Source organism: Microvirga pudoricolor (assembly GCF_016892705.1).
In the GTDB taxonomy this organism is placed as follows: Bacteria; Pseudomonadota; Alphaproteobacteria; order Rhizobiales; family Beijerinckiaceae; genus Microvirga; species Microvirga pudoricolor.
The window spans coordinates 396,620-451,562 of sequence record NZ_JAFEMB010000002.1 but is presented as its reverse complement, the minus strand read 5'-3'; the positions used below and the strand labels follow the sequence as shown (position 1 = coordinate 451,562).

The 54,943-nt window shown below is 64.9% G+C and carries 58 protein-coding genes and 1 tRNA gene (2 of these 59 cut by a window edge); 28 read left to right on the top strand and 31 right to left on the bottom strand.

Features of this window, described 5'->3' with window-relative positions:
• A protein-coding gene (locus tag ILT42_RS11090) for a DegQ family serine endoprotease (RefSeq protein ID WP_229428600.1) crosses the window boundary here: on the top strand, positions 1-1,277 show its 3' portion. Its footprint begins 223 nt before the window's first position; 1,277 of the gene's 1,500 nt are visible here — the last part of the coding sequence; the start codon falls outside the window, past its left edge; it ends in the stop codon at positions 1,275-1,277.
• Positions 1,278-1,353: 76 nt separating this feature from the next.
• Here ILT42_RS11090 and serB read toward each other — a convergent pair whose 3' ends face one another.
• The gene (gene serB, locus ILT42_RS11085) at positions 1,354-2,271 is read right to left on the bottom strand and encodes a phosphoserine phosphatase SerB (RefSeq protein WP_204215655.1); all 918 of its coding nucleotides are present in this window, start codon (positions 2,269-2,271) and stop codon (positions 1,354-1,356) included.
• Positions 2,272-2,298: 27 nt separating this feature from the next.
• Between serB and miaA the strand changes: the two genes are divergently transcribed.
• On the top strand, positions 2,299-3,228 hold the full coding sequence (gene miaA / locus ILT42_RS11080) for a tRNA (adenosine(37)-N6)-dimethylallyltransferase MiaA (protein ID WP_204215654.1): 930 nt from the start codon (positions 2,299-2,301) through the stop codon (positions 3,226-3,228).
• On the opposite strand, the gene ILT42_RS11075 is transcribed toward miaA, so the two are convergent.
• Positions 3,206-4,033 carry an RMD1 family protein gene (locus tag ILT42_RS11075; protein WP_204215653.1) on the bottom strand — a complete coding sequence of 276 codons (828 nt, stop codon included), beginning with the start codon at positions 4,031-4,033 and terminating at the stop codon, positions 3,206-3,208. The two genes, miaA and ILT42_RS11075, sit on opposite strands and share 23 nt — an antisense overlap.
• 289 nt (positions 4,034-4,322) lie before the next feature.
• Between ILT42_RS11075 and ILT42_RS11070 the strand changes: the two genes are divergently transcribed.
• The 4 genes from ILT42_RS11070 to ilvN are packed head-to-tail and all read left to right on the top strand — an operon-like array spanning position 4,323 to position 7,813.
• Entirely contained in the window at positions 4,323-6,095 is a 1,773-nt protein-coding gene (locus ILT42_RS11070) for an acetolactate synthase 3 large subunit (RefSeq protein WP_204215652.1), read from the top strand.
• Positions 6,096-6,143: 48 nt separating this feature from the next.
• The gene (locus ILT42_RS11065) at positions 6,144-6,551 is read left to right on the top strand and encodes an endonuclease domain-containing protein (protein WP_204215651.1); all 408 of its coding nucleotides are present in this window, start codon (positions 6,144-6,146) and stop codon (positions 6,549-6,551) included.
• A complete protein-coding gene (locus ILT42_RS11060; protein WP_204215650.1) occupies positions 6,552-7,232 on the top strand; it encodes a glutathione S-transferase family protein in 681 nt (226 codons plus the stop codon).
• Between the two features lie 32 nt (positions 7,233-7,264).
• Complete coding sequence (ilvN, locus tag ILT42_RS11055) at positions 7,265-7,813, top strand: acetolactate synthase small subunit (protein ID WP_229428567.1); 549 nt, start codon at positions 7,265-7,267, stop codon at positions 7,811-7,813.
• Here ilvN and ILT42_RS11050 read toward each other — a convergent pair.
• On the bottom strand, positions 7,803-8,354 hold the full coding sequence (locus ILT42_RS11050) for a DUF924 family protein (protein WP_204215648.1): 552 nt from the start codon (positions 8,352-8,354) through the stop codon (positions 7,803-7,805). The genes ilvN and ILT42_RS11050 overlap by 11 nt on opposite strands.
• A 283-nt stretch (positions 8,355-8,637) precedes the next feature.
• Between ILT42_RS11050 and ilvC the strand changes: the two genes are divergently transcribed.
• Positions 8,638-9,657: a ketol-acid reductoisomerase gene (ilvC, locus tag ILT42_RS11045; protein WP_204215647.1), complete on the top strand. Its 1,020-nt coding sequence runs from the start codon at positions 8,638-8,640 to the stop codon at positions 9,655-9,657.
• Between the two features lie 87 nt (positions 9,658-9,744).
• On the opposite strand, the gene ILT42_RS11040 is transcribed toward ilvC, so the two are convergent.
• The 3 genes from ILT42_RS11040 to ILT42_RS11030 form a co-directional block, all read right to left on the bottom strand.
• Positions 9,745-10,089 carry a hypothetical protein gene (locus ILT42_RS11040; protein WP_204215646.1) on the bottom strand — a complete coding sequence of 115 codons (345 nt, stop codon included), beginning with the start codon at positions 10,087-10,089 and terminating at the stop codon, positions 9,745-9,747.
• A 112-nt stretch (positions 10,090-10,201) separates the two neighbouring features.
• A complete protein-coding gene (locus ILT42_RS11035; RefSeq protein WP_204215645.1) occupies positions 10,202-10,357 on the bottom strand; it encodes a hypothetical protein in 156 nt (51 codons plus the stop codon).
• 69 nt (positions 10,358-10,426) lie between these two features.
• On the bottom strand, positions 10,427-10,948 hold the full coding sequence (locus ILT42_RS11030) for a DedA family protein (protein ID WP_204215644.1): 522 nt from the start codon (positions 10,946-10,948) through the stop codon (positions 10,427-10,429).
• A 156-nt stretch (positions 10,949-11,104) separates the two neighbouring features.
• Between ILT42_RS11030 and pdxY the strand changes: the two genes are divergently transcribed.
• Genes pdxY through ILT42_RS11015 form a run of 3 tightly spaced genes read left to right on the top strand, consistent with a single transcriptional unit; the run spans position 11,105 to position 13,571 of the window.
• Positions 11,105-11,953 carry a pyridoxal kinase PdxY gene (gene pdxY, locus ILT42_RS11025; RefSeq protein WP_204215643.1) on the top strand — a complete coding sequence of 283 codons (849 nt, stop codon included), beginning with the start codon at positions 11,105-11,107 and terminating at the stop codon, positions 11,951-11,953.
• Between the two features lie 2 nt (positions 11,954-11,955).
• Complete coding sequence (locus ILT42_RS11020; protein ID WP_204215642.1) at positions 11,956-12,861, top strand: PhzF family phenazine biosynthesis protein; 906 nt, start codon at positions 11,956-11,958, stop codon at positions 12,859-12,861.
• Positions 12,858-13,571 (top strand): hypothetical protein, encoded by a 714-nt coding sequence (locus tag ILT42_RS11015; protein ID WP_204215641.1) that lies wholly within the window; start codon positions 12,858-12,860, stop codon positions 13,569-13,571. Before ILT42_RS11020 ends, ILT42_RS11015 begins: the two co-directional genes overlap by 4 nt.
• Here ILT42_RS11015 and ILT42_RS11010 read toward each other — a convergent pair.
• On the bottom strand, positions 13,562-13,894 hold the full coding sequence (locus ILT42_RS11010) for a hypothetical protein (protein WP_204215640.1): 333 nt from the start codon (positions 13,892-13,894) through the stop codon (positions 13,562-13,564). The genes ILT42_RS11015 and ILT42_RS11010 overlap by 10 nt on opposite strands.
• Positions 13,895-14,591: 697 nt before the next feature.
• On the opposite strand from ILT42_RS11010, the gene ILT42_RS11005 reads away from it, so the two are divergent.
• Together ILT42_RS11005 and ILT42_RS11000 are read left to right on the top strand one after the other, a co-directional pair.
• On the top strand, positions 14,592-16,151 hold the full coding sequence (locus tag ILT42_RS11005) for a 2-isopropylmalate synthase (protein ID WP_204215639.1): 1,560 nt from the start codon (positions 14,592-14,594) through the stop codon (positions 16,149-16,151).
• A gap of 391 nt (positions 16,152-16,542) precedes the next feature.
• Positions 16,543-16,618: transfer RNA gene (locus ILT42_RS11000), tRNA-Lys, on the top strand.
• Between the two features lie 116 nt (positions 16,619-16,734).
• Here ILT42_RS11000 and ILT42_RS10995 read toward each other — a convergent pair.
• The 5 genes from ILT42_RS10995 to ILT42_RS10975 all read right to left on the bottom strand — a co-directional run bounded on the left by ILT42_RS10995 (position 16,735) and on the right by ILT42_RS10975 (position 21,065).
• Positions 16,735-17,421, bottom strand: coding sequence for a nitrogen regulation protein NR(II) (locus tag ILT42_RS10995; RefSeq protein ID WP_204215638.1), 687 nt, complete (start codon positions 17,419-17,421; stop codon positions 16,735-16,737).
• 84 nt (positions 17,422-17,505) lie between these two features.
• On the bottom strand, positions 17,506-19,053 hold the full coding sequence (locus ILT42_RS10990; protein WP_204215637.1) for a calcium-binding protein: 1,548 nt from the start codon (positions 19,051-19,053) through the stop codon (positions 17,506-17,508).
• Positions 19,054-19,488: 435 nt separating this feature from the next.
• Complete coding sequence (locus ILT42_RS10985; protein WP_204215636.1) at positions 19,489-19,878, bottom strand: hypothetical protein; 390 nt, start codon at positions 19,876-19,878, stop codon at positions 19,489-19,491.
• A gap of 614 nt (positions 19,879-20,492) precedes the next feature.
• Positions 20,493-20,747, bottom strand: coding sequence for a hypothetical protein (locus tag ILT42_RS10980; RefSeq protein WP_204215635.1), 255 nt, complete (start codon positions 20,745-20,747; stop codon positions 20,493-20,495).
• A gap of 96 nt (positions 20,748-20,843) precedes the next feature.
• Positions 20,844-21,065: a hypothetical protein gene (locus tag ILT42_RS10975; RefSeq protein WP_204215634.1), complete on the bottom strand. Its 222-nt coding sequence runs from the start codon at positions 21,063-21,065 to the stop codon at positions 20,844-20,846.
• A gap of 338 nt (positions 21,066-21,403) precedes the next feature.
• On the opposite strand from ILT42_RS10975, the gene ILT42_RS10970 reads away from it, so the two are divergent.
• Together ILT42_RS10970 and ILT42_RS10965 are read left to right on the top strand one after the other, a co-directional pair.
• Entirely contained in the window at positions 21,404-22,486 is a 1,083-nt protein-coding gene (locus ILT42_RS10970) for a zinc-binding metallopeptidase family protein (RefSeq protein WP_204215633.1), read from the top strand.
• Between the two features lie 120 nt (positions 22,487-22,606).
• Positions 22,607-22,750 (top strand): hypothetical protein, encoded by a 144-nt coding sequence (locus ILT42_RS10965; protein ID WP_204215632.1) that lies wholly within the window; start codon positions 22,607-22,609, stop codon positions 22,748-22,750.
• Here the strand turns inward: ILT42_RS10965 and ILT42_RS10960 are convergent.
• From ILT42_RS10960 to ILT42_RS10935, 6 genes are all read right to left on the bottom strand, one after another.
• Positions 22,747-23,052, bottom strand: a complete 306-nt coding sequence (locus tag ILT42_RS10960; protein WP_204215631.1) for a hypothetical protein — start codon at positions 23,050-23,052, stop codon at positions 22,747-22,749. The two genes, ILT42_RS10965 and ILT42_RS10960, sit on opposite strands and share 4 nt — an antisense overlap.
• 116 nt (positions 23,053-23,168) lie before the next feature.
• On the bottom strand, positions 23,169-23,390 hold the full coding sequence (locus ILT42_RS10955) for a hypothetical protein (RefSeq protein WP_204215630.1): 222 nt from the start codon (positions 23,388-23,390) through the stop codon (positions 23,169-23,171).
• A 64-nt stretch (positions 23,391-23,454) separates the two neighbouring features.
• The gene (locus tag ILT42_RS10950) at positions 23,455-24,387 is read right to left on the bottom strand and encodes a DMT family transporter (protein ID WP_204215629.1); all 933 of its coding nucleotides are present in this window, start codon (positions 24,385-24,387) and stop codon (positions 23,455-23,457) included.
• A 124-nt stretch (positions 24,388-24,511) separates the two neighbouring features.
• Positions 24,512-25,444, bottom strand: a complete 933-nt coding sequence (locus tag ILT42_RS10945; protein WP_204215628.1) for an SMP-30/gluconolactonase/LRE family protein — start codon at positions 25,442-25,444, stop codon at positions 24,512-24,514.
• 14 nt (positions 25,445-25,458) lie between these two features.
• Positions 25,459-26,304, bottom strand: coding sequence for a universal stress protein (locus tag ILT42_RS10940; protein ID WP_204215627.1), 846 nt, complete (start codon positions 26,302-26,304; stop codon positions 25,459-25,461).
• Positions 26,305-26,380: 76 nt separating this feature from the next.
• The gene (locus ILT42_RS10935; protein WP_204215626.1) at positions 26,381-27,202 is read right to left on the bottom strand and encodes a polyphosphate kinase 2 family protein; all 822 of its coding nucleotides are present in this window, start codon (positions 27,200-27,202) and stop codon (positions 26,381-26,383) included.
• A 118-nt stretch (positions 27,203-27,320) separates the two neighbouring features.
• Between ILT42_RS10935 and ILT42_RS10930 the strand changes: the two genes are divergently transcribed.
• Positions 27,321-27,956 carry a glutathione S-transferase family protein gene (locus ILT42_RS10930; RefSeq protein ID WP_204215625.1) on the top strand — a complete coding sequence of 212 codons (636 nt, stop codon included), beginning with the start codon at positions 27,321-27,323 and terminating at the stop codon, positions 27,954-27,956.
• Between the two features lie 76 nt (positions 27,957-28,032).
• On the opposite strand, the gene ligD is transcribed toward ILT42_RS10930, so the two are convergent.
• The 7 genes from ligD to ILT42_RS10895 all read right to left on the bottom strand — a co-directional run bounded on the left by ligD (position 28,033) and on the right by ILT42_RS10895 (position 36,879).
• On the bottom strand, positions 28,033-29,610 hold the full coding sequence (ligD, locus tag ILT42_RS10925; RefSeq protein ID WP_204215624.1) for a non-homologous end-joining DNA ligase: 1,578 nt from the start codon (positions 29,608-29,610) through the stop codon (positions 28,033-28,035).
• 36 nt (positions 29,611-29,646) lie between these two features.
• Positions 29,647-31,287 carry an ABC transporter ATP-binding protein gene (locus tag ILT42_RS10920; protein ID WP_204215623.1) on the bottom strand — a complete coding sequence of 547 codons (1,641 nt, stop codon included), beginning with the start codon at positions 31,285-31,287 and terminating at the stop codon, positions 29,647-29,649.
• A gap of 1 nt (position 31,288) precedes the next feature.
• The gene (locus ILT42_RS10915; RefSeq protein ID WP_204215622.1) at positions 31,289-32,425 is read right to left on the bottom strand and encodes an ABC transporter permease; all 1,137 of its coding nucleotides are present in this window, start codon (positions 32,423-32,425) and stop codon (positions 31,289-31,291) included.
• A gap of 7 nt (positions 32,426-32,432) precedes the next feature.
• Positions 32,433-33,353 carry an ABC transporter permease subunit gene (locus tag ILT42_RS10910; RefSeq protein ID WP_204215621.1) on the bottom strand — a complete coding sequence of 307 codons (921 nt, stop codon included), beginning with the start codon at positions 33,351-33,353 and terminating at the stop codon, positions 32,433-32,435.
• 87 nt (positions 33,354-33,440) lie between these two features.
• Complete coding sequence (locus ILT42_RS10905; protein ID WP_204215620.1) at positions 33,441-35,027, bottom strand: peptide ABC transporter substrate-binding protein; 1,587 nt, start codon at positions 35,025-35,027, stop codon at positions 33,441-33,443.
• A 153-nt stretch (positions 35,028-35,180) separates the two neighbouring features.
• Positions 35,181-35,615 (bottom strand): GlcG/HbpS family heme-binding protein, encoded by a 435-nt coding sequence (locus ILT42_RS10900; RefSeq protein ID WP_204215619.1) that lies wholly within the window; start codon positions 35,613-35,615, stop codon positions 35,181-35,183.
• Positions 35,616-35,652: 37 nt separating this feature from the next.
• Positions 35,653-36,879: a urate hydroxylase PuuD gene (locus ILT42_RS10895; RefSeq protein ID WP_204215618.1), complete on the bottom strand. Its 1,227-nt coding sequence runs from the start codon at positions 36,877-36,879 to the stop codon at positions 35,653-35,655.
• A 176-nt stretch (positions 36,880-37,055) separates the two neighbouring features.
• Between ILT42_RS10895 and uraH the strand changes: the two genes are divergently transcribed.
• The 7 genes from uraH to ILT42_RS23200 all read left to right on the top strand — a co-directional run bounded on the left by uraH (position 37,056) and on the right by ILT42_RS23200 (position 42,225).
• Entirely contained in the window at positions 37,056-37,409 is a 354-nt protein-coding gene (uraH, locus tag ILT42_RS10890) for a hydroxyisourate hydrolase (RefSeq protein WP_204215617.1), read from the top strand.
• 2 nt (positions 37,410-37,411) lie between these two features.
• Entirely contained in the window at positions 37,412-38,854 is a 1,443-nt protein-coding gene (puuE, locus tag ILT42_RS22855) for an allantoinase PuuE (RefSeq protein ID WP_229428565.1), read from the top strand.
• An 80-nt stretch (positions 38,855-38,934) separates the two neighbouring features.
• Positions 38,935-39,384, top strand: a complete 450-nt coding sequence (gene lysM, locus ILT42_RS10875; protein WP_204215616.1) for a peptidoglycan-binding protein LysM — start codon at positions 38,935-38,937, stop codon at positions 39,382-39,384.
• 73 nt (positions 39,385-39,457) lie between these two features.
• A complete protein-coding gene (locus ILT42_RS10870; RefSeq protein WP_204215615.1) occupies positions 39,458-39,778 on the top strand; it encodes a rhodanese-like domain-containing protein in 321 nt (106 codons plus the stop codon).
• A 173-nt stretch (positions 39,779-39,951) separates the two neighbouring features.
• A complete protein-coding gene (locus ILT42_RS10865; protein ID WP_204215614.1) occupies positions 39,952-40,380 on the top strand; it encodes a c-type cytochrome in 429 nt (142 codons plus the stop codon).
• A gap of 40 nt (positions 40,381-40,420) precedes the next feature.
• Positions 40,421-41,350, top strand: a complete 930-nt coding sequence (locus ILT42_RS10860) for a cytochrome c (protein ID WP_204215613.1) — start codon at positions 40,421-40,423, stop codon at positions 41,348-41,350.
• Between the two features lie 119 nt (positions 41,351-41,469).
• Complete coding sequence (locus ILT42_RS23200) at positions 41,470-42,225, top strand: CatB-related O-acetyltransferase (RefSeq protein WP_204215612.1); 756 nt, start codon at positions 41,470-41,472, stop codon at positions 42,223-42,225.
• 14 nt (positions 42,226-42,239) lie between these two features.
• Here ILT42_RS23200 and ILT42_RS10850 read toward each other — a convergent pair whose 3' ends face one another.
• From ILT42_RS10850 to ILT42_RS10840, 3 genes are all read right to left on the bottom strand, one after another.
• Entirely contained in the window at positions 42,240-42,857 is a 618-nt protein-coding gene (locus ILT42_RS10850; RefSeq protein ID WP_204215611.1) for a helix-turn-helix domain-containing protein, read from the bottom strand.
• A 145-nt stretch (positions 42,858-43,002) separates the two neighbouring features.
• Positions 43,003-43,938 carry a DMT family transporter gene (locus ILT42_RS10845; protein ID WP_204215610.1) on the bottom strand — a complete coding sequence of 312 codons (936 nt, stop codon included), beginning with the start codon at positions 43,936-43,938 and terminating at the stop codon, positions 43,003-43,005.
• A gap of 188 nt (positions 43,939-44,126) precedes the next feature.
• Entirely contained in the window at positions 44,127-44,648 is a 522-nt protein-coding gene (locus tag ILT42_RS10840; RefSeq protein WP_204215609.1) for a hypothetical protein, read from the bottom strand.
• 139 nt (positions 44,649-44,787) lie between these two features.
• Between ILT42_RS10840 and ILT42_RS10835 the strand changes: the two genes are divergently transcribed.
• Entirely contained in the window at positions 44,788-45,972 is a 1,185-nt protein-coding gene (locus ILT42_RS10835; protein ID WP_204215608.1) for an MFS transporter, read from the top strand.
• Here ILT42_RS10835 and dgcA read toward each other — a convergent pair.
• Positions 45,942-46,928: an N-acetyl-D-Glu racemase DgcA gene (gene dgcA / locus ILT42_RS10830; RefSeq protein ID WP_204215607.1), complete on the bottom strand. Its 987-nt coding sequence runs from the start codon at positions 46,926-46,928 to the stop codon at positions 45,942-45,944. The two genes, ILT42_RS10835 and dgcA, sit on opposite strands and share 31 nt — an antisense overlap.
• Positions 46,929-47,002: 74 nt before the next feature.
• Between dgcA and ILT42_RS10825 the strand changes: the two genes are divergently transcribed.
• The 5 genes from ILT42_RS10825 to ILT42_RS10805 all read left to right on the top strand — a co-directional run bounded on the left by ILT42_RS10825 (position 47,003) and on the right by ILT42_RS10805 (position 51,419).
• The gene (locus ILT42_RS10825; RefSeq protein ID WP_204215606.1) at positions 47,003-48,166 is read left to right on the top strand and encodes an MlaE family ABC transporter permease; all 1,164 of its coding nucleotides are present in this window, start codon (positions 47,003-47,005) and stop codon (positions 48,164-48,166) included.
• A gap of 5 nt (positions 48,167-48,171) precedes the next feature.
• Positions 48,172-48,972: an ABC transporter ATP-binding protein gene (locus tag ILT42_RS10820; protein WP_204215605.1), complete on the top strand. Its 801-nt coding sequence runs from the start codon at positions 48,172-48,174 to the stop codon at positions 48,970-48,972.
• A gap of 8 nt (positions 48,973-48,980) precedes the next feature.
• Positions 48,981-50,309 (top strand): MlaD family protein, encoded by a 1,329-nt coding sequence (locus tag ILT42_RS10815; protein WP_204215604.1) that lies wholly within the window; start codon positions 48,981-48,983, stop codon positions 50,307-50,309.
• A 59-nt stretch (positions 50,310-50,368) separates the two neighbouring features.
• Entirely contained in the window at positions 50,369-50,980 is a 612-nt protein-coding gene (locus ILT42_RS10810; RefSeq protein ID WP_204215603.1) for an ABC-type transport auxiliary lipoprotein family protein, read from the top strand.
• A gap of 253 nt (positions 50,981-51,233) precedes the next feature.
• Positions 51,234-51,419: a hypothetical protein gene (locus tag ILT42_RS10805; protein WP_204215602.1), complete on the top strand. Its 186-nt coding sequence runs from the start codon at positions 51,234-51,236 to the stop codon at positions 51,417-51,419.
• Between the two features lie 84 nt (positions 51,420-51,503).
• On the opposite strand, the gene ILT42_RS10800 is transcribed toward ILT42_RS10805, so the two are convergent.
• Entirely contained in the window at positions 51,504-51,728 is a 225-nt protein-coding gene (locus tag ILT42_RS10800; protein WP_204215601.1) for a hypothetical protein, read from the bottom strand.
• Positions 51,729-51,919: 191 nt separating this feature from the next.
• Positions 51,920-54,943, bottom strand: partial view of an apolipoprotein A-IV repeat region-like domain-containing protein gene (locus ILT42_RS10795; RefSeq protein ID WP_204215600.1) — the 3' portion only. It continues 2,010 nt past the right edge of the window; the window shows 3,024 of its 5,034 coding nt (coding positions 2,011-5,034); its start codon lies off the right edge, out of view; the stop codon is at positions 51,920-51,922.

Below are 54,943 nucleotides of genomic sequence, written 5' to 3'. Positions count from 1 at the left end.
TGCCTCCGGGAACGCCCTTCGAGGATCTTTTCGAGGAGTTCTTCAACCGGCGCGGCCAGGGTGGGGGTGAGAACGCCCCTTCGCGGCCGCAGCAGCAGCGCCGCTCCAACTCGCTGGGATCCGGCTTCGTGGTCGATCCGTCGGGCATCGTGATCACCAATAACCACGTGATCGGCGACGCGAACGACATCAGCGTGATCTTCTCCGACGGCTCGCGCCTGAAGGCAGAGGTGGTGGGCAAGGATTCGAAGGTCGATCTCGCGGTTCTGCGCGTGAAGCCCGACAAGCCCCTCAAGTCCGTGAAATTCGGCGATTCCGAAAACATCCGACCCGGTGACTGGGTCATGGCCATCGGCAACCCGTTCGGCCTTGGCGGCTCGGTGACCGCCGGCATCGTGTCGGCCCGGGGACGTAATATCGAGTCCGGCCCCTACGACAACTACATCCAGACCGACGCGTCCATCAACAAGGGCAACTCGGGCGGTCCGCTGTTCAACATGAACGGCGAGGTCATCGGCATCAACACGGCCATCCTGTCGCCCACGGGCGGCTCGGTGGGCATCGGTTTCGCGGTTCCGGCCTCCACGGCCGTGCCCGTGATCGACCAGCTGCGCGAGTTCGGCGAGACCCGCCGCGGCTGGCTCGGCGTGCGCATCCAGAACGTGGACGACGCCACGGCGGAGGCCCTCAGCCTCGGCACGCCGCGCGGCGCGCTGATCGCCGGGATCGACGACAAGGGTCCGGCCCGTCCGGCGGGCCTCGAGATCGGCGACGTGATCGTCCGGTTCGACGGCAAGGAGGTCAAGGATTCCCGCGACCTCCCGCGCATCGTCTCCTCGACCCCCGTAGGCAAGCAGGTGGACGTTCAGATCATGCGTAAGGGCAAGGAGGAGACCAAGAAGGTGACCCTCGGACGCCTGGAGGATGGCGAGAAGCAAGCCAGCCTGCAGCAGCCCTCCACGGAAACGCCGACCGCGACCCGTCAAGCTCTCGGTCTGAGCCTGTCCGGCATGAACGACGAGCTGCGCAAGCGCTACAGCCTGAAGGACGACCTGAAGGGCGTGGTGGTCACCCGCGTCGATCCCAACTCGAACGCGGCCGACAAGCGCATCCAGGCCGGTGAGGTGATCGTCGAGGTCGGCCAGGAGCCGGTCAGCAACCCCGCCGACGTGACCAAGCGCATCGATACGCTCAAGGGAGAAGGCCGGAAGTCGGCGCTCCTCCTGGTGTCGAACGCGCAGGGCGAGGTTCGCTTCGTGGCCGTCTCGATCGAGTAGATCCCGCAATCGGACATCAAAAAGGCGGCCTTTCGGGGCCGCCTTTTCATTTGTTCGGTACGGCGCCAGTCGCCCGCTAGTCCCGCGCGATGGTGCCAGCGTCGTAGCCCTGACAGTACAGCAACGCCGTCAGGTCCCCATGATCCACGCGGGCATGGGCAGCTGCCGAAACGGCGGGCTTGGCATGGAAGGCGACGCCGAGGCCGGCTTCCTCCAGCATGGCGAGGTCGTTGGCGCCGTCTCCGACCGCCATGGTGTCGTGGCTTGCGAGGCCCAGGCGTTCGCGGAGCTCGACGAGGGTGGCGAGCTTGGCCTCGCGGCCGAGGATCGGCTCGGTGACGGTGCCGGCCAAGGCCTCGCCATCGAGGTTGAGAACGTTCGAGCGGTGTTCGTGAAAGCCGATCTTGGCTGAGATCGGTCCCGTGAAGATCGTGAACCCGCCAGACACCAGGCAGGTATAGGCCCCGTTCCGGCGCATGGTTCGCACCAATTCCGGGCCGCCGGGCGTCAGCGTGATGCGCTCGGCGATAATCTCGTCCACGACCCCGACGGGCAGGTTTTCCAGGAGCGCCACGCGCTCGCGAAGCGCCGGCTCGAAGGCGATCTCGCCGCGCATCGCCCGTTCGGTGATCTCGGACACCTCCGTCTTGAGGCCCACGTAATCCGCCAGCTCGTCGATGCACTCCTGTGCGATCATGGTGGAGTCCATGTCGGCCAGGAACAGGCGCTTGCGGCGATGCGCGAGGGGCTGGACGATGACGTCCACGGGCCGGTCGGCCAGCACGTCCCGCACCCGGCGCTCGATGGCGCCGCCGTCGGACGCGCCGCGCACCACGAGGTCGGCGGCGATTCCGCTTGCCAGGACCTGCCTTTCGGTCTCATGTCCCAGCGCCACGGCTGCCTCGACCAGAAGGGCGTCGGTCAGGCCCTGGTCGAAAGGCCCCGCGACGAGCGTCGCGACGAAATCCTGTGAAGACACCATCGGAGAGGTCATCGTGAGGATCATCTTGGAGGCCTGGGCTTGAGGGATCGGCGGATCGGCGCAGTCCTCATTGCAGGGCCGACCGCTTCAGGCAAGTCGGCCCTGGGAATCAAATTGGCGCAAAGCCTGGGTGGAGTCGTGGTGAACGCCGATTCCATGCAGGTCTATCGCGACCTGCGGGTCATCACGGCCCGGCCCGGGTCCGAGGACGAGGCCGCCGCGCCCCATCGCCTCTACGGCCATGTGGATGCCGCCGTGAACTTTTCCGTGGGACGCTACGTGGACGATGCGGCGCGCGTTCTGGAGCAGGAACCGGGCCGGCTTCCGATCTTCGTCGGCGGCACGGGGCTTTATTTCAAGGCCCTCACCGACGGGCTGTCCGAGATGCCTCCGGTCCCGGACGACGTGCGCGAGGCCGTGCGGCGGGAGAGCGAGGGCGTGGAAACGCCCGGCCTGCACCGCCTGCTGGCGGAGCGGGACCCCGCGACCGCCGCCACCCTGCGGCCCTCGGATAGGCTGCGCGTCCAGCGCGCCCTGGAGGTTCTCGCCGCGACCGGACGGCCGCTGGTCTCGTTCCATAACGCCCGCCGGCCCGGCCTGCTGGCCGGCATCCCGGTGGTGAAGCTCTTCCTGGAGCCGGATCGGGAGGAACTGCGCCGGAGAATCGACCGCCGCTTCCTCTCCATGATGACGCAGGGCGCCCTCGACGAGGTGAGGGCCTTAGGCGAACGCGGCCTCGACCCGATGCTGCCGGCCATGCGCGCCCACGGCGTGCCGGGGCTGCTGGCCCATCTGCGGGGAGAGACGAGCCTGGACGAGGCCATCGTGAAGGGCCAGGCGGACACCCGACGCTATGCCAAGCGCCAGTTCACGTGGTTTCGCCATCAGATGCCGGACTGGACCTGGGCGCCGCCGGAGGGGGGCTACGAGGCCGCCATGACGGCCCTCAATGCCCTGAGCCGCCGGTGAACATCTGGTAAAAGGTGATGAAGATCTCGAAGACGATCAGGAGGACGATGATCAGTTCGAGCCGTAGCGATCGTTCCGTATCGATCAAGTCCGTCAGCGCCTGCGCGGTGTCGCCGATCACATCGAGCTTGCGGTGCAGAGAGACGGCGCGCTCCTTCAGCTCGTACTCGTCCTCAAGCCGGGCATAGAGCCGCTCCAGGTCCGGCCGGTCCCAGAGCACATCGGGCTTTTCCTCGACGGCGACCCGGCCTGAGATGCGCTGGCGGACCAGGAGGGCGTTGCCCACGTGTTTCAGGATCTCGCGCCGGTTGCCGGGGCGGCGGCCCTTCTCGGCCAGATGCCGTGCGAACGGGTCCACCACGTCGAAGAAGGCGGCCGCCTCGTGCTCGTCGCGGGCGAGGGCGGCACTTTTGGAGAGGGCATCCGCGATGACGATCAGGCGCTCCGTCGAAAGCTCCTTCAGGTAGATCGGCCCGCCGGGCGGAATCTGGTCCTCCCGGTCAGGGGAGATCTCGATGATCGCGGTCTCCTCCTCGTGCCGGGCAAATTCCCCGCTGGTCCGCTGACGCAGACCGCGAATAACCTCATCTTCCTCGAGAGGCGAAAGGCCAACCAGCACCACGACCCCGAAGCGGAACAGGGCCACGAAACCTTCGCTACCGGCCCGGAAGGCGAGGGGAGAGGTGGAGAGCACATCGCTGCGCTCAAGCCCTGCCACGTCGAGCCGGTCCCCGATCATCAGGGCGCGGGCTGTGATTTTCGGACCTTTGGAGGGGGCGACAGGCGGTGAAACGGGGTCTGCCATGACAAGATCGATCAAGTATCGGACGAAAGCATAAGAGAATGACAGGACGCCGCCAAGCTTGTTCCCGCTTGACCGAATAAAACGGATCGGATAGCGTCCCCGCAACTTTAGAACTGAGAGCTGCACAAATGCGCACGCTTATTCTCGTAGTACGAGCGCCATCGACGGAGTGGGTCTGACACCCACAGGTCCGGCGATGGCGCACAGGCCCCCACAGGGGCCTTTTTTATTGCCTAAATTCTACCCGATGCCCTGACAAACGAAACGACAGACCCCACGGAGGGACGACATGAGCGAGACGATGACCGGAGCCGAAATGGTGATCCGAGCCCTTCAGGACCAGGGCGTGGAGCACATCTTTGGATATCCAGGCGGCGCCGTGCTTCCGATCTACGACGCGATCTTCCACCAGGATAAGATCAACCACGTCCTTGTCCGCCACGAGCAGGGTGCCGTTCACGCCGCCGAGGGCTACGCCCGTTCGTCCGGCAAGGTCGGCGTGGTTCTGGTGACCTCCGGTCCCGGCGCCACCAACGCCGTCACGGGCCTGGCGGATGCCATGATGGACTCGATCCCGCTGGTCTGCATCACCGGACAGGTCCCCACCCACCTCATCGGCTCCGATGCCTTCCAGGAATGCGACACGGTGGGCATCACCCGCCACTGCACGAAGCACAACTACCTCGTCAAATCGATCGAGGACCTGCCGCGCATCCTGCACGAAGCCTTCTACGTGGCCTCCAACGGGCGGCCCGGCCCGGTCGTGGTCGACCTGCCCAAGGACATCCAGTTCAAGCAGGGCACCTATATCCGGCCCACCAGCAACCAGCACAAGACCTACCGTCCGACCGTCAAGGGCGACATGGACAAGATCCGCGCCGCCGTCGAGCTGATGGCGAACGCCAAGCGTCCGGTCTTCTATACCGGCGGCGGCGTCGTCAATTCGGGTCCGCATGCGGCAGCCCTGTTGCGCGAGTTGGCGCATCTCACGGGGTTCCCGGTCACCTCGACCCTCATGGGTCTTGGCGCCTTCCCGGCCTCGGACAAGCAGTTCCTCGGCATGGTCGGCATGCACGGCACCTACGAGTCGAACCTCGCGATGCACGAATGCGACGTGATGATCAACATCGGGGCGCGCTTCGACGACCGCATCACGGGCCGCCTCGATGCCTTCTCGCCCTATTCCAAGCGCATCCACGTGGATATCGATCCGTCCTCCATCAACAAGAACGTGCGCGCCGATATCCCGATCATCGGCGACTGCGCGCACGTCCTCGAGGACATGGTGCGCATCTGGCGCCAGACCGCGCCGCAGCTCGACAAGCCCGCCATCTCCGCCTGGTGGGAGAAGATCGAAGGTTGGCGCAAGCGCAACTGCCTGGGCTACCGGAACTCGAACGAGACCATCAAGCCGCAGCATGCGATCCAGCGTCTCTACGAGCTGACGAAGGACCGAGAGGTCTATGTGACGACGGAAGTCGGACAGCATCAGATGTGGGCGGCTCAGTACTTCAAGTTCGAGGAGCCCAACCGCTGGATGACGTCCGGTGGCCACGGCACCATGGGCTACGGCCTGCCCGCCGCTGTCGGCGCGCAGCTTGCTCACCCGAACGCTCTCGTCATCGACATCGCGGGCGAGGCCTCGATCCAGATGATGCTGCAGGAGATGTCCACCGCCCTGCAATACAACCTGCCGGTCAAGGTGTTCATCCTCAACAACGAGTATATGGGCATGGTGCGCCAGTGGCAGGAACTGCTGCACGGCGGGCGCTACTCGCACAGCTACTCCGACTCGCTACCCGATTTCGTGAAGCTGGCGGAGGCTTACGGCGGTGTCGGCATCCGCTGCGACAACCCGGCCGACCTCGACGAGGCGATCCTCAAGATGATCAACACGGACCGCCCGGTGATCTTCGACTGCATCGTCGACAAGACCGAGAATTGCTTCCCGATGATCCCCTCGGGCAAGGCCCATAACGAGATGCTGCTCAACGACTATCTCGGCGAAGCCGGTACCGACATCGGCTCCGTGATCGACGAGAAGGGCAAGATGCTGGTTTGATGCTGAAACTTACCCCTCTCCCATGTGGGAGAGGGGCAGGGGTGAGGGATGCCGCTGATGGTTAAAGAGCCACGCCAATTCGCACGCATCTTGCGGCAGACGGCGACGTCTGCCGAGGATGTGCTGTGGCAGGCTCTTCGCGGTAGGCGTTTCCGAAACCTGAAATTTCGCCGTCAGGTGCCGGTTCTAAATTACACGGTCGATTTCCTCTGCTTCGAGCGGAAGCTCGTTGTCGAGCTCGATGGCAAGCAGCATGGTTGGTTTGAGGCATACGATGCCAAGCGTACCGAGGAGATCGAACGCCAAGGTTTCGTTGTGGTTCGCTTCACAAACTCCGATGTGTTGAACGATCTGGATTCTGTTCTGATGAGGATCGGAGAAGCTGCGGCTTTTCCTGAGACCTCTCTCCCTCACCCCCGGCCCCTCTCCCATCCGGGAGAGGGGGGAGTGCTCTAAATGCCGACCCTCGTCATCGCCAACAAGATATACTCGTCCTGGTCGCTGCGTCCGTGGCTGCTGTTGAAGCAGTTCGATGTCGCCTTCGACGAGATCCTGATTCCCCTCGATCTGCCTGACACCAGGGCGAAGGTGCTGGAGCACTCGCCGGCCGGAAAGGTGCCGATCCTCATCGACGGCGATGCGACCGTTTGGGAATCCCTCGCCATCATGGACTATGCCGGAGAGAACTTCGGCATATCGGTCTGGCCCGAGGGCAAGAAGGCCCGCGCCATGGCGCGCTCCGTCGCGGCGGAGATGCATTCCGGGTTCTCGGCCTTGCGCAATGCCTGCCCGATGAATCTCGGCAAGTCCTTCGCCCGCAAGGATCGCGGCGGAGCGGTCGCGCGTGATGTTGCACGCTTCGAAGAGATCGTACGCCAATCCCGCGCTCTTGCCGATGAAAGCGGTCCGTTCCTGTTCGGGTCCTTCACGGCGGCGGATGCCATGTATGCGCCTCTCGTCACGCGCCTCGATACTTACTCCTTCGACGTCAGCCCTCAGACGCGGGCCTACATGGACGCGATCCTGTCTCTTCCAGCCTTTCGGGAATGGCGCGAGGCCGCCCTTCAAGAGAGCTGGATCGTGGACGCGGACGAGGTCGACGAAGAACCTGTTTCCATCCATCGCCGCGCCGCCTGAGGCTGCGCCCGAACCGAGAGTCACCGCGAGCCATGAGCCAGATGAGCACACACTATCCCGATCCGACCCGCGTCGAACCCGTCAACCGGCACACCCTCGCCATCGTGGTGGACAACGAGCCTGGTGTTCTGGCGCGCATCTCCGGCATGTTCTCGGGCCGCGGCTACAATATCGAGAGTCTGACGGTGACGGAAACGGAGCACGAGGCGCATGTCTCCCGCATCACCATCGTGACCACTGGAACCGACACGATCATCGAGCAGATCAAGAGCCAGCTCGACCGCCTCGTGCCGGTCCATTACGTGGCCGACCTGACGCTCCTAGGTGACGCGGTGGAGCGCGAGCTGTGCCTCGTGAAGGTCGTGGGGAAGGGCGACCACCGGGTCGAGGCCATGCGCCTTGCGGCGGCCTTTGGGGCCCGCACCCTGGACGCGACGCTCACGTCCTTCGTCTATGAGCTGACGGGCACGACCGAAGAGGTTGAGCGCTTCATCAAGCTCATGACGGCGGTCGGGCTCGTGGAGGTGTCGCGCACCGGGGTCGCCGCCATGGCGCGCGGCGCCGAAGGAATCATCCCCTGAAATCGTCCTCGGCCAGAAACGCTTCCTCCTCCGCCGTCGTCTCGCGGCCGAGAAGAGCGTTGCGGTGCGGGAAGCGGCCGAACCGCGCGACGATATCGCGGTGATGCCGGGCCCAATGCGCGGAATCGGGATCGCCGAGCTTCTCGTTCAGGGCAACGGAGCGCTCCTGATCGGGGAGTTCCTCGGAATGCATGAAAGGAAGGTAGAAAAACCGTCGGAAGGCGGAATCGACACGCTCGTCGAATCCTTTTTCGATGGCTCGGTCGGCGATCATCAGGGCGACGGCGTCGGTCTTGTAGGTCTGGCGCGACCCACGGAACATGTTCCGCGGAAACTGGTCGAGCAGGAGAATGAGCGCAAGCGAGCCATCCGGCGAGAGTTCCCACTCGTTGAGATCGCCTCGCGCGGCCGCCTCGTAGGTGACCAGAAAGCCGTCCCGGCAGGCTTGGTCGAACGTCTCGTCCCTGGAGAACCATTTCTCGGGTCCCGCTTCGCGCCAGAAGGCGATGACGTCGTCGGGGCTCGCGAGCGGGAGGGTCATGGGTCGGCTCCTGGTTCTTGACGGATTCGGGAAGGGACCATAGGGCGGGCCATGGGGGCGGGACAACCGTCCCGAAGGCCTTGAGGACGGTGCGACCCTCTCGCGAGGGACGGCCCAACCTCGGGGTGTTCGGTGGTCGAACGAAAATGACAAAAGGGAACTTGTCAGGGCAGCTTTGTTCGCTAAAAGCGGCGCAAGGATAAGAGAAATTGCGAGGGAGACGATCCCGAGCATGGCAATGAGGGCTGGGGAATAGCCCAAGACACAGGAAGGACCAGACGAAATGCGCGTTTATTACGACCGCGATGCGGACATCAACCTGATCAAGGGCAAGAAGGTCGCCATCGTGGGCTACGGCAGCCAGGGCCACGCCCATACGCTGAATCTCCGCGATTCCGGCGTGAAGGATATCGTCGTGGCGCTCCGCAAGGGCTCGCCCTCCGCCGCCAAGGCCGAGAAGGAAGGCATCAAGGTCATGGAAGTGGCCGAGGCCGCCAAGTGGGCCGACGTGGTCATGATGCTGACGCCGGACGAGCTCCAGGCCGACATCTACCGGGACGAGCTGGCGCCGAACATGAAGCAGGGCGCGGCCCTTCTGTTCGCTCACGGCCTGAACGTGCATTTCAACCTCATCGAGCCCCGCAAGGACCTCGACGTGCTGATGGTGGCTCCGAAGGGCCCGGGCCACACGGTGCGCTCCGAGTACCAGCGCGGCGGCGGCGTGCCGACCCTCATCGCGATCCACCAGGACGCCACGGGCAATGCCCACGATCTCGGCCTGTCCTATGCCTCCGCCAATGGCGGCGGCCGGGCGGGTATCATCGAGACGACCTTCAAGGAAGAGTGCGAGACCGATCTGTTCGGCGAGCAGGTCGTGCTCTGCGGCGGCCTCGTGGAGCTGATTAAGGCCGGGTTCGAGACGCTCGTCGAGGCGGGCTACGCTCCCGAGATGGCTTATTTCGAGTGCCTGCACGAGGTGAAGCTCATCGTCGACCTCATCTACGAGGGCGGCATCGCCAACATGAACTACTCGATCTCCAACACGGCGGAATTCGGCGAGTACGTCACCGGCCCGCGCATCGTGACGTCCGAGACCAAGGCCGAGATGAAGCGTGTGCTTGAGGACATCCAGTCCGGCAAGTTCACCCGCGACTGGATGCTGGAGAACAAGGTCAACCAGACCTCGTTCAAGGCCACCCGCGCCAAGATGGCCGCTCATCCCATCGAGGAGGTCGGTGGCCGCTTGCGCGAGATGATGCCCTGGATCAAGGCCAAGGCCCTCGTGGACAAGACCCGGAACTGATCCGGCTCCAGGCCGCTGGAAAGCGAAAGCCCCGGGTCGCGCGACCCGGGGCTTTTTTCTTGGACCCTGTTGTCGGCTCTCCGAGCCCTAGAAGGAATGCGTCAACAGGAGGTAGGCGGCCGCCGACCCGCTGAGAACGTAGGATAGGCCGCTCAGGGGCCGTGACACGCGGAAGATGACGTAGCAGATGCCCAGGACGAGCATCAGGTTCCACATCTGTCCGGCGAAGGCGCTGTAGCTCGCGAAGCCGCGAGCGCTGTCGATGGAGCCGAGGCTCTCGACGATCCAGACCAGGGCAAAGCCGATGCAGGCCAGCCACCACGTGTAGTTGCTCCAGGACCCTGGGAGCCCGGGAACGGGGCTGGCTACCGTCGTGTCGAGGGGCTGATCGTCTTCGTACCAATCGAAATTTTCTGGAGATTTATGAACCATGGCAATAGCTTTGAAATCATGTTACACATATGCGTAACATTATTCACAAGCCATTGCCAAGCTGCATGAACGTAGAGGAAACTCCTGAAAACGACGTTCCAGGGGCTCTCTTTTATTGCTGGTTGCTCTTCGTGTTGGCAGCTTTGTTGTTGTCCTGGTGGCCAGGATCCAGCCTCTTTTTGGTGGTCCCGCCGGAGCCCCGCACATGGTCGCCCGGGTGCTTCTTGCTCTCGCCGGAATTATCGCCGTTCATTTTGCCTTTGCCCATGGGGATCTCCTGTCGTGATGACAGGTCAATGACCGGGGAGGAGGCCTGTTCCCTCAAGGCCGGGGTCGATCAGAGGCTCATATAGGCGGCCAAGCCGGCACCGGGAGCCAGCAGGAGAAAGCCCCAGATCAATGCCGAAACGAGGTTGGCGGACTGGAACTGTGGCCGCGACATCCGGAATACGCCTCCCATCATGGGCACCACAGCCCTGACCGGGCCGAAGAAACGGGCGAGAAGGATCGCCCAGGGACCGAAGCGCCCGAAGAAGCGTTCGCCACGGGCGACTAACTGAGGTTTCCGGGACAGCGGCCAGACCTGATAGGCGGAGGCTTGGAACCTGCGCCCGAACTCGTAGGACAGGGCGTAGCCGAGCAGGGCACCGATCACGGCGCCGGCCCAGACGGGCCAAAACCCCGATCCGGAAGCCGCCAGCATCACGCCGACGGCCACGATCAGCGTCGTGGCGGGCAGGAGGAGGGAGATGAAGGCCAGTGATTCGGCAAAGGTCATGGCGCCCACGATGAAGGGCGCGTAGCTCTGGTGCTCGCGCACGAAATCGAGGGTCACTGTCTTGATGGTGCCGAAATCCATGAAAAGCTCCGTGGCCTTAACCCTAAAGTCAGGAGGGGGCCCTGGTTCCCGGCTCACGTTGTCTCATCGCGTCTCTTGATGCGAAACATCACGCCGCTCCATTTGATGGACGGGCCGGCATGCGCTAACCCAGGGCCGTCAGCAGGGTCAGCCTCCATGAACGTCCTCTCGATCCAGTCTCACGTCGCCTACGGGCATGTGGGCAATGCGTCGGCCGTCTTTCCCATGCAGCGCCTCGGGGTCGAGGTATGGCCGGTCCACACGGTGCAGTTCTCCAACCATACGGGTTATGGATCGTGGAAGGGCCGCGTGTTCGACGGTCCCGCCATCGAGGAACTGGTGGAGGGCATCGCCGAAAGGGGCGTCCTGCCGCGCTGCGATGGGGTTCTGTCCGGCTACATGGGGTCGGCCGATATCGGCAACGCGATCCTGTCCGCCGTAGCCCGGGTGCGGGCCGCGAACCCTGGCGCGCTCTACTGCTGCGATCCGGTGATCGGCGATGTCGGACGCGGGATTTTCGTGCGTCCGGGCGTGCCCGAATTCATGAAGGAGCAGGCGATCCCCGCGGCAGACATCATCACGCCGAACCAGTTCGAGCTGGATTACCTGTCGGGCATCGCGACGGCGAGCCGTGATTCCGTTAAGGAAGCCCTGTCGGCGGTCCACCTCCTGGGTCCGAGAACGATCCTGGCCACCTCGGTCATCGCCGACGACACGCCCGCCGACGCGGTCGATCTCATCGCCGCCGAAGGCGGCCGGTTCTGGCGGGTGCGCACGCCGCGGCTGTCAATCAGCGTCAACGGGGCGGGAGATGCCATCGCGGCCTTGTTCTTCGTCCATTATGCGAAAAGCCGTTCCGCCTCCATTGCCTTGTCCGAGGCCGCATCGTCCGTCTATGGCCTCCTGAAGCGCACGGAGGAGGCGGGCTCCCGTGAGATCCTGCTCGTGGCGGCCCAGGAGGAATTTGTGGCTCCCACCCATCGCTTCACCCCTGAAGAGGTTTGACCGTGACCCGACGCTTCTACACCCTCGACGTTTTTTCCGGTGAGGCCCTGACGGGCAATCCCCTCGCGGTCGTTCTCGACGCGGAGGGCCTGGATGACGGGCGGATGCAGGCCATCGCCGGTGAGTTCAACCTCTCCGAGACCGTGTTCGTCCTGCCGCCCGAGGATCCACGCCAGCGGGCGGATATCCGCATCTTCACGCCGAAGCGGGAACTGCCTTTCGCTGGCCACCCGACGATCGGCACCGCCGTGCTGATGGCTCTCCTCGACCCGGACAAGCGGACCGACGCGCTCGCTTTCGGCCTGAAGGAGAAGGTCGGCATCGTGTCCTGCGTGGCGCAGGTCGAGGGCGAGGGAAGGGGATCGGCGCGCTTCCGTCTGCCGCGCCTGCCCTTCGTCTGGGGCGAGGGCAAGGAGACGGCGGATTGCGCATGGGCCCTCGGCCTGGACCCGACCGAGATCGGCTTCGACCGGCATGTGCCGAGCCGGCATTCGGCAGGGGTGGCGTACGATCTTGTCCCGGTGGCGAGTCCTGAGATCCTGGCGCGGGCCCGGGCTCAGGGCGAAACCTTCGAGAAGATCTTCTCCGACAGCGATCACCCGGCCGCTTACGTCTATACGCGTCTGCCGGGCAGCGCTGGCCTGCGGTTCCGCGCCCGGATGTTCGGGCTCGGGATGGGCGTCGCCGAAGATCCGGCCACCGGCTCGGCCGCGGCGGCTTTCGCGGGGGCGCTGATGCAATGCGAACCCCTCGGCGAGGGCGAGCACGGGATCGTCATCGAACAGGGCGTCGAGATGGGGCGTCCCAGCGAAATTGCCCTGCAGATGGTCATCGAAAACGGTGTTCTCGTCTCGGCGGAAATCGGAGGGCAGGCCGTTCTGGTCTCGCGGGGCGAGTTCCTGGCATGAACCGCGAGATCCAGATCACCCGCGTCGCCACGGTCGAGGGTCGCTGCGAAACCATGGACTGGCCGTGGGCCGAGGAAAACCGCGAGGCCATCGAGGCCAATTGGATCCGCCGTAAAGCCCAGAAGCCGAAGATATTCAACGGCCGCGTGCTGGTCGTGCGGGACGTCGACATCACGGAGGATGCCTGCCGGATGATCTATTCGGAGGTGGACTTCAAAAACCTCCTCGGCTGGCTCGATCTGGGCCAGCCCGACGGATCCATCGCCAACGGGTTCGCGGCCGGCGCCCTTCAGGGTGCGGATGGCGCGTTTCTCTGCGGCGTGATGGCGGAACACACCGCCAATGCGGGGCGGGTCTATTTCGCCTCGGGGACGCCGGACCCGTCCGACCTGCGCCCGGACGGCACCGTCAATCTGGCCGACAGCCTGACCCGTGAGTTGTTCGAGGAAACGGGTCTTGCGGGCGATGCCTACACGGTCGACGAATCCTGGATCGTTGTCCGCGCATGGCCCGCGATCGCCCTTCTGCGTTATGTCGTCCTGCACGAACCGGCCGATGTGGCCGCACGCTCCATTAGGTCTTCCCTTGCGTTATCTTCCGAGCCCGAACTCGCGGATGTCCGGGTCATCCGCGGGCCCGACGACATCGATCCCAAGCGCATGCCGCAATATGTGCAGCACTTCATGCGCTGGCATTTCGCTCAGCGATAGCCATAGCGGGATTTCGTGGCGTTGATCATGGCGACGGACCGGGCTTCTTCGCCCGAGGAGCAGAGGGCCGCCGCCTGGTCGATCTCCCTCGCGACGCGCCCATGCACGCTCGCGGCGACGTGGCCCATCTGGAGATCGTTGTCCATCACGGCGCGGGTGCGTTCGACCTCACCCCGGCAGCCTGAGCCCTCCGGCATGCGGAATGTCGACGGCGTGATTGTGGAGACGGCACCTTGAGGCGGTGGTGGGGAGGCCGTCTGCTGACAGGCGACGAGAGGAAGGAGTGCGAGAGCGGCCAGAACCGTGCGGGCTTTCAAGAGCATAAAAACCTCCGAAACATTTCGCCATCGGTAAAGGCCAAGCTGGCTTGGGACAAGCCGCAGCGTGGCACCCAGTGAAACCTTGAAACGGCGAAGCCTCGGGTCTATACTCTCGGAGTGGAGGGCGGACTTCCGCCCACCCTCCTTTGCCTAGGCTACCAATTGGACCCGGAACACGACTTGCCAGGCGGTCCGGGTCCTTTTCACCTCAAGCGTGATGCTGATGGGTAGAAACCACATCGCGTCACCTCCGATGGAGGGCGAGGCTGTCGCCACAGCCGGGTAAGCCTATCCTGCCCGGTCGCGCCGCTGGCCCGGCGCTGCTGCTTTCGCCCCTCGATTAATATGTAACTCAGTTTCTTTTTCATGGGAATGTGTTCTTGATTGCCGCGGGCGTTTCTTCGTCTTTTGACGAAGGCCCATCGGGTTGCCTTGCGGCTGAACTCCCAGTACAAGCAGCTTTCGCATCCGCTTTGGCGATGCTTTCGGAGGACGGGGCCGCGATGTTCATCGGCTCGACCAGCGCTGGAAAGATCGGGACCGCTTCTGCGGCCGACAGCGCTCGCCTCCTTGGTCTCCTTCTCCTTAGCTGCCCCTGAGGGTCGGCTGGGCTTTCGTGCCTGGGCTCTCAGGGGTTCGCTAACGGAACTGACCTGACGCGCTAACAGAATGACGCGCTGCCCCAAGAAGGACTTTTGAGATGAGCGTTTCCACCGGTTCGGCCAAAGACCGCGTATTGATCTTCGACACCACCCTGCGCGACGGCGAGCAATGCCCCGGCGCGACCATGACCCTGGAGGAGAAGCTGGAGGTCGCCTCCATGCTGGACACCATGGGGGTCGATATCATCGAAGCAGGCTTCCCGATTGCATCGAACGGCGATTTCGAGGCCGTGTCCCTCATCGCCCAGAGGGTGAAGAATTCCGTGGTGGCGGGCCTCGCCCGCGCCATCTCGGCCGACATTGCCCGGGCCGGGGAGGCCGTGAAGCACGCGGCGCGGCCCCGGATCCATACCTTCGTGTCCACCTCGCCGATCCACCTCGAGCACCAGATGCGCAAGACCGAGGACCAGGTGATCGAGATCATCACGGCCACGGTCGCTCAGGCCCGTAACCTGATCGAGGACATCGAGTGGTCGGCCATGGACGCCACCCGCACGCCCATCGACTATCTCTGCCGCTGCGTCGAGGCGGCCATCAAGGCCGGCGCGACCACGATCAACCTGCCCGACACGGTCGGCTACGCCACGCCCGACGAATACCGCGCCATGTTCAGGGCCGTGCGCGAGCGCGTGCCGAACGCCGACAAGGCGGTCTTCTCGGCCCATTGCCACAACGACTTGGGCTTGGCCGTCGCAAACTCCCTGGCGGCCCTGGAGGGCGGCGCCCGGCAGATCGAATGCACGCTCAACGGCATCGGCGAGCGCGCCGGCAATGCCGCCTTGGAAGAGATCGTGATGGCGATCAAGACGCGCGGCGACGTGTTGCCGTACGAGACCGGGATCGAGGCCGCGATGCTGACGCGCGCGTCGAAGATGGCCTCCGCCGCGACCTCGTTCCCGGTGCAGTACAATAAGGCCATCGTGGGCCGGAACGCCTTCGCCCACGAGAGCGGCATCCACCAGGACGGCATGCTCAAGCACGCCCAGACCTATGAGATCATGACTCCGGAATCGGTAGGTGTGTCCAAGACGTCCCTGGTCATGGGCAAGCATTCCGGCCGCGCCGCCTTCCGCAGCAAGCTGAAAGACATGGGGTATGAGCTGGGCGATAACCAATTCGAGGACGCCTTCGTGCGCTTCAAGGAATTGGCCGACCGCAAGAAGCATGTCTACGACGAGGATATCGAGGCCCTCGTCGATCAGAACATCGCCATGGCCAATGATCGCATCAAGCTGATCTCTCTGTCCATCGTGGCCGGCACGCGCGGCCCGCAGCGCGCCACCATGCGCCTGCAGGTCGACGACAAGGTCGTGATCGAGGAGCAGGAGGGCAACGGTCCGGTGGACGCCACCTTCAACGCCATCAAGGCGCTGGTGCCCCACGAGGCAGTGCTGGAGCTCTATCAGGTCCATGCGGTGACCGAGGGCACGGACGCCCAGGCCGAGGTCTCCGTCCGCCTCTCGGCGGACGATCGCAGTGTCACCTCCCGTGCGGCCGATCCCGATACCCTCGTGGCCTCGGCCCAGGCCTATCTCGGGGCCCTGAACAAGCTGATGAGCCGGGGCGCAAGACTTCACGCGCAGCATGCGGCGGAGTGACGGCGCACCCTTGACCCAACGATCATCCGGCCTCCCGTGAGAGCGGGACGCCGGGTGACATATCAATCGCCTCGGCCGCAGCACTAAGGCATAAAGTCCTAAGAGCATCCGGTGAACGACGGTAGCCGTATTGTCGAAGATCGACGGCACGTCTCCCGGCGGGGCCTGTCCCGTGAGGCGCCATCGTGCACGTGAAGGCATGCCATCACCGACCGTGAAACGAGCGCGTGCCGGCACGCAGCTTCACCACCGGAGATGCGTGCGGGGCCGGTGAACGACACACTCCTAAAATCGACAAAAATTCTGCCCCGAGGGTGGACAGAACCAAATCGGTTTGTTAAATGCACGCCACCTCAGGGGAACATCCCTTGGGGCCTCGCCTCAGGGCGATGGGCGCATAGCTCAGTTGGTAGAGCAGCTGACTCTTAATCAGCGGGTCCTAGGTTCGAGCCCTAGTGCGCCCACCAATCTTTCCAAAGATTTCGGTGGTTTCGGAAGTAGAGCGGTTTCGTCGTGGAGGCGGCCGCGATACGGCCGTGCTTGCTTCGGCAAACGATGGGCTGTTCTGCGGTGCGCCGGCAATTTACTGCAGCGGCAGGCCCGCGCTTTCGATTTCACGACCCTCGATCATGACGCCGATCAACGCGTTGTCGAAGCCGCGCACAGGGGTGCAGACGACGTCGACACGCGTGTCGCGACGCGTTCCTTGGACCGGCAAGCGACAGACGACGGGGAGGCCGCGCACGGTCAAAGTCCGACCCGTGCGGAATGCTTTTGAGATCAATTCAATCAGTCCCTCGGATCGCCACTCGGGCAAGGCTTCGACGGCGCTACGCCCGATCAGCCGACGTCTTCCGACCCAGCGGTGAAACCCTTGGTCGGCAAACTCGAACACAATGCTCCGTCCTGACACGACCGCCATGAAGCCGGATGGTGCAGCATTCGTTGCCCACTGACGACGTGGCACGATGGCTGGCACATGTGGGTCAACCGATGACGGTACGCTGCCGTCGAACACATGGCTGTAGCAAGAGTTCACCGGTAGAAAGGACAGCCTCGCGGTGTCGTCGACCGGAACGCGATCGATTTCGAGGATGGCCGCGGAGGCTTTCTCCCGAAAGAGGCACTTGATGGTCTCGGGTTCCCGGTCCCAGCCCCTGGCGTCATCGCCCGTCTCATAGAACGCGCGCGCAATGACCTCGATCTCTTCATCCATCATGCCACCACCTGACGTCCTTCTCGCCGGGAACGGTTCGGCGACGATCCACATGCGTCGGAGTGCCCCTGCCTCTTGAACGTTCGCGCGTAAGGAAATCTGTGAAAAGGGCGCCCCTTGGGAGGGGCGCCCGGTCTGTTAGAGGATGTAGAAGTCCTTGTTGGTCAGAGCGAGATTCTTGGACAGCGTGGCAAAAAGCACTTGGCCCGCGGCCCCGGTGCCGTCCTCGTCGTAATAGAGGCGTCCGGCCTGACTATCGTAGATAATGCGATCCGACGCGTCGTGAGCGGCCGTGCCGATCCAGAAGCTTTCGGCATCCATGAAACCTCGTGCGCCAAGGCCACGGAAGATCGCGTTCTCCAAGTAGATCGAGTCCTCGAGCTTGAAGTCTCGGATACGATCGACGTTAGAGCCCGTCGGTTGTGTGTTGAATACAAAGTGGTCGCGCCCGGCGCCGCCGAACAGGTTGTCTTGTCCTGTGCCGCCATAGAGGAAGTCGTTGCCCGCTCCGCCATAGATCGAGTCGTTGTTGCTTCCCCCGTAGAGACGGTCGTTTCCGGCGCCGCCCTTGATGATGTCTCTTCCGCTGTCTCCGAAAAGAATGTCCTGGCCGTCGCCGCCGACGACGCTGTCATTGCCGGCGCCGCCATAGATCCGGTCGTTGCCCGCAAAGCCATTGATCGTGTCGTTCCCTCCATAGCCGTAGATGAGGTTGTTCGTGGCCGTGCCGTAGATCACGTTGTTGAGCGCGTTGCCGGATCCTTGATAGGCTCCGCCGGTGAGGTAAAGGTTTTCGACATTGGCCGTCAGCGTATAGTCGATGGACGAATAGACGCTGTCGTTTCCGGCGTTAGGCGCCTCAAGCACCAGGTCGCCTGGGTTGTCGACGAAGTAGACGTCGTCACCCGTGCCGCCGGTCATCGTATCGGCACCGGTCCCGCCGTCGAGGGTGTCGTTGCCCGGACCTCCGTTGAGGATGTCGTTGCCGTCGCCGCCAGCCAGGAGGTCGTTTCCGTCATCGCCGTTGAGCGTGTCGTTGCCGGCTCCTCCTCCGATAATGTCGTTGCCCAACCCGCCTGAGAGGCTGTCGTCCCCGTCGCCGCCGGCGATGATGTCGTTGCCGCCGCCGCCGTTGATGGTGTCGTTGCCGGCATCGCCGGAGATCATGTCGTTGCCGTCGCCGCCATCGATCGTATCGTTGCCGCCGCCGCCGCCAATCGTGTCGTCTCCGCCGCCGCCAGTCTGCGTATCATCGCCGTCACCGCCGCTGATGAGGTTGGCGAGCAGAGGAGAGCCGATCTGCACGTCCAGGAGGTTCGATCCGCGCAGAATGTGCAGGCCGGCCGTGAGCACCGCCGGATCCAGGCCGAGCAGCGTCGCGTCGATGTTCAGGAGCGACTGATTCCCGTTGGCGTCGACGTACAGAACCTGACCGGCATCGATGATGATGCGGTCCTGACCCGTCGGATCGAGCGGGATCAGGTCGTTGACCGTGGTCAGGAGGCCCTCAACCAGATCGACGCCGCTTCCGGGCGTCAGAATGCTTCCCAGGGTTCGCAGAAGGTCGTCCGTGACGGGCAGAAGGTCATCGACCGTATCGACGACGGTGCCGAGGGTCGGGTCGAGGACAGGGCCGAGCGGGAGTGCGTCGTCGACGATGCCAAGGAGATCACCAAGCAGACTCATAATCTACTCCAGATTGAATGAACTACTTCAATCCTAGGACGCCGTATCAGTTCGGAAATACAACCAAATTCCTTTTCACAAAAATGTGAAAAGTATAACAATGTATATTTTGAAGTATATTCGCGCCGCAACTTATTGTAAATGAACTATCGGCTGACATACTTATCCGATATATTGTCAGATAACTTCAGGACAAGTTTCTTACTGATCTGTATAGTGAGTTAAAGTAAAAGTTATAGTCGAGAATGAATGCTAGATGTTTACGGAATGGCTCTTTCGGCGACAGGAACTCATTATGGACTCGATCGTCGAGACACCAAAAATTATCTTATGATGTCATTCGATGTAGGGCCCGAGGCATCCCGTCATTTCACCTCAGGTTGCAAATGCCAAGCTACCCTTTTCGCATCCTGGAGGATTGGCGTGGTCGGTACCTCAAACCCTGTCCCCAGGGATGATGGGTGCCTCAGGGGAAGCTTCGCGGCTCGATCGGCTGCTCGTGATCGCTTCCCCCGGGAGCGCTCCCGGATCGGGGAAACGCTCACCCAAGCGCCGTTCCAACAGGGATACCTGTTGCGCGAGGCGGTCGATGCTCTCCTGCAGGTTCCGCAGATCGGCTGCATCGGGGCGCGCCGCCGAGACCGGGGCGGCCTCGGCGACGAGCCGAGGCTCCTGACGGGAGGGGGCGATGGTCGCCGCCTCCATGGGGGGATCCTGACGCTCCGGCCGGCGCCGGAAGAGCGCGCCGAGAATGCGTATCACCACCCACAAAACACACAGGGCCAGGACGGCCACGATCGCAAGGGGGGCATAGTCGGAGATCAATTGGTCCATCCCGCCACGATTGGCCGGAAGTGCGGCGACTTTGGGGTCGTGGTCTTCCGGACCTAAGTCGGGCGCCAAACGGGCAGGCCATGCCCCTTCGGCGGCCCATCTCAAAAAGCTGGTTAGCCTGAAAGGGGTTTATGAGAAAAAGCTTTAGCTCATGTCCATAGCTCGCCTGACCCGAATGGGAATGCGGTGGGACGTGAGCGATGCGCTATTGAGGATGTGGCCGCCGATCGCGGCCTGCTTCCCGCGGAAAGCCCTGTGACGGACCATCCGCCACGGTGCCTCCCTCGCGGATGCGACGGAGCCGCCTCCACGCTGTCGCCCCCGCCGCAGTCGTGCCATGGCGACGCTTCTTACTGGGGGCCGTTGGAGACAGCGGCCCCACCTTTTCCATGGAAAATCCCAAAAAAGCCGGGGAGGACGGCCCCTAGGCCGGCGCACGTCTGGCTCTGAGCCCGAGCCGGGCGAGGGTGGCCAAACCTGCCGGCGGGATGCGCGCCAGCCCAGAGAAGCCAGCATGCGCCCGATCCCGACGCCACGCACCAGGACAACCGGCTCAAGGCCCGGAAATCATGAGGTATGGTTAACGTTTGTCCGATGCCGGCGCCTCAGAGAGCCCGTCGTTTCAGCAGAGGCTGGGGTTCCTGTACCGGAAGGGAAGCGCTGTCGTACTCGATGCGCCAGTCCGTCGAGCCCTCTGGAGCCGGCCGGAAGAGACGGTGGCCATGGTCCGCCTGGAAAGCCTCGACGAGATGAGCCTCGAAGTCGATATGGGGAACCCATCCCGAGCCCGGATAGTATCGAGCCAGAAGGATTCGGTCCTTCGTCCTGTCATTGACCAGCCACATCCCGTTCGCCGCCATCGCGTCCTCATCCCCGCTGCCGACCGCATCCTTTAACGGCGCTCCGTGGCGGTGGTAAGGAAAACGACGCTCCTCCGGGATGAAAATCGGATAGGGTTAATGCAGGTAGCGGGAACCTGCGGAGGCCGGAACCTGCCAGTGCTGATCGAACGTCTCGGATTGCGCCCCGAGATAATGCTCATTGCAGGCCGCGATGGCGACGCGAGCCTCCATGCGGAAAGCCTCCTTCAGCATTTCGGGCGCGCGCTGCCAGTTCCCGGCTTCATGCTCGACGGCATAGAACGCTGATGCGACCGCTTCGATTTCGTCGTCCGTCATCCCCATGCTCCCTGCCTGCTGTTCTGGAGGCCAAGATGTGCCGCAAGTGCCCAGGCGAGGCCCTGCATGGATGGTGTAACTTACCCTGGGGAATGGCGCGCCCTCCGAACAGAGGGGGTCTTGCGGGAATCTCGCTTGTCTTCGGCTGCTGGACGGGTCTTTGCCCCTTGCGATGCAGCCTAAAAGTGGTCACGTCTTGTCATCCTTGACCTTCGGTTGAGAGACCCTCTCCTGTTCCTGGGCTGCCGAGCTATCGCGCGCGGCAACGGGACGGAACAAAACTGGCATGGCCGTGTTGGTGGGCGACCCAACCATCACCGCATTCACCCCGCAGCGCCATGAAACTGTTCCAATGCCAGAATTGCGGCCAGCTTCTCTATTTCGAGAACAGGCGATGCGAGCGCTGCGGTTTCGGTTTGGGTTACCTGCCGGACCGGAGCGAACTCTCGGCTCTCACGCCACGCGATCACGGTTTCGAGGCGATGGCGGATCCCCGACCTCTCTACCGGTTCTGCAGCAACGCGGAGGCGGACGTTTGCAATTGGCTCGTTCCGGCAGAATCGCACGACCTCTTCTGCCTCGCCTGCCGCCACAACAGGATCGTTCCGAACCTGTCGCAGCCTGAGAATGGGCTCGCCTGGCAGAAGATGGAGGCGGCCAAGCACCGGTTGTTCTACACGCTCCTGCGCCTCCGCCTGCCGCTTCTGACCCGGCAGGAATCAGAGGAAAACGGCCTGGTTTTCGATTTTCCCGCCGATCCACCCCCCGAGTCAGGCCCGAAGGTCATGACCGGCCACGACGAGGGCCTGATCACCATCGCCCTCGTCGAAGCCGACGACGCCGAACGGGAGCGGCGGCGAACCGCGATGGGCGAGCCCTACCGCACCCTGCTCGGGCATTTCCGCCACGAGGTCGGGCACTATTATTGGGACCGGCTCGTACGCGATGGCGGCAGGCTCGAAGCCTGCAGGGCGATCTTCGGCGATGACAGGGTGGACTATGGCGAGTCGTTGCAGAAGCATTACAGGATGGGTCCGCCGCCAAACTGGCAGGAGAACTACGTCACCGCCTATGCGGCCACCCATCCCTGGGAGGATTTCGCGGAGACCTGGGCCCATTATCTCCATATCGTCGACACCCTGGAAATGGCCCGCGCGTTCAATGTCGACGTTCGGCCGGACCTCGATCAATCGGGGCTTCTGACCGCGAGGGTCACGTTCGACCCGTACGAGCATCAATCGATCGACGTTCTGGTCGACACGTGGCTGCCCATGACCTTCGCGCTCAACGGGATCAATCGCTGCATGGGGATCGCGGATCTCTACCCGTTCGTGCTTTCACCCGCCATGATCCGAAAACTCGGCTTCATCAACGACCTGGTCCACGACCGTATCCCGGAGACGGCGACGCGGGCTGCCTGAGGGCGTCAACCATCCCGGCAGGCATCGCCGGGGTGAGCGACGACCCCGGTTCCGTCCGGACCGGAAACCCTTTATACCGGTCCCCATGTGGAAAGCGCCCGGAACGGGCAAGGGGCCAGCATGTTGAAACGCGCGATCCGGGTCATGGGCGCCATCGCCATCACGTTGACGGTCGCGGCCTGCGACAAGTGCGGCGATTTCAACATCAACATGCCGAAGTTCGAAGGCACGAAAAGCTGCACCAACCAGACGCCGAGGGGCTAGCCTCCCACCAGACCCTGAAGGGTGCCGAAGCGGCGACTCGCGCAAGAGCAGGCATCGCCGCTCGACAGAGGTTCGGCGATCCAGCACACCAGCTTCTCGGTTACGCAGGTCGCACCCTGCTCAAGTCCCGCACGGCTTGCGCTGTAGGCCCGAAGCCGATGCTCCCGGTAATAGGTTCGCTGCTCGGAATGAGCCTGCGAGCGGAACGCGTCCAGGGTCTCCTCCTGCACGGCATCCGCGCTGAAGGCGGGCCCCGCCGTCAGGGCGGCGATCGTCAGGCAGGCGAAGAACGCGGTTTTCATGTCGACCTCAGGTTTGATTCCAGGGCCGAGGAGTCGCATTCTTCCCTTGGGTAAAGCAATGCGATGGGCCCGCCTTTCAGCCCCGGCGGACTTCACAAAAACGCGGGGTGCCGAACTCACCGGCGAGGAACCTCGAGCGGCCGGCGGGGCTGTGGGGCCGTGCCGGTGCGCGCGGGACGCGCCGCGACCGCCGGGGCGCTGGGCGCCCGCACCGTGCCGCTCAAGGACGGTGGAGGGGCGATGTCGGTTGCGGGAAAAACGCCCGGTGCAGGACCCTGACTGCAGGCAGACAGTCCCGCCGTGATCAGGGCTGCCGCCGCGAGAGCTGAAATCCGCATCGAGTCCTCCAAGCTTAACTTTGGGGAACCTATGCCGTGCTTACCAAAAGTCGAGGCCTGACGATCACGCTTCGGGAAGAACCGGGGGGTCGATGTCGGCCTTGCGACTGGCCCGGTGCTCCAGGAACATGAGGGCAATGCCGGCCGCGCAGATCACCGCCGCGCCGATCAGCGTCCAAAACCCGACGATGTCGCCGAAGGCCAGATACCCGAGCACGATGGCCCAGACGATCAGGGTGTACTGATACGGCGCCACCACGGAGGCCGGAGCGAGCTTGAGGGAGCGATTGACGCAGATATGGGCCGTCATCGCCACGATGCCGAGCAGGAACAGCCCGGCCAAGTCGACCGCGCCGGGCGTCACCCAGCCGAACGGCACGGAGACCGCTCCCATGAACAGGGCGCCCAGGGTCTGCCAGAGAACGAGGGTCGTGTCGGGAGTATCCTTCAGTTTCCGTGTCGCGATCATGAGCAGGGCGTAGAGCAGGCCACCTGTCAGGGCGACGAGGGCGGGGAGGGTCAGGGTCGCGCCCGAGGGCCTCAGGGTGATGAGCACACCGATGAACCCGACCGTGATGACCGCGATCCGGGTTCTGTCCAGGCGCTCCCCGAGCCAGAAATAGGCGATGGCCGCCACGTAGATCGGACCTGCCAGGTAGAACGTCATCACGTCCGCCAGGGGCAGGTAGGTGACGGCCCAGTAGAAGCACGCCACCTCCATGGTCGAGAACACGATTCGCAGGAAATGCAGGCCCGGCTTGGACGGGATCCGGAAGGACGCCTTCCGGTGCCACATGATCGGCAGCAGCACCGCGAGGGCCGCGATGCTGCGCAGGAGGAGCACCTGACCCACCGAATAAGTGCCGACGAGCCATTTGCCCATCGCGTCGTTCAGGGCAAACATGAAGGTGCCCAGAAGCATCAGACCGATGCCTAGGAGGGCGGCCGAGGGCAAGGCCGGGTTCTTCGTGGTATGGGTCACGGTCGGGGCGGACATGATGGGCTCGGGCCAAGTCTGACAATCGCGCCCTACATGATCCAATCGGTTCGCACGCACAACCTGTCCGTTGGACGCAAGGGACCGTCGCGCCTGCTCGCGCGGTCCCGATGGCTCCGCCGGGCTAGAAGGTCTTGGCGCCTTTCACCGACAGGAGAATGGAGTAGAGGGACGTGGTCGCGCAGATATAGAGGCGGTTGCGCCGTGGCCCGCCGAACACCACGTTGGCCACGACTTCCGGCACAAGGACCTTGCCGATCAGGGTGCCGTCCGGGTCATAGCAGTGGACCCCATCGCCGGCGCTGGTCCAGACCCGGCCGTCCTCATCGAGGCGAAACCCGTCGAACATCCCATTGTAGCATGTCGCGAAGACGTCGCCGCCGCTCAGGCGCCCGTCCTCGCTCACATCGAAGACCCGAATGTGCCTGGGGCCGTCCGGGGCGTGGCTGGCACCCGTATCGGCCACGTAAAGGCGGTTGCCGTCCGGCGAGAACCCGATGCCGTTGGGGCGCACGAAGTCGTTCGCCGCCACCGTGACGTCGCCCGTTCCGGGATCGATCCGATAGACGTGGCAGGCGCCGATCTCGCTCTCGCCCTTATGGCCCTCGTAGTCCGAATCGATCCCGTAGGCCGGGTCCGTGAACCAGATCGATCCGTCGTGGCGCACCACGGCGTCGTTGGGGCTGTTGAGGCGCTTGCCCTGGTGGTGGCTTGCCAGAACCGTGATGGACCCGTCATGTTCCGTGCGGGTGACCCGCCGCTCACCATGCTCGCACGTCACCAGCCGCCCCTGCCGGTCGATCGTGTTGCCGTTCGAGAAGTGGGAGGGCGACCGGAACACGTGCACCGTCTCGGACACCTCGTCGTAGCGCATCATCCGGTCGTTCGGGATGTCGCTCCAGACCAGCGTGCGGGAGGCCGGAAAATAGGCCGGTCCTTCGGCCCACCGGAACCCCGTCGCCACCTTTTCGAGGCGGGCAGTACCATTTACGAGCCTGCGGAAGCTCTCTTCGAGCACGAGGGCGGGATCCCGGATCGTGTCGGCATGGGGCGTCATGATTGCATCCACCGCTAATGGGCCAGCAGAACCGGGATCGTGGTATGGGCCAGGATGTGGCTCGTGGCCCCGCCGAAGAACATTTGGCGCAGGCGGCTTTGCGTGTAGGCGCCCTTGATCAGCAGGTCGCAGCCCAGGGCGGAGGCCTCGGACAGGATGGCCTCGCCAGGCCGGTTGGACGGGTCGTGGGCGATCAGGGTCTCGGCGTTCATGCCGTGCATCCGCAGCGCCCTGGCCAGTTCCGACCCGGACGGGCCCGACGACCCCCAACCCTCCAGCTCGAGAACCACGATGCGGCTGGCCCGCGCCAGGAGCGGCATGGCGCCCTGGACGGAGCGGGCCGTTTCGGTGCTGCGGTTCCACGCGATGACGATCGTGGTGCCGATCGTGCCCGGACGCGACGGAGGCGCCACGATGACGGGATGTCCGGTTTCGAACAGGGCCGATTCCACGGTCGACAGCCGCGTGTGTCCCGTCGCGCCGTCCGGCCGACCGACCACGGTCACATCGAAGACGCGGCCGTAGCCGCCCAGGAAGGTATCCTCCACCATCTCGTTCTGACGCCAGTTGAACCCGAAGCCCGGCGTGTGGGAGGAGGCCCTGGGCACGTTCCGGGTCACCATGTAGGACTCGAACCGCTCCTGGCAGGCCCGGGCCATGTCGGCCCGGTTCTCGGGCGAATACGGCGAGGGGACGCCAATGGCGATGTCGACCGGCAGCACGACCGGGTAATCCGACGTGATGGCGATGCCTTCGATGTAGCTTCCGAAAGCTTGACCCAGCATGAGCGCCGTCTCGAGGATGGGCTCGACGACGCCGTGATCTTCGATGGGGACGAGGATATTCTTCATACCCGTCATTGTCGTCCTCATCCGCCTTCCAATCAAGCCATCACCCGACAAAAGGCCAAGCTTGCGTCCTTGGGGCCAGGGACGATTACTCGAATTTGATCGACTTCGGGTCCCAACTCACGGCCGGATAGGCGGGCGCCATGTCTTCCAGGGTCGCCCGGACGATGGCCGCGATGGCGGCGTTGCGAACCCATTTCCGGTCGGCGGGAATCACATGCCAGGGCGCCCAGTCGGTCGAGCAATGGCGCAGCATGGACTCGTAGGCGTCTTCGAACGCGTCCCAGTGCTTGCGGTCCTCCAGGTCGCTGGGGTTGAACTTCCAGTTCTTGTCGGCCTCGTCGAGGCGGGCCTGGAGCCTTTCCTTCTGCTCGGCCTTCGAGATGTGCAGCATGAACTTGAGCACCCTCGTGCCGTTTTCCGTGAGCATCCGCTCGAAATCGTTGATCTGCTTGTAGCGCTGTTCGACCACATCGTCGTCCACCAGGCCGTGGACCTTTGTGACGAGCACATCCTCATAATGCGAGCGGTTGAACACGCCGATGAAGCCGCGCTTGGGGCAGCAGCCGTGCACGCGCCAGAGGTAGTCATGCGCGAGTTCATCCTCGCTCGGCTTCTTGAAAGCCGTGACCTGCACGCCGAGCGGGCTCGTATAGCCGAACACCGCCTGGATCGTCCCGTCCTTGCCGGACGTATCGGTGCCCTGCAGAATCACCAGGAGCGCGCGTTTCCCCTCGGCGTAGAGTGCGTCCTGACAATGGTTGATGTCCTTGGCGATCTCCTTCGTCTCGCCTTTCGTGGCCTTCTCGTCGGTGAAGAGCTTTTCGTCGCGGGTGTCCCGATCCTTGATGCGGGGTCGGCTCCCCGGCTCGATGCGGTAGCGTTCGATCAGGTCCTTCGCGTCGATCATGCGGTGCCCTCCGGTCAGGAGCAGAACAATAGGGCCGCTTCGACGAAAGGGGAGACCCGGTCAAGCTTTACAGGGGCGCCTGTCCTGGCTTACGAGCGGCTGAAATCCGAGGATTCCCATGCTGTCGCTCTATTATCATCCCGGCAATGCAAGCCTTCTCCCTCACATCATCCTGCGGGAGATCGGTGCGGATTTCGAGCTTCGCTATGTGGATCGGGCGAAGGACCAGCAGCACAGCGAGGAATACCGGCGGCTCAACCCGAACGGTCGCATACCGGTGCTCGTCGATGGCGATCTCGTTCTGTTTGAGACCGCTGCCATCGTGCTCCATCTCATCGACAAGTTTCCGGAAGCGGGGCTCGCGCCGACGGTGGGCAGCCCGCAAAGAGCGGAGTTCTACAAGTGGATGATCCACCTGTCGAACACCCCGCAGGCGGAGTTCCGGGCATGGTTCTATCCGGACCAGCATGCCGACGACGACAGCGCGGTGCCGAGCGTGAAGCGGAAGGCCGGCGAACGCCTCGACCGCATGTTCGACCTCATTTCCGGACAGCTTGGGGAAAAGCCGTGGCTTCTCGGCGATACCTATTCGGCCGCGGATCCGTTCCTGTTCATGCTGATGCGCTGGAGCCGCTTCATGCCGCGTCCGGCCCGGGAGGTGCCCAATCTCAAGGCGCTTGCCGACCGCGTCCTGACGCGGCCGGCCGTCCAGGCCGCTCTCGAAGCAGAAGGCATTCAGGCGCCAGTGTTCTAGAGCGGATGTCTCGGGCTGCGTGAACCCGCCGGAAGCCTGGGTCCCGCGTTCCCTCACAGGACCCCGTCCCCAAGCCCTATCGGCTCCCAGCCCGCCTTGTCGGTTTCGGCAGCACCTGTTCGACCCTTTCCAGATCCGCCCACGGGTCGCTGCGCAGAACCTTTAAACGCCGGTCCAGATTTCGGACCGTGAAGCCGTTGGGTTTCAGCCGGTCCGTCAACTCGTCCCAGCCGACCGGCACCGACACGGGCGCTCCCTCGCGGGCCCGCGTCGAATAGGCTCCCACAGCGGAGGCCTCCCGATTGTTGCGCAGGTAGTCGATGAAGATCCGGCCTTCGCGCTCCGCTTTGACCGAGGTGGTCGTGTAGCGATCGGGCTCGTCCGCCGCCATGGCTTCCGCAAGCGTGCGGGTGAAGTCGAGGGCGTCCTTCCATGGGGCCTTGGGCGTCAGCGGCACGATCACATGAAGGCCTTTGCCGCCCGTCACCTTCACGAAGCTCTCCAGGCCCAGGGACCGCAAGCGCTCGCGCACGCTCAGGGCAGCTTGGACCACCTGCGTCCAGCCGACCCCCTCGCCGGGATCCAAGTCGAAGATCAGACGGTCGGGCCGGTCGATGTCGTCGGCCTTCGATCCCCACACATGCATTTCCAGAACGCCCGCCTGGACCAAGGCAACGATCCCCTGGATATCCTTCACATGGAGAACCTCTTCCGTCTCGCCCCCGGTCTTGAACGTCTTGCGCTGGATCGCGTCCGATAGCCCAGCCCAGGAATGACGCTGCACGAAACAGGATTTGCCCGTCCCAGACGGGCAGCGCACCAGGGTGAGCGGGCGGTTGATGACGTGAGGCAGAAGCCAATCGGCGATGCTCACATAGAACTCGGCCAGATCCCGCTTCGTGAGGCCTTGATCCTCCCATAGAACCCGGTCCGGATGGGTGAGGGCGATGCCGGCCACGTCCACGGAAGGGGGGGCCTTCACAGCGGGCTTCGTTGGAGCCTTATTCGCCGCAGGTTCCGGAGGGGACTTTCTCGACGCGACCTTCGCGGCGGATTTCCGCGCAGGGGTCTTGGCTGCCGTCTTCGGCGTGCCCCGGATGCCGTCGAGATCCCGGCCGGTTTTCACCGACAGGGGTGCCTCCTCGAGGATGTCGGGATTGTCCGCGCTTCGGGCATACCGGTCCTCGGATTTGATCAGAAGCCATGACGGCTGCTTCTCGCGGGGGCGCGGCTTCATGCGCACGAGATGCCAAACGCCCTTCAGCTTCTCGCCGGAGAGCGAGAAAGTGAGGCGGCCCTTCTCCAGCCCCTCGGCCGGGTCGCCCTCCGGTTCCCAGGTGCCCCGGTCCCAGAGCAGGACCGTTCCTCCGCCATACTGGCCTTCGGGAATCGTGCCCTCGAAGTCGCCGTAGGAAACCGGGTGGTCCTCGACCTCGACCGCGAGGCGCTTGTCGCCGGGCACGAGGCTAGGGCCTTTGGCGACGGCCCAGCTTTTGAGCACGCCGTCCAGCTCGAGCCGGAAATCGTAATGCAGGCGGGAGGCGTCGTGCTTCTGCACCACGAACGATGCCCCGGACCGGCGGGGCGCTGTACCCTTCGGCTCCGAGGTCTTGGTGAAGTCGCGCTTGGCGCGATAGGTCGCGAGCTTTGCCATGACGCGGAATCAATCCACGTCCGGGCGGCTTGTTCCTCAGGAGGCGAGCGGCGCGTGGCGAGTGCCGGGGGCCTCGTCCGGGTCGGCGTTGAGGAAGGCGGCGGCGATCAGGTCGCGGGTGTAGGTCTCCCGGGGGTGGTGGAAGATCTCCTCCGCCGTGCCCCGCTCGACGACCCGGCCGGATTTCATGACCATGATCTCGTCCGACAGCGCCCGCACCACCGCCAGGTCATGGCTGATGAACACATAAGCGAGTCCATGGGCCTTCTGGAGGTCGCGGAGCAGGTCCACGATCTCCTTCTGCACCGAGCGGTCCAGGGCCGATGTGGGCTCGTCCAGCACCACGAGCTTGGGGTGCAGGATCATGGCGCGGGCGATGGCGATGCGCTGGCGCTGGCCGCCCGAGAATTCGTGCGGGAAGCGGTTGCGCCAGGACGGGTTGAGGCGAACCTCCTCGAAAGCCTGGGCGGCGCGGCGGTCGCGGTCCTTGCGGGAGATGCTGGGGTCGTGCACCAGCAATCCCTCGGTGACGATCTCGCCCGCCGTCATGCGGGGCGAGAGCGACCCGAAGGGATCCTGGAAGACGAGCTGCAGGTGACGCCGCAAGGGGCGCATGGCCGAGCGGTCGAGGGGCATGAGGTTGCGGTCCTCGAACCGCACATGGCCGCTCGCCGGAAGCAGGCGCAGGATGGCGCGGCCGAGCGTCGACTTGCCCGAGCCGGATTCACCCACCACGCCCACGGTCTCGCCGGCCCGGACCGACAGGCTGACGCCGTCCACCGCCTTCAAGGTATGCTTTACACCCCCGAACAAGCCGCCCTTGGTGTTGAAGGTGACCTCGACGTTGCGGGCATCCAGCACCACACGTGCATCTGCCGGGGGCGGCTCCTTGCGGCCACGCGGCTCGGCGTCGATGAGCATTTTGGTGTAGGGATGCTTGGGCGCCGAGAACAGGGCTTCGGTCTCGCCGCTCTCCACCACCTCGCCGGTCTTCATCACATAGGTGCGGTCCGCGAAGCGGCGCACCACGCCGAGATCGTGGGTAATGAACACGATGGACATGCCGAGCCGCTTCTGGAGATCGGCCAGCAATTCCAGGATCTGGGCCTGCACGGTCACGTCGAGGGCCGTGGTGGGCTCGTCGGCGATGAGAACGTCGGGGTTGTTGGCAAGCGCCATCGCGATCATGACCCGCTGGCGCTGGCCGCCGGACATTTCATGCGGGTAGGAATCGATGCGCCGCTGCGGGTCGGGAATGCGCACCAGCTCCAGGAGCTCGATGGCCCGTTTGCGGGCGGCAGACTTGCTCATGCCCCCATGGGTCGTCAACGGCAGGGCGAGCTGGTGGCCGATCCGGTAGAGGGGATCCAGCGAGGTCATCGGCTCCTGGAAGATCATGGTGAGCTTGGAGCCGCGATAATCGTTGAGCTTCGCGGGCGGCAGTCCGATAAGCTCGTCGCCCCGGTACTTCACCGAGCCCTCGGCCCAGCCGTTGGAGGCGAGCAGCCCCATGACGGACATCATGGTCTGGCTCTTGCCGGAGCCGGATTCGCCCACGATGGCGACGGTCTCGCCGGGATTGATGTCGAGGTCGATGCCCTTCACGGCATGCAGGATGCCGTCGCCCGTGCGGAAGCGGACGTTCAGGTTGCGAACCGCGAGAACAGGTTGCGTCATGCTAGCGGTCCTTCGGATCGAGGGCGTCGCGCAGGCCGTCGCCGATGAAGTTCAGGCAGAACAGGATCGTCACCAGCGTGATGGACGGATAGATGAGCATCCACGGCGCGCCCTGGATGTTCTTGGCGCCCTCCGAGATCAGCACGCCGAGACTGGTGTTGGGCTCCTGCACGCCTAGCCCCAAGAACGACAGGAAGCTCTCCAGGAGGATCACCTTCGGCACGAGCAGGGTCATGTAGACCACGACGGGGCCGAGCGTGTTGGGGATCACGTGGCGGCGGATGATGCCCCGCGTCTCGACGCCCAGCGCCTCGGCGGCCTGCACATATTCCTGCCGCTTGATGGACAGGGTCTGGCCGCGCACGATCCTGGCCATGTCGAGCCATTCCACGGCGCCGACCGCGATGAACATGAGCACGAAATTGCGCCCGAAAAACACCACCAGCATGATCACGAAGAAAATGAACGGCAGCGAGTAGAGCACGTCCACGATGCGCATCATGACGAGGTCGACCTTGCCGCCCATGTAGCCGGAGGTCGCGCCGTACACGACGCCGATGAGGATGGCCACGAAGGTGGCGAGCAACCCGATGGCAAGCGAGATCTGGCCCGCCTTCATGGTGCGGGTGAGCAGGTCGCGGCCGTTGGTGTCCGTGCCGAAGAAGAAATACTGCTTCTTCAGGGGCACGTCGACGACGAGCCTGCGGCCCTCATCGGCCCGCTCCACGACCTTGGCGGCCTGGAACAGGTCCGAGCGCTCGAAATAGGCGAGGAGGCGCTCGTCGATGGGCCGCTGGCCTACCAGCGTCACCCGCACGGTGTCGCCGGTGACGGTGATGTTTTCCGGCTTGCCGCGAACGCGGGATCCGATGCGTTCGATCTGCGGCTCGACCTGGTCGGCCTTCGGGTAGGACTCAAGGCTCGCGGGCACGCGCACGTAATCCGGATAGACCCGGTCGAACGGATGTCCCGTCACGAACGGTCCGAAGATGCAGGCGATGGCGATGAAGAGCAGGAGCCCGATGCTGACCACGGCGGCCTTGTTGCGCAGCAGGCGGGAGCGGGCTTCGACCCAGAGGGAGCGTCCGACGACGGTGTCCTTCAGGGTCTCGACGGGGAGAACGGCGCCTTCGGCCATGGCGACCTCAATCGAAGCGAATGCGCGGATCGATCAGGGCGTAGAGGATATCGACCACGAGGTTGAAGAGAAGCACGAAGACGGCCACCACCACGACGGTTCCCATGACGAGGGTGTAGTCACGGTTGAGGGCGCCTTCCACGAAATAGCGTCCGATGCCCGGCAGACCGAAGATCGTCTCGACGACGACAGAACCGGTAAGGAGAGCGGCGGCGGCGGGCCCGAGATAGGACACGACCGGCAGGGCCGCGCCGCGCAGCGCATGGCCGACGACGACGCGGGTCGGCAGGCCGAGCGAACGCAGGGTGCGGATATGGTTGGAGCGCAGGTTCTCGATCATGGCCGCGCGGGTCATGCGGGCGATCACGGCGATCTGCGGCAGGGCCAGAACGATCACCGGCAGGACGAGGTTGCGCGGCGCGCCGCCGTTCCAGCCCGAGAGCGGCAGCCAGGCCAGCGTGAGGCCGAAGACGATTTGGAAGATCGGCGCCACGACGAAATTGGGAATGGTGAGGCCCATGGCGCCGAGGCCCGTCACGATGTAGTCCGCGACCGTGTTCTGGCGCAGGGCCGCCGTGACGCCAAGCGTGCCGCCGACCAGGATGGCAAGGCCGATGGCGAGGGACCCGAGCGTGATGGAGATCGGCAATCCTTGCGCGAACAATTCGCGCACGGAGAAGTCGCGCATGATGAAGGAGGGGCCGAAATCGCCCCGCACCACCGCGCCGAGATAGAGCAGGTACTGTTCGAACAGCGAGCGGTCGAGCTTGTAGATCCGGTTCAGGTTCTCCATCACCTTCGCCTCCAGCGGACGTTCGAGATCGAACGGGCCGCCCGGCGCGAGCCGGATCAGGAAGAACGAGATGGTGATGATGACGAAAAGCGTCGGAATCGCCGATAGCAGGCGACGCCCGATAAAGGAGAGCATGAGGGCTTCTCCGCGTGACGGCCAAACGGCCGGTTAAAAATAAGAGGGATGGCCCGGCGACAGGCCATCCCTCGTCTCAAAGCGAGCTTACTGCGTCTTCGACAGGAACCGGGTCGGGTAGACGCCGCGCGTGTTGTGCTCGAAGCCCTTGATCTTGGGCGAGATCAGGTGGCTCTTGCCGTAGTACATGATCGGAATCCAGGGCATGTCCTTGGCCAGGATCGCCTCGGCTTTCTGCATGATGTCGGCGCGCTTCTTCAGGTCCATTTCCTTGGCGCCGTCGTCGAGAAGCTTGTCGAACTCCGGATTGTTGTACTTTCCGTAGTTGAAGCCCTTGTTGTCGCTCTTGAGCAGGAACAGGAAGCCGTTCGGATCGGAATAATCCGCAATCCAGCCGTAGCGGGCGACGTCGAAGTCGCCGCCGTCGCGCAGATGCGCGAAGTGGGTCTTGCCGTCCGTATTGATGAAGGACGTCTCGACGCCGATGTTCTTCCACTGCTCGGCCACCGCCACAACCGTGTTGCGGTTGTTGTCGGTCGTGTTGTAGCGGATTTCGACCTTCAGGGGCTTGCCCGGACCGAAGCCTGCTTCCTTGAGGAGGGCCTTGGCCTTCTCCTCGCGGTCGATCGGCGAGGTTTCCTTGAAGTCCGCATAGGCGGGCTCGCCCGCATTGCCGAGGCCCGGCGGCATGAAGGAATAGCCGGGCTGCATGGTCTCACCCCAGATCTGCTCCGCGATGAACTCGCGGTCGACGCCCATGGCGAGCGCCTGGCGCACCTTCACGTCGCTGAACGGAGCCTTGGAGGAGTTGACCACGAGGTACCAGGTGCCGAGCCAGGGGCCGAGGTGAACCTGATCCTTGAACTTCTGCTTGATCGACTTCATCTGGTCGGCCGGTAGATCGTCCGTGGTGTCGAGTTCACCCGCCTCGTAGCGGCGCACCATCGCGGCGAAATCTGAGGTCGGGTAGTACATCACCGTGTCGATCTGGACGTTCTTGGCGTCGTAATACTGATCGTTCTTGGCGAGCTTGATGTGCGAGTTCGGGGTGAACTCCGCGAGCTTGTAGGCGCCGTTGGAGACCATGTTGCCCGGCTTCACGAAGTCCTTGCCGAACTTCTCGACGGAGCCCGGATGAACCGGCAGGCTGGTCTGGTGGGTCAGGAGCTCGACGAAATAGGGGGTCGGCTGCTCGAGGGTGATTTCGAGGGTCTTGTCGTCGATGGCCTTGACGCCGAGATCGTCGAGCTTGCCCTGGCCCTTGTTGGCCGCTTCCGCACCCTTGATGGGGTAGAGAATGTTGGCGTATTTCGCGCCCGTCGCCGGGTCGATGATGCGGCGGTACGAGAACACGAAGTCGGACGCCTTCACCGGGTCGCCGTTGGACCACTTGATGCCGTCGCGCAGGGTGAAGCGGTAGGTCTTGCCATCGTCGCTGATCTCCCACTTCGTGGCCTGGCCCGGAACGGCCTCGCCCTTGGCGTTGTAGGTGACCAATCCTTCGAGGAGGTCGCGCAGGATGTGGGATTCCTGGACCGTCGAGGTCTTGTGGGTGTCCAAGGTTTCCGGCTCGCCGGAATTGGCGCGGTTATAGACCACTTCCGCCTGGGCGGCGCCCATGAGGGCGATGGTGGCGACGCTCATGAGAGCGGTACGTTTCAACCAAGATGACATGTGGCTCGTCCCCTTTATTGAGGTTGTTGGCGAGGGTATCCTCTCCCGTGGTTGTACCCCGGGAGCGTGATCTTGTCTCCTTCCTTGTCCAGAACGGCCGCTGAGTCCAGTCCAATTGTTGCAGCCGCGACAGTTTAGGTCTTATCCAATAGGCTAGGCTCCCGTATCGAAAACCAATCCGGCGGCCTCGATCCCGGCAGTCGCGGCCGCTTCGTCATTGTCCGAAGTATCGCCCGAAATCCCTACGGCTCCAAGGATCGCCCCGGCTGTGTCCTTGATCAGCACCCCGCCCGGGACTGGGACCATCAGGCCGCCGACCACGTGGGAGGCCGCCGCCACGAAATACGGCCGGTCGGTCGCCATCTTGTGAATGGCGCGCGAGCCCACCCCCAGGGAAAGCGCCCCATAGGCCTTGCCCAGGGCGATTTCGGCCCGTTTCAGGCTCGTACCATCCTCCGAGGCGGCAGCCTTCAGGGCGCCCCTGTCGTCGTAGACCACCACGGACAGGGGCTTGAATCCCTTGTCGCGGGCGGTTTTCAGGGCGGCCGTCACGATGGTCTGGGCGTGGTCGAGGGTCAGCGCGGACATAGGGGTCCTCCTTTAGTCTTGTGGATGAAACGAAGTATCAGCGAAGAACGGCGTCCCGTTGGGCGAGCCATGCGGCCACGGCCCGGCGCTCGTCCAGGGTCATGTCCGTGATGTTGTTGGGCGGCATGGCGTGGGTCAGCACGCTTTGGACCCGGATGGCGCCCGCATGCCGGGCGATTTCTTCCGGCGTGTCGAGCAACACGCCCTTGGGCGCGACCGGGATGCCCTCCCAGGCCGGCTCGGCGGCATGGCACATGGAGCAGCGGGACTGGATCGCCAGCACGGCGGCATCAAAGGAGGCCGTCATGGTCTGCGGCGTGATGGCGGCCGGGGCCTCGGCGCTGTTCTGGTAGCCCGGCTTGCCCAGGATGGAGAGCCACACTGCCAGCCAGATGCAGATTGCCGCCACGGCCCAGGTCCACAAGGGCGAGCCCTTGCCGGCGTGCTGGCTGTTGAAGAAATGCCGGATCACCGCGCCCGCGATCACAATGAGGCCCACGATGGCGACCGCGTAGCGGGAGGACCATGCCAGGGGGTAGTGGTTCGACAGCATCAGGAAGATGACCGGCAGGGTCAGGTAGTTGTTGTGGGTCGATCGGAGCTTGGCCTCCTTGCCGAGCCGTGGGTCCGGCGTGCCGCCCGCCAGCAGGGTCGCGACCACCTTCTTCTGGTTCGGGATGATGATGGCGAACACGCTGGCCGACATCCAGTTGGCGATCATCGCGCCTGTATGGAGGAAGGCGGCGCGACCGTTGAACAGATGCGTGAAGGCCCAGGCCGCCAGGAGAATATAGACGAACAGCACCGCCCCGAGCGCCAGGTCGCTCTTGCCCAGCGGCGTCCGGCACAGGCCCTCGTAGACGAGCCAGCTCAACCCGATGCCCCCGATGCCGATGGCGGCCGCCTGCCACGGCGCGAGGGCCCGGATCGCCGGGCTGATCGTGTAGAGGTCCGCGTTCAGGTAATAGACCCAGACCAGCAGGAAGAAGCCCGAGAGCCATGTCGCGTAGCTCTCCCACTTGAACCAGGTCAGCTCCTTCGGCAGTTCCGGCGGCGCCACCATGTACTTGCGCATGTTGTAGAAGCCGCCGCCATGGACCTGCCAGGCCTCGCCGCTCACCCCTTCCGGGAGGCCGTCCCGCTTTCTCAACGAAAGATCCAGATGGATGAAGTAGAAGGATGAGCCGATCCATGCGATCGCCGTGATCACGTGAACCCATCGGGCAATCTGGCCGATCCATTCGGAAATCTGCGGGTCGATCATGCAACTCGGGACAAACGTGGCAGGAAGACGGCACACTAGGATGCCCGGACCCGTTGCGAAAGGTCCGGCTGCCTGCTTTTTCAGCGAAGCCTGCCCATAGGACGGAGCCCGGCGGCGGCGCTTGACCTCTCCGGCGGGGGCGGGGACATTTGCCGCCTCAGATCCGAGGAGATTCCATGGGGCGCCTGTCCACCCACGTTCTCGACACCTCCCACGGCCGTCCCGCGAGCGGCGTGACCGTCGAATTGTTCATGATCGAAGGCGAGAATCGTCGGTCCGTTGCCGCCACGCAGACCAACGTGGACGGCCGGACGGACGCGCCGCTTCTGGCCGCCGAAACCTTCCGCACAGGGTCCTACGAGCTGGTCTTCCATGTGGGCGAATACTTCCGCTCCCTGGGCACGGACGCCGCCGACCCGCCCTTCCTGGATCTCGTGCCGATCCGCTTCTCCATCGCAGAGCCGAACGGGCATTATCACGTCCCGCTGCTGGTCTCGCCCTGGAGCTATTCGACCTACCGAGGCAGTTGAACATGGCCGACACCACCTATCCCCGGGACCTCATCGGCTACGGGCGCAACCCGCCGGATCCGCGCTGGCCGAACGGAGCCCGCATCGCGGTGCAGTTCGTGATCAACTACGAGGAGGGGGGAGAGAACAACATCCTCCACGGCGACCGGGCCTCCGAGGCGTTTCTGTCCGAGATCGTCGGCGCCGCGCCCTGGCCGGGTCAGCGCCACATGAGCATGGAATCGATCTACGAATACGGCTCCCGCGCCGGGTTCTGGCGGCTGTGGCGGATGTTCACCGAGCGCGACATGCCCGTGACGGTCTACGGCGTCGCCACCGCCCTGCAACGCAACCCGGAGGCGGTCGCCGCCATGCGGGAGGCGGGCTGGGAGATCGCGAGCCACGGCCTGAAGTGGATCGACTACCGGGACTTTTCCTCGGAGGAGGAGCGGGCCCATATGAGCGAGGCTATCCGCATCCACACGGAGGTGACCGGCGAGCGCCCGCTCGGCTGGTACACGGGCCGGACCTCCGAGCACACCAACCGCCTCGTGGCGGAGGAGGGCGGGTTTCTCTACAGCGCCGATTCGTACGCGGACGAGCTGCCCTATTGGGAGCCGGGCCCGAAGGGACCGCAACTCATCGTGCCTTATACGCTCGACGCGAACGACATGCGGTTCGGCACGCCCCAGGGCTTCAATTCCGGCGACCAGTTTTTCGCCTACCTGAAGGATTCCTTCGATACCCTCTACCAGGAGGGCGAGACCGCCCCGAAGATGCTGTCGGTGGGGCTGCATTGCCGCCTCGTCGGCCGTCCGGGCCGCGCGGCGGCGCTGGCGCGCTTTCTCGATTACGTGGCGTCCCACGAGGATGTATGGGTCGCCCGGCGCATCGACATCGCCCGCCATTGGATCCGTCGCCACCGGCCCGTCGACCTGAAGCCCAGCACCGTGAGCCGGGCCATGTTCGTCGAGCTCTACGGCGACATCTTCGAGCGCTCGCCTTGGATTGCCGAGAAGGCCCATGAGGCGGGCCTGACCTCGGCTCAGGACACCGCCGAGGGGCTTCATGCTTCCCTGGTCCACGTGCTGTCGGGCGCGACCCGCGACCAGAAGCTCGCGCTCATCCGGGCCCATCCGGACCTCGCCGGCCGCCTGAAGCTCGCGGACCTGACGGAGGATTCCCAGTCCGAGCAGGCTTCCGCCGGTCTCGACAGCCTGACCGAGAAGGAGCGCGACCGCTTCCTGGCGTTGAACGACGCCTATCAGCGCAAGTTCGGCTTCCCGTTCATCATGGCCGTGAAGGGTCGGTCCAAGGACGAGATCCTGGACGCTTTCGAAGAGCGTCTTCAGAACGATCCTGAAACGGAGTTCGAGACCGCCGTCGTTCAGATCGAGTTGATCGCCCTCCTACGCCTGAAGGATCGGCTTCCATCCCTGGCGGATGTCTTCTCCAACCTCGCCTAAGGGAACCCGGCACGGATTCGCGCGTCTCTTCCCCCAGCGGCAAGCTAGGCCGCTGGGTATCCGGAAAGAGGAGACGCCCGATGGGTCTGTTCAAATTCATCAAGGAAGCGGGAGCCAAGATCTTCGGCGGCGGCGCACAGGCGGCGACGCCCGACGCCCTCAAGAAGGAGGTCGACGGCCACGGCTTCGATTCGACCAAGCTCGGCATCGACGTGCAAGGCGACAAGGTCAAGCTCTCCGGTCAGGCCATGAGCCAGGAGGAAGCCGAGAAGATCATCCTGTCGCTCGGCAACACCTACGGGGTCGCCGAGGTGGATACCAGCGAACTCCAGGTGACCAAGCCCGCCGAGCAATCCACCATGTATACTGTGCAGAAGGGTGACACCCTCTGGGAGATCGCCGAGAAGCATTACGGCAAGGGTAAGGGCGCCAAGTACACCGAGATCGTGAAGGCCAATACCCCACCGGTGAAGGATCCCGATCTGATCCAGCCGGGCTGGGTCCTGCGGATCCCGCCGCTGACTTCGTAATCCTTAAAAACCGGCCGACGGGCCCTGTTGTGCCTCCTTGCCGGATGCTTATGTGTCGGCAAGGAGAACCCTCATGAACGCATTCCAAGGCCCCATCGACCTGACCCGCGACGACGTCAAGAGGGGCATGGCGGACCAGTCATTCCTTCTCGTCGACGTCCGCGAACCGCACGAATTCGCCATGGGTCATATCCCCGGCGCGGTCTCCCATCCCCTCTCGACCTTCGATCCGGCCTCCCTGCCGGAGGGCAGGCGCATCGTCTTCTCCTGCGCGGCCGGCGTCCGATCCGTGCGCGCCATGGAGTTGGCCCAAGCGGCCGGGCGCGACGTGCGGGAGCATTACAAGGGCGGCTTCAAGGACTGGGCGGCCGCCGGAGAACCGGTGCAGCGTTAGGTTTCACCCCCGTCAAACTCATAGGCGGGCTCACAGGAGGCTCACATTCTGGCTCACATGGATGTGTTCTAAAGTCTGTGTCTAACCTCCCGGAAAAGCGACAGGAATCGATATCCAGCCCGCGGCGGATATGCATAATCCTCCGGCAGCGAAGCAGCCGAAGGGGCAGTTTGATGAAGCGTGTGGTTCTAGTTGCGGGCCTGTTGGGCCTCGGTGTCGCGGCGGCCTGGGCACAGGGCAACGTCATCGAGCAGCGCCAGGCCATCATGAAGTCCTTCGGCGGCCAGGTCCGCACCGTCTCCGGCATGCTGCGCGGCCAGGCGCCCTTCGATCTCGCTCAGGTCCAGACGGCGCTCAACACCTTCGTCGACGGATCCCAGAAGGCACCGCCCCTCTTCCCGCCGGGATCGGACGCGGGCGATTCGAAGGCCCTCCCGGCCGTGTGGGAGAAGAAAGCCGAGTTCGACGGTCTCTTCGTCCAGTTCGCCAACGATTCCAAGGCGGCGCTCGCTTCCATCAAGGATGAGGCCAGCTTCAAGGCGGCCATGCCGAAGGTCCTCGAAAACTGCGGCACGTGCCATAAAACATTCCGCAAGAGCTGACGCGCGGTCCGCCTGACCGCGCGGCTCCGAGGATAACGGCATGCGTAGAGCGTTCCTGGTCTTGCTCGTTCTCGTTCTCCTCGGAGCGGCGGGCTTCTGGGCGCTCACGTCCCCCGGCACATACGATCTCGTTCGCGGCCAGAACTTGGCTCTGACCGCGAACCGGGCGCCCGATCTCGCTAATGGCCGCGAGCTCTTTTATGCGGGCGGCTGCACGTCCTGCCACGCGGTGCCTGGCCAGGACGACAAAACCCGGCTCGGTGGTGGATACGCGCTGAAGTCGCCTTTCGGCACCTTTCACGTGCCCAACATCTCGCCCAACAAGAGCGACGGCATCGGCGCCTGGACGCCGGCGCAGTTCGTCCGCGCCATGCGCGAGGGCGTGACGCCGGATGGCCAGCACCTTTATCCGGCCTTTCCCTACACGTCCTACCAGCGCATGAAGCCGGACGACGTCGCCGACATGTTCGCCTTCATCATGACCCTGCCGGCCGTCGAGGGGCGGGCAAAGCCGCACGAGCTTCCCTTCCCCTACAACATCCGCCGGGGCGTCGGCCTGTGGAAGCTTGCCTTCCTCAACGGCAAGGTCTTCGAGTCCGATCCCGCGAAGTCCGCCAGCCTCAATCGGGGCGACTACCTGACGAACGGTCCGGGCCATTGCGCCGAGTGCCACAGCCCGCGCAACCTCGCCGGCGCGATCGTGGCCGACCGGAGGTTCTCGGGCGGGCCGGATCCGGAGGGGCGCGGCACCGTGCCCAACATCACGCCCGACGCGTCCGGGATCGGCGGCTGGACCGTCGACGACCTGACCAACCTGCTCAAGACCGGCGAGACGCCGAATTACGACACGGTCGGCGGTCCCATGGGCGACGTGGTGCGGAACACGGCACAGCTCACGGATGAGGATCGCGCCGCCATGGCCGAGTACCTGCTCTCCCTGCCGAAGCGCCCGGCCTACAAGGCGCCATAGGACCGTCACGGTCGCCGAATGGAACGCCGGGCCACGCGCCCGCCAGCCGTTTTCGCCTGTTCAAGAGGCCCGCCTCTGGTAGAACGGGATATGAAATTTCATATCGCTCCGGAGCCGAGATGTCAGGGAATGGGGGCCACGTGCGCCAGGCTTTGTTCGAGCACGGTCTCGACCTGGAAGGGCAGTTCGAGGGAAGTTTCGCCTGGGAGCGCCCGGTCAGGATCTACCCCGGCACCAATCTCTACCGGTGCGAGTTCGGCGCCTATTCCTATGCGGCGCCGCATGCCGAAATCCATCGCACGTCTATCGGCCGCTATTGCTGCATCGGCCCCCACGCCCAGCTCCAGGGCAGCGCCCATCCCATAGGATGGCTCTCCACGAACCCGTTCCCGTACCAGAACCCGTTCAAGAACCTGATGGATTACCGGCCGCCGCTGGCTTTCGAGGGCTATGCTCGCGACACGGTCATCGGCCACGATGTCTGGATCGGTGCGGGCGCCCGCCTTCTGCCGGGCGTGAAGGTGGGCAACGGTGCCGTGATCGGCGCCGGCGCGGTGGTGCCGAAGGACGTTCCGGATTATGCGATCGTGGTGGGCAACCCCGCGCGGATCGTGCGCTATCGGTTCGCTGACGCCCTGGTCGAGCGGCTCGGGCAGGCCCGCTGGTGGGAGTTCGACTGGCCCGGCCTTTTGTCGGACGATGTCCAACTGCCTCTCGACCGTCCGGACGCCATGCTCGATCTCATCGAATGCCGGGGCGATACCCTGCCGCGCATCGATCCGACGCGCCGGCTGCTGCTTCGCGACGAGGAGGGCCTGAAAGTGCGCAAGCTGGTCCCGTCGCCCGCCTTGGAGCGCAGCGTGCCGAGGCCATGACGCCTCAACCGGGCTCAATCCATCACGGCGGCCTTGAGGATGCAGACCATCGTGGCCCGGCCGGGCACGGCGCCGACGCAGCGGACGATATGCCGGCGGTCGCAGCGGTAGCGCAGGGTTTCGCCGGCTTTCGCCCGCTGGACGGAATCGCCGATCTCGACCTCGAACTCGCCGTCGATGACGGAGAGGCACTCCACCGAGCCGCGCTGGTGGCCGTCGGAATCGAGCTCTCCGCCGGGATCCGACTGGACGTCGTACCATTGCAGCCATTCGATCGTCTTGATCCAGCCCACGATGGCGAGGCGCATCTTGCCATCCTCGGACACGAGGATCGGCGTGTCGGCGCGCGACGACCGCTCGATGAAAGGCTCCTCGTCGCTGGTGGCCAGGACCCGCTCGATGGAAACGTCGAGGGCTTGGCTCAGGCGCCAGATGGTCGCGAGCGTCGGATTGGTTTCGTTGCGCTCGATCTGGCTGATGATCGACTTGGCGACGCCGGACTGCTCCGCGAGTTCGGACAGGGAGAGGTTGTAGGCCTTGCGCAGCCGCTGGATTGTCTTGCCCATGTGGCCCGACAGCACCTGGGCGCCGGATTCCAGCTCGCGGTGACGCTCCTTACCCTCGACGCCCATGACCCATCACCCGTTCCGTAAAACCGAACATTCGTTTGTTCCTCGGAACGGTTTTGGGTCAAGACGGCCGTAGGGTCAAGAAGCCCGGCGGGGCGCCTGGGCAAGAATCCCAGGCGAGAATCCCAGGCGAGAATCCGGCCTGGCTCTAGCCGCTGGAGCGCTGTTGGGCCGATGCGGCCATCTCCTTGACCCGGATCAGGCCGAGCTGGCGTTCGCGCCAGACGACGAAGAGGCCGGCGGCCGCGACGATGATGGCGCCTGCCACCACGGTCCAGCCCGGCAGGTCGCCGAACAGGAACCAGCCGAACAGGATGGCCCAGATCATCGTGGTGTACTCGAAGGGCGCGATGATGGAGGCATCCGCGTGCCGGTAGCTCTGCGTCATCAGGATCTGGCCGATGCCGCCCAGGATCCCAGTGGCCAGGAAGAGAAGGAAATCGTCCAGAGGAGGCATTTTCCAGCCCAGCACGATGGTGAGGAGGCCGAAGAAGGCGGACATGACCGAGAAGTAGAACACGATGGCGCCGGTCTTCTCCGTCTGCGTCAGGCGGCGGACCTGGATCGCCGCGCCGGCGCTCGTGAACGCCGCCATAAGGGCAAGGCCCGCCCCGATGGAGGACGCCGCCATGAGGTCGCCCGACAGGGCGGACTGGCCAAGATAGGGCGAGAGCATGATCATCACGCCGACGAACCCGACGGCGACGGCGGTCCAGCGATAGGCCCGCACCTTTTCCTTCAGGAAGACGGCGGCCAGGATGACGACCATGAGCGGCGCCGCGTAGCCGATGGCGATCGTGTCGTGCAGCGGCAGGTAATAGAGGGCCGAGAAGCTCAAGGCCATTCCCACCGTGCCGATGAAGCCGCGCACGAAGTGGCCCGTCACGTTGTTGGTCCGGATCGCATGGATGAGGGAGCCCTGCCAGCTGAGCCAGGCCAGGAGCGGGATCAGGGCGAAAAACGACCGGAAGAAGACGATTTGGCCTGTGGGATAGCGGTCGCTCACGATCTTCAGCCCAGCCGACATGAGGGTGAAGGCGAAGGCCGAGAGGACTTTCAGCGATATGCCAAGGAGAGGGTTCACGACGGGCCGCGCTGACGGGCGGACACAGTCCTGACGGAACGACCTCCACCCTGGTAGGATTCTTGTGGGGCATGGACCGGACCGGCCGGGCCTGCCTGACGTCCTCGCACCCAAGCACGGCCGCGCGATTCAGAGAAGGCCGGCCTTCGGATGCCGCCCCTGTGCCCGGCGCATGGGCTGGAGCGGCCTCACATCAGGTAGGGTACGCTCGGCTCGGTATCTCGGAGCATTTCGCTTTTCAGGCGGGCGATCTCGGCTGCGCGCACGTCGCCCGGGATCCTGTCGAGGGAGGCCAGCAGGGCCGTGATCTTCTCCTCCATCCCCCGGAGCACGTGGAGGACGTCGTCGATGGGCCGCAGGGTGGCGGTTCCGGGGCCCGGAAGCCCGTCCTCATGCGGCAGGTCGAGCGCCTCGCGCCTCTCCTGGATCTGGCTCGCCGCCCGGCGGATCCCGGCGGCGGCCTCGCGCAGAACCCGTCGGCTCTGATCGGCCGAGCTATCCGCCGGGGAAGAGGGCGCCTGCGCGGCGCGTTCCTTCATCAGACGGTTGAGGTGGTCGAGCGCCTTGAGGATCACGGTGCTGTCGGCATTGCGGTTGCGGCGGGCGAACTCCCTCAGGAACCACCGGCCCCGCTCGGTCTCCATCACGGCGGCCTCGATGGCGTCGTAATCGGCCGTGTTGAGAGAGAACTGTGCCTTGTCGTCCGGCATGATATCAACGCCTGTCCCGTTGGGATCCTGATTCCCGATCCCTTCACTGTCTGGAAAGCCCGCGACGCCTCAAGCCCTGAACATTGTTCATTAACCGATGTTTCCAGGGCTGGCTCCGTCCGAGAGGTATCTTGCCGCCATGTCCATGCCGAAGGCACTCGGTGCCCGCCTGGGGTCTCTTCACGCGGCCGCTTTCCTGACCCATGGGTTCTATTTGCCATTCTTCCCGCTCTGGCTCCAGAGCAAGACCCTGACACCCGCCGCCATCGGGGTCATCATGGCCATCCCCATCGTGGTGCGCGTGCTCGTGACGGCTCCCATGCTGAGCCTGACGGACCGGGGCGTCAGCGCCCGCAGTTTGCTGGTGGGGTTCTATCTGGCGCAGGTGATCGGCTACGGGCTCCTGGCGCTCACGACGGACGGGATACTCATCGGGCTCCTGGTCGCGGCGATCTCGGTCGGCCAATCCGTGGTGATTCCTGCCAACGATCTCGTCACCACCCTGGAGATCCAGAAGCACCGCCACCTCGATTACGGGCGCATCCGGGCGTTCGGGTCCGTCGCGTTCCTGGCGGCCAGCATCGTGGCGGGCTATCTCATCGGTCTGTTCGGCATCGAGGTCGTGGTGTGGTCCCTGGCCCTGATTCCGATCCTCGGCATCCTGGCGACGATCGCGGCGATTCCGAAGAACGACGTCATCCGGGCGCCGGACGCCGCTTCGCGGGGCGGACCGCCGAAAGTTCGGCTCTCCGTGGCCCTGTGGATCATGATGGCGGGGGCGGCGCTGACCCAGGGGAGCCACGGCGCGCTCAATGCCTTCGGGAGCATCTACTGGCAGTCGGCTGGGTTCTCGGACACCGTGATCGGCACGTTCTGGGCCGTGGGAGTCGTGGCGGAGATCGGCGTCTTTTTTTGGCTAGGGCGCTTCGTCGGCCGGGGCTCCGGCGGCCTGCTGCTCATCCTCCTGGGCTCGGCCACCGCCGTCCTCCGGTTCACGATCATGGCCTCCCAGCCGGGTCTGGCCACCACGTTCGTGCTGCAGGCCTTGCACGGGCTGTCGTTCGGCGCCTCGCACCTGGGCGCCATCGCGGCGCTCACCGCCATGGCGCCGCTGCAGGCGAGGGGGCGGGCCCAGGGCCTCTACGGCTCGATCTCGGCTCTCATCATGGTGGCGTCAACGGTGATGAGCGGCGCGATCTACCGGGCGGCGGGCTCCATGGTGTTTGCCGCCATGGTCCCCCTGGGCGTCGCCGGCCTTGTCCTGACGCTCGTCGCGCTTCGGATGGAGAGGGCTCAGCCCCAAAGCGGCGGTTCGGGCGGATAGACCACGCTTCCTTCATAGGCCAGACCGGGCTCCCGATCGCGGGCGAGGAGAAGCGGCCCGTCCAGATCGACGAAGCGGGCCCGCGGCGCCAGCACCAAGGCAGGCGCCATGGCCAGCGACGTTCCCACCATGCAGCCGATCATGAGCGCGAGCCCCCTCGCTTCTGCGGCCTCGGCCAGGGCCAACGCCTCGGTGAGGCCACCGGTCTTGTCGAGCTTGATATTGACGGCGTCGTAGAGGCCCACGAGCCGGTCCAGGCTCGGCCGGTCGTGAACGCTCTCGTCGGCGCAGATCGGCACCGGGCGCGCGATTCGGCTCAGGGCGCCGTCGTCCTTGGCCGGGAGCGGCTGTTCCACGAGGGAAAAGCCGGCCTCCGCGCAGGCCGCGAAATGCTCCGCCAGATTGGCCTCCGTCCAACCCTCGTTGGCGTCGGCGATGAGGGTCGAGGCGGGGGCCGCCCCGCGAACGGCCCGGATCCGCGCCACGTCCCCGCCCGGCGCGCCGAGCTTGATCTTCAGGATCGGCCTGTCCGCCGCCCTGGCGGTCGCCTGCGCCATGGCGTCCGGGCTGTCGAGGCTGATCGTGTAGGCGGTCGTGGCGGGGGGCAGGCGCGCCACGCCAGCTGTCACGTGGGCCCGAATACCGGAGCGCTTCGCGTCGAGGTCCCACAGGGCGCAGTCCAAGGCGTTGCGGGCGGCCCCGGCCGGCATGGCCTCCTGCAGACCCTCCCGGGACAGCCCAGCCTCGACTTGAGACGCCATGGCCTCGATGGCGGCCACGACACCCTCCACGGTCTCCCCGTAACGGGCATAGGGAACGCATTCGCCGCGCCCGATCGCCCCATCCTCATGGATCGTGGCCGTCACGACCACGGCCTCCGTCCGCGATCCCCGCGCGATCGTGAACTTGCCCGCGATCGGAAAGCTTTCGGCGGCAACGGCGAGACGACGTGTCATTTGACGGGATTCCTATGAAACTTCGGCTCGACTTATGCCGTCAGGCCACGGTATTACCAAGCGGAATCAATCCGATGAGGAACATCTCGACCGTGGCCCAGGGCACCCTGACACAAGAGCCGGAAGCCAGGATCGAGCGGTCCGGGGACGAGGTGTCGGCCCTGTTGTCCGGTCACTGGACGGCGGAGCATTCGGGCAAGATCGAAACCCTCGCCAAGGAACTCACGGAAGAGGGCGGGGAGCATCGCCTCATCATCGACCTGTCGGGCGTCAAGCGCCTCGACACCCTGGGCGCCTGGGTGCTCGACCGAACCAGGCACGAGGTCGGGTCGCGGAACATGGCGGCTGACTTCGTCAATGCGAGCCCGGAGCAGCAGATCCTCCTCAATGAGGTCGCCTATCGGGGTTTTCAGGAGCAGAAGCCCAAGAAGCAGTCCCGGTTCGTCGATTTTCTCGTGGATGTGGGCCGGACCGTCAGCGATGCCTGGAAGGACCTGGTGAGCGGGACGGCCTTCCTGGGCGAGCTGCTGATGGCTCTTCTGCGGGTGATCCTCAACCCGCGCCGGTTCCGGTTTCCGGCGGTGGTGCACCAGCTCGAGCAGGTGGCCTACCGGGGCGTTCCCATCATCGTGCTGATCTCGTTCCTGGTCGGCTGCATCGTGTCCCAGCAGGGCATCTTCCAGCTCGTGCGCTTCGGCGCCACGCCCTTCGTGGTGGATCTCATCGGCATCCTGATCCTGCGCGAGCTGGCGGTGCTGCTCACCTCCATCATGGTGGCCGGCCGGTCGGGCTCGGCCTTCACGGCCGAGATCGGCTCCATGAAGATGCGCGAGGAGATCGACGCGCTGCGGGTCATGGGCCTCGACCCCATGGAAGTGCTCATCGTTCCGCGCATCCTGGCCCTTCTCATCGGCCTTCCGCTCCTCACCTTCATCTCGTCCATCGCGGCTTTGGCCGGCGGCGCGCTGACGGGCCTCGTCTATGGCGGGATCAGCCTCGACGTGTTCCTCTCCCGCCTGCAGGCGGCGGTGAGCCTCAACACCTTCCTGGTGGGGCTCATCAAGGCCCCCTTCATGGCCCTCGTGATCGGCATCATCGCGACCCTGGAGGGTTTGGCCGTGGAGGGCTCGGCGGAGTCGCTCGGCCGCCGCGTGACGTCCTCGGTGGTGAAGTCGATCTTCATGGTCATCGTGCTGGACGGCCTGTTTGCCATGTTCTTCGCCGCGATTAAGTACTGAGCGCCATGGCCGATCCCCGACATCCCGTTTCCAAGCGCGACCGCGAAGCCATCATCCGGGTCCGGGACCTGGAGGTCGGCTTCGGCGACCGCACGATCATGAAGGGCCTCGACCTGGACGTTTACCGGGGCGAGATCCTGGGCTTCGTGGGGGCCTCGGGGCAGGGCAAGTCGGTGCTTACCCGAGCCATCCTGGGCCTCGTCCCGAAACGCGCGGGCACCATCGAGGTGTTGGGCGAGAACCTCGACGAGCTCTCTGCGTCCGGCCGCCGGGAGATCGAGCGCCACTGGGGCGTGCTGTTCCAGCAGGGCGCCCTGTTCTCGGCGCTGACCGTCAAGCAGAACGTCCAGGTTCCCATGCGAGAGTACCTGTCGTTGTCCGAGCGGCTCCTGGACGAGCTCGCCATGCTCAAGATCGAGATGGTCGGCCTTCAGCCCGACGCGGCCGACAAGCTGCCCTCGGAGCTCTCCGGCGGCATGATCAAGCGCGCGTCGCTCGCCCGGGCCCTGGCGCTCGATCCCGACATCGTGTTCCTGGACGAGCCGACCTCGGGCCTCGATCCCATCGGGGCGGGCGAGTTCGACGACCTGATTGCGACGTTGCAGCGTACTTTGGGCCTCACCGTATTCATGGTAACCCATGATCTGGACAGCCTTTACACGGTCTGCGACCGAATCGCGGCCCTGGGTAAGGGCAAGATCCTGGCCGAGGGGCCGATCGAGACCATGCTCGCATCGGACGATCCCTGGCTGAAATCCTATTTTCACGGAAAGCGGGCGCGCGCCGTGCAGGCGAGCGAGGCTTAAGGTTTGCGATGGAAACACGTGCCAACTACGCGCTGATCGGTGTCTTCACCCTGGCCGTCATCGCCGCGGCCTTCGGTTTCGTCTACTGGTTCAGCGGCGGCGACCGGGGCCAGGAAAAGCAGACCATCCGGGTGGTGTTCTCCGGCTCGGTCTCGGGCATCTCCAAGGGTTCGCTGGTGCTCTTCAACGGCCTGAACGTGGGTGCCGTCACGGACATCAACCTGCTGCCGGACGACCCGCGCCGGGTCTACGCCATCATCCAGGTCGAGAAATCGACGCCGATCCGGTCCGACACCCGCGCCCGGCTCGAATCCCAGGGCCTCACGGGCGTGGCCCAGATCGCGCTCACCGGCGGCGAGCCGAACGCTCCGCCGCTCGTGGCGGGGCCGGGCCAGCCCATGCCCACCATCTTCGCCGACCGCTCGGACTTCCAGGACCTGCTGGAATCCGCCCGCAACATCGCCCGCCGGGCCGACAGCGTGCTCGAACTCGTCGGCCGGGTCGTGCAGGAGAACGAAGGAACGATCACCCGCACCGTGCAGAACGTGGAGCGGTTCTCCCAGGCGCTCAGCGACAATTCCGAGGGCATCGACCGCTTCCTCGATCAGGTGGGCCAAGCCGCCGAGCGCCTCGGCCCCCTGGCCGAGAAGCTTGAAACCCTGGCCACCAACGTGGACGACCTGATCCTGGCCGTGGACAAGAACCGGGTCACCCGCATCGTCGAGAACGTGGAGAACTTCACCCAGGCCCTGGGCGAGAACCGAGACGCCATCAACAGCACCCTGAAGGACGCCGCCTCCCTGGTGCGCAGCCTCAACGAGGCCGGGCCGAAGCTGAATGCCGCAATCACCGACTTCGGCAACATCACCCGCGCCGTCGACGCCACGAAGGTGGGCCGGGCGGTGGACAATATCGACCTGTTCACCCAGACCCTGGGCAACCGGAGCGGGGACGTGGACAAGATCATCGTGGAGGCCCGGTCCCTCAGCGAGAAGCTGAACGCGTCCGCCGACAAGATCGACGCGGTGCTCCAGGGCGCTCAGAACTTCCTCGGCTCGGCCTCGGGCCAGGAGGGGCAGAGCACCTTCGAGGAGATCCGCGCGGCCGCCAAGTCCATCCGGGACCTCGCCGACAACCTGAACACCCGCTCGGCGGGCGTATTGCAGGGCTTCGACCGGTTCTCCAATTCGGGCCTGCGCGAATACGAGGCCCTGGCCGTGGAGGGGCGCCGCACGCTGGGCGACATCAGCCGCGCGGTGCGCAGCATCGAGCGTAATCCACAGCAGTTTATCTTCGGTGGCCAGTCTTCCCTTCCGCAATATAATGGCCGCCGGTAAGCGTTGAACTCATGCGTTGGTGTCCTGTGTCTCAAGTCAAAATCGGTGAACGAGCCAGCGTGATCTTCCGTCTCGCGCCGGTTCTGCTTCTGGCTTCCCTTGCGGGAGCCTGTTCAAGCTCGACCCCCACCACCTACGACCTGTCCGCGCCGACCGCGCAGATCCGGGGCGCGGCCGGCCGCCAGATTCTCGTGGCGACGCCTGCGGCGCTCCAGGCCCTGTCGGCTCAGCAGATCGTCGTGAAGGACGTCTCGGGCACGGTGACGTCGCTTGGCGACGGCCAATGGGCCGACAGCCTCCCGAGCCTGATTCAGACCCGCCTCATCAACACCTTCGAGAACGCCTCCCAGATCCGCAACGTGTCGCGCCCCAGCAGCGGCGCGGTGGCGGATGCCCAGATCATCTCGGAACTGCGCAGCTTCGAGCTGAGGACCCCGAACGGGGAGGCCTATGTGGAAATGTCGGTGAAGATCGTCAGCGACATCGACGGCAAGATCATCGCCGGGCGCATTTTCCGAGCCTCGGTGCCGGTGACGGCCATCAATGCCCAGGTCGGCAGCCGCGCCCTCGATCAGGCCCTGTCCGTCGTGATGCTCGACATCGTGCGCTGGGTCAGCCGCTCCCCGATCCCCAGCCGAGACGCCGCCGGGCCTGTCGCGAATCCAGCCTGAAGCCTGCCGATCCGTCTGCGGCCGTTGCAGGCCTGTCTGCGGACAGGTCGTGCAAGCGCCTGCCTGAAGACTGGGAATATATCCACTGATTGATCTAAAGTCGTATTTCGGCAATGCTGGGTTTGCGTCTATGCCAGCACTATTGCCCCTGTTTGGCACATTCATGTGCGAAAACGCACATCGCCGCGAGAAAGACGGTTTATGTCTGAACCATCAACAAGAGGCGGCCACGCCCTCAGTGACAGACAGACCCATGCCCCGTTTCGAATTCTCTCCGCTGAACATCCAAGACCCGCTTCCCGAGACCGAGAAGTCCATCATCCGCACCGAGCAGACCGTCAGGGACCTGAAGAAGCTGATCGAGCAGACCTACAAGCTGCTGCGCACGGATCCTCAGAACCGCTGCCCGAAGAGCGAGGCGCCGCGCGGGACGCCCTGAGGTCGCGCGGGCGGGGTCAGCCTAACGGTGCCTGAGGTCGCGCTCCCGCCGAATTCCTGGCGAGGGCGGCTCGCCTCAGCCACCTCAGCCGACGAAAATGCTCTTGCGGGCTGGGCTGAGGATCGGGAGCGAGAGAGCGCCGAGCAGGAGCCGGTGCAGGTCCTCCTGGCCGTATTCCTCGACGCGCTTGGCCTCCTCGATCGTTTCGCAGAGGGAGTGCAGCGCCTTCACGTTGAGGGTTTGGGCCGGATCGGAGGTCAACTCCTTCACGTCTCTCACGAAATCGTCCATCCAAGCATCGTAGGCCATCACCACCTCCCTGCATTGAGGAGATGCAAGCTTAGCCGAGATTTATGACGCCCTGTATTGATCCTCCCGGATTAAGACTTCCGGCCGCCCGCATCTTTACTCGCCCGGTTCCTGAGTTGGCTCACTTCAACAAAGCAGAACGCGACCCGGAGGCCGCGTTTCACTTGCTTGATACCAGTGCGGCAGTCGGATCAATCGAACCGGCCGCTCGCATGGGCCAGCATGGTGTAGACCTTGCCGGTTTCCGAGGTCAGGTACGTGTTGGCGAGCGCCGAGCCCTTGTCGTCGCGGGAGACCTCCGCGATCAGGCGCTCGAACTCCTCCACGTAACGGTCCACGGTCTGCTTGAACTCCTGATCGCTGCGGTATTTGCGGCGGATCTCGTCGAAGGTCTGCTGGCCCTGGATCGTGTAGAGGCGGCGGGTGAACACATTGCTCTCCCCGCGCTTGTAGCGATCCCACAGCTCCACGGCCGCCTCATGATCGATCATGCGGGCGATGTCGACCGAGATCGAATCCAAGGATTCCAGGCTGTTGATGCGGGAGCGGTCATGGCGCGGCCCGTTCTTGGCGACGCCCGGCTGCTCCTCGCGTGAGGCCCGGTTCAGGAGGTCCGAGAGCCAGCCGCTGCGGGCGGCCGTCTCGCGGGCCGCCGGCGGAGCAGGGCGCTCGGGGGCGGGGCGAGGAGCCGGCGCCGCGACCGGCATCTGCGGCTCGGCGAAGCGCGCCGTCACCGGGGCAGGGGACGCAGGCGCGGAGGATACCGGCGCGGAGGACGCCAGGGGTTGCGGCAGGACATGCGATCCCATCGCCTGCGGCGCTACGGGCGCGGATGCCATGGCTTGAGGGGGTCGGACCGCAGCGCTCGGGACCGGTGCCGCCTCGGGACGGCGGGCCTCCGCGACGGCGACCGTAGCCGCGGGCGCTTCGTTGACCCGGCGCGGCTGGGCCGCCGGCGCGGCATCCAGGGCGCGGTTGGAGCGGGACACGAGAGCCGACAGCTCGTTCAGAGCCCTGATCTGGTCTGCCACGACCCGGCGCATATTCGCCGTGGTCTCCTGGGTCTCCTGGGGCAGCTCCACGACACCGCGGCGCAGTTCCGCCCGTGTGGCGTCCAGCTCGCGCTGGATCTGGGCCGTCATGCCGCGCAGCTCGCCCATGGTATCCCGGAACTTGGTCGTGGCCCCGGTGAGGGCCTCCGTCATGTCGGCGGCAGCCTGCTCGTAGGCCCCGCGCAGGGCGGCGGCGGTGCGCTCGCTCTCGGCGCCCGTGGTGGCCCGAATACGCTCGAACTGCTCGCCGATGGCGGCGGTGGTGGTCTCCGCAGAGCCGGCGAGGACGGAACCGATCTGGCGCGCCTTCGTCTCGGCGTTCTGCAGCGATCCCTCGATGAGGGCCGTGAAGGTGCGGGTGACGGCTTCCAGCTCCTCCGACCGCTCGCCAATGCGGCTGAGCAGGGTGTCGAGGGCGCTCTGGCGACCGCCGAGGGCGGCGTTGACCCTCTGCTCGACCCGCTCCAGGGCGTCCGCCGCCTCGGTGAGGGTGACGAGCTGGGTGCGGGTGTTCTCGGCCAGCGCGCGGCTGCGCTCGTCGAGGCTCGAGGCCAGGTCGCTCGCCTGCTGGACGGCGCCCTGAGACACCTGCCGCAGGGCATCGACCTGTTCGGCGACCTGCTCGGAGGCGCGGCCGGTCTGGGCCTCGATCTGCGCCAGGAGGCCTTCGATCTGGCCCACGCGGCCGGATAGCCCGTCCTCGATGGCGCCGAGGTTGCCCGTGGCGCTGGACGCGATCTGCTGCAGGATGCGGTTGGCCTCGTGCAGGCGATCGAGCACGCCCGACAGCTCCCCGCGCAGGCGGTCGTTCGTGCCCACCAGCGTGGAAACGGCGCGGGTCGTGCCTTCGTCGATGGCGACGCGCAGGGCCTCCGTCGACTGGGTGTAGACCGAGGTCAGCTCCGCCGTGCGGTCCTGGAGGGCGGAGAGCATGCCCTCGCTGCGGTCCTCCAAGAGATTGACGACCGTGTTGCTGCGCTCCTGGAGCGTATCGATGAGGGCGCTCGAGCGCTGCTCGAGGTTGCGCAGCGCCGTATCGCTGACGGCGGCCACCTCACGGCTGATCGCGTCGCCGCGCTCGCCGAGCGTGGTGACGAGGGAGGTGCCCTGCGTATCGAACAGGCGGCCGATCTCCTCGATCTTGTTGCCGAGCGAGCCGGACACGAGGGTGCCCTTCTCGTCGAGATCCGCCGTGATGGTCTCCAGGCGGTTGACCACCCGGTCCTCGAAGGCGGACACGCGCCGGTCGAGGGTCGCGGCGATCTCCTCGGCGCGGGTGCCCAGGGTTTCGTTGATCTCGGCGGCGCGGCTGCCGAGCACAAGGTTGATCTGGTCGGCCCGATTGCCCAGGACCGTGTTGATCTCCTCGGAGCGGGCCGTGAGGATCTGGTTGATCTGGTCGGCCCGGCCGCCCAGAGCGAGGTTGATCTCATCCGCGCGGGTGCCGAGCACCTCGCCGATGTGATCCGCCTTCGCCGTCAGGGCTTCCGCGATGCTGCCGCTCTTGGCGGAGATCGCCTGGCTGAGTTCGTCCACGCGGGCCTGCAGGGCGCCGGCGACCTCGCGGCCGCCCTCGGCCATGACGCGGGCCATTTCGCCGGTGCGCACCACCAAGGCTTCGTTGATCGCCGTCGAGCGGGCTCCGAGGGTCTGGTCGACGCGCTCGACCAGGGTGTCGAAATTCGTGGTGATCTCCGTGCTGCGCCGGGTGGCGTGCTCCTCGAAGGCCGTGAGCTGGGCCTCGATGGCGCCGGTGGCCTCGCGGGTGCGCTCGGCCAGGGTGTCGGCGATGGTGCGGCCCTGGACCGTGATGAGGCGGTCCATCTCCTCGAAACGGCCCGAGATGGTCTGCGTGAGGCCGCCCACGTCCTGCGAGATCCGCTCGGCGATCTCGCCGCCCCGGGTCATCACCTCCTCGAAGGCGGTCAGGCGGGTGCCGAGGGTCTCCTCGATCTCGCGGCTGCGCAGGCCCACGGTCTCGTTGAGCCCTTCCGCCGTGCGGTTCAGCGCATCGTTAACCCGCGCGCCTTGGGTGGCGATGGCCAGGACGATGTCCTTGCCGGTGGTCGCGAGGCGGGTGTGCGCCTCGCCCGCCTGCACCGCCAGCGAGTCCGCGAATTCGCGGCCCCGGGTCTCGAACACGGTCTGGAATTCCTCCACGCG

Bases quoted from the DNA above. Each gene is read 5' to 3' on its own strand.
- ILT42_RS10800 (WP_204215601.1), bottom strand. From the start codon at position 51,728: ATGGCCTACGATGCTTGGATGGACGATTTCGTGAGAGACGTGAAGGAG.
- ILT42_RS11015 (WP_204215641.1), top strand. From the start codon at position 12,858: ATGAACCGCGAGATCCAGATCACCCGCGTCGCCACGGTCGAGGGTCGC.
- ILT42_RS10895 (WP_204215618.1), bottom strand. From the start codon at position 36,879: ATGATCGACCCGCAGATTTCCGAATGGATCGGCCAGATTGCCCGATGG.
- ILT42_RS11060 (WP_204215650.1), top strand. From the start codon at position 6,552: ATGCCGACCCTCGTCATCGCCAACAAGATATACTCGTCCTGGTCGCTG.
- ILT42_RS10955 (WP_204215630.1), bottom strand. From the start codon at position 23,390: ATGCGGATTTCAGCTCTCGCGGCGGCAGCCCTGATCACGGCGGGACTG.
- ILT42_RS10945 (WP_204215628.1), bottom strand. From the start codon at position 25,444: ATGACGCCCCATGCCGACACGATCCGGGATCCCGCCCTCGTGCTCGAA.
- ILT42_RS10900 (WP_204215619.1), bottom strand. From the start codon at position 35,615: ATGTCCGCGCTGACCCTCGACCACGCCCAGACCATCGTGACGGCCGCC.
- ILT42_RS10815 (WP_204215604.1), top strand. From the start codon at position 48,981: ATGGAAACACGTGCCAACTACGCGCTGATCGGTGTCTTCACCCTGGCC.
- ILT42_RS10970 (WP_204215633.1), top strand. From the start codon at position 21,404: ATGAAACTGTTCCAATGCCAGAATTGCGGCCAGCTTCTCTATTTCGAG.
- ILT42_RS10860 (WP_204215613.1), top strand. From the start codon at position 40,421: ATGCGTAGAGCGTTCCTGGTCTTGCTCGTTCTCGTTCTCCTCGGAGCG.
- dgcA (WP_204215607.1), bottom strand. From the start codon at position 46,928: ATGACACGTCGTCTCGCCGTTGCCGCCGAAAGCTTTCCGATCGCGGGC.
- ILT42_RS10965 (WP_204215632.1), top strand. From the start codon at position 22,607: ATGTTGAAACGCGCGATCCGGGTCATGGGCGCCATCGCCATCACGTTG.
- ILT42_RS10870 (WP_204215615.1), top strand. From the start codon at position 39,458: ATGAACGCATTCCAAGGCCCCATCGACCTGACCCGCGACGACGTCAAG.
- ILT42_RS11065 (WP_204215651.1), top strand. From the start codon at position 6,144: ATGCCGCTGATGGTTAAAGAGCCACGCCAATTCGCACGCATCTTGCGG.
- puuE (WP_229428565.1), top strand. From the start codon at position 37,412: ATGGCCGACACCACCTATCCCCGGGACCTCATCGGCTACGGGCGCAAC.
- ILT42_RS10805 (WP_204215602.1), top strand. From the start codon at position 51,234: ATGCCCCGTTTCGAATTCTCTCCGCTGAACATCCAAGACCCGCTTCCC.
- ilvN (WP_229428567.1), top strand. From the start codon at position 7,265: ATGAGCCAGATGAGCACACACTATCCCGATCCGACCCGCGTCGAACCC.
- ILT42_RS11010 (WP_204215640.1), bottom strand. From the start codon at position 13,894: ATGCTCTTGAAAGCCCGCACGGTTCTGGCCGCTCTCGCACTCCTTCCT.
- ILT42_RS11040 (WP_204215646.1), bottom strand. From the start codon at position 10,089: ATGGTTCATAAATCTCCAGAAAATTTCGATTGGTACGAAGACGATCAG.
- ILT42_RS10930 (WP_204215625.1), top strand. From the start codon at position 27,321: ATGCTGTCGCTCTATTATCATCCCGGCAATGCAAGCCTTCTCCCTCAC.
- ILT42_RS10980 (WP_204215635.1), bottom strand. From the start codon at position 20,747: ATGGCGGCGAACGGGATGTGGCTGGTCAATGACAGGACGAAGGACCGA.
- ILT42_RS10825 (WP_204215606.1), top strand. From the start codon at position 47,003: ATGAGGAACATCTCGACCGTGGCCCAGGGCACCCTGACACAAGAGCCG.
- ILT42_RS10840 (WP_204215609.1), bottom strand. From the start codon at position 44,648: ATGCCGGACGACAAGGCACAGTTCTCTCTCAACACGGCCGATTACGAC.
- ILT42_RS10920 (WP_204215623.1), bottom strand. From the start codon at position 31,287: ATGACGCAACCTGTTCTCGCGGTTCGCAACCTGAACGTCCGCTTCCGC.
- ILT42_RS10940 (WP_204215627.1), bottom strand. From the start codon at position 26,304: ATGACGGGTATGAAGAATATCCTCGTCCCCATCGAAGATCACGGCGTC.
- ILT42_RS10820 (WP_204215605.1), top strand. From the start codon at position 48,172: ATGGCCGATCCCCGACATCCCGTTTCCAAGCGCGACCGCGAAGCCATC.
- ILT42_RS10850 (WP_204215611.1), bottom strand. From the start codon at position 42,857: ATGGGCGTCGAGGGTAAGGAGCGTCACCGCGAGCTGGAATCCGGCGCC.
- ILT42_RS10915 (WP_204215622.1), bottom strand. From the start codon at position 32,425: ATGGCCGAAGGCGCCGTTCTCCCCGTCGAGACCCTGAAGGACACCGTC.
- ilvC (WP_204215647.1), top strand. From the start codon at position 8,638: ATGCGCGTTTATTACGACCGCGATGCGGACATCAACCTGATCAAGGGC.
- ILT42_RS10960 (WP_204215631.1), bottom strand. From the start codon at position 23,052: ATGAAAACCGCGTTCTTCGCCTGCCTGACGATCGCCGCCCTGACGGCG.
- ILT42_RS10865 (WP_204215614.1), top strand. From the start codon at position 39,952: ATGAAGCGTGTGGTTCTAGTTGCGGGCCTGTTGGGCCTCGGTGTCGCG.
- ILT42_RS11005 (WP_204215639.1), top strand. From the start codon at position 14,592: ATGAGCGTTTCCACCGGTTCGGCCAAAGACCGCGTATTGATCTTCGAC.
- lysM (WP_204215616.1), top strand. From the start codon at position 38,935: ATGGGTCTGTTCAAATTCATCAAGGAAGCGGGAGCCAAGATCTTCGGC.
- ILT42_RS10995 (WP_204215638.1), bottom strand. From the start codon at position 17,421: ATGTGGATCGTCGCCGAACCGTTCCCGGCGAGAAGGACGTCAGGTGGT.
- ILT42_RS10910 (WP_204215621.1), bottom strand. From the start codon at position 33,353: ATGCTCTCCTTTATCGGGCGTCGCCTGCTATCGGCGATTCCGACGCTT.
- ILT42_RS10905 (WP_204215620.1), bottom strand. From the start codon at position 35,027: ATGTCATCTTGGTTGAAACGTACCGCTCTCATGAGCGTCGCCACCATC.
- ILT42_RS23200 (WP_204215612.1), top strand. From the start codon at position 41,470: ATGTCAGGGAATGGGGGCCACGTGCGCCAGGCTTTGTTCGAGCACGGT.
- ILT42_RS11075 (WP_204215653.1), bottom strand. From the start codon at position 4,033: ATGGCAGACCCCGTTTCACCGCCTGTCGCCCCCTCCAAAGGTCCGAAA.
- uraH (WP_204215617.1), top strand. From the start codon at position 37,056: ATGGGGCGCCTGTCCACCCACGTTCTCGACACCTCCCACGGCCGTCCC.
- serB (WP_204215655.1), bottom strand. From the start codon at position 2,271: ATGACCTCTCCGATGGTGTCTTCACAGGATTTCGTCGCGACGCTCGTC.
- ILT42_RS10990 (WP_204215637.1), bottom strand. From the start codon at position 19,053: ATGAGTCTGCTTGGTGATCTCCTTGGCATCGTCGACGACGCACTCCCG.
- ligD (WP_204215624.1), bottom strand. From the start codon at position 29,610: ATGGCAAAGCTCGCGACCTATCGCGCCAAGCGCGACTTCACCAAGACC.
- ILT42_RS11070 (WP_204215652.1), top strand. From the start codon at position 4,323: ATGAGCGAGACGATGACCGGAGCCGAAATGGTGATCCGAGCCCTTCAG.
- pdxY (WP_204215643.1), top strand. From the start codon at position 11,105: ATGAACGTCCTCTCGATCCAGTCTCACGTCGCCTACGGGCATGTGGGC.
- ILT42_RS10835 (WP_204215608.1), top strand. From the start codon at position 44,788: ATGTCCATGCCGAAGGCACTCGGTGCCCGCCTGGGGTCTCTTCACGCG.
- ILT42_RS11030 (WP_204215644.1), bottom strand. From the start codon at position 10,948: ATGGATTTCGGCACCATCAAGACAGTGACCCTCGATTTCGTGCGCGAG.
- ILT42_RS11050 (WP_204215648.1), bottom strand. From the start codon at position 8,354: ATGACCCTCCCGCTCGCGAGCCCCGACGACGTCATCGCCTTCTGGCGC.
- ILT42_RS11035 (WP_204215645.1), bottom strand. From the start codon at position 10,357: ATGGGCAAAGGCAAAATGAACGGCGATAATTCCGGCGAGAGCAAGAAG.
- ILT42_RS10935 (WP_204215626.1), bottom strand. From the start codon at position 27,202: ATGATCGACGCGAAGGACCTGATCGAACGCTACCGCATCGAGCCGGGG.
- ILT42_RS10975 (WP_204215634.1), bottom strand. From the start codon at position 21,065: ATGACGGACGACGAAATCGAAGCGGTCGCATCAGCGTTCTATGCCGTC.
- ILT42_RS10950 (WP_204215629.1), bottom strand. From the start codon at position 24,387: ATGTCCGCCCCGACCGTGACCCATACCACGAAGAACCCGGCCTTGCCC.